This window comes from Plantactinospora sp. B24E8, from assembly GCF_039871735.1.
Lineage (GTDB): Bacteria > Actinomycetota > Actinomycetes > Mycobacteriales > Micromonosporaceae > Plantactinospora.
The window spans coordinates 57,672-114,152 of the sequence record NZ_JBDPMH010000010.1 but is presented as its reverse complement, the minus strand read 5'-3'; the positions used below and the strand labels follow the sequence as shown (position 1 = coordinate 114,152).

The 56,481-nt window shown below is 72.5% G+C and carries 58 protein-coding genes, 2 pseudogenes and 1 riboswitch (2 of these 61 running past the window's edge); of the genes and pseudogenes, 24 read left to right on the top strand and 36 right to left on the bottom strand.

All coding sequences use genetic code 11. The features are described 5' to 3' along the window. The 8 genes from lepB to ABGB21_RS17535 all read right to left on the bottom strand — a co-directional run. Positions 1-726, bottom strand: partial view of a signal peptidase I gene (gene lepB / locus ABGB21_RS17570; RefSeq protein ID WP_347678557.1) — the 5' portion only. It extends 15 nt beyond the left edge of the window; only the first 726 of its 741 coding nucleotides appear in the window; its start codon is at positions 724-726; its stop codon lies beyond the left edge, outside the window. After that, positions 723-1,250, bottom strand: coding sequence for a SigE family RNA polymerase sigma factor (locus tag ABGB21_RS17565; protein WP_347654019.1), 528 nt, complete (start codon positions 1,248-1,250; stop codon positions 723-725). The genes lepB and ABGB21_RS17565 overlap by 4 nt, the downstream gene beginning before the upstream one ends. A gap of 96 nt (positions 1,251-1,346) precedes the next feature. Then, positions 1,347-1,442, bottom strand: coding sequence for a hypothetical protein (locus ABGB21_RS17560; RefSeq protein ID WP_347678555.1), 96 nt, complete (start codon positions 1,440-1,442; stop codon positions 1,347-1,349). A gap of 28 nt (positions 1,443-1,470) precedes the next feature. Beyond that, positions 1,471-2,250 (bottom strand): hypothetical protein, encoded by a 780-nt coding sequence (locus tag ABGB21_RS17555; RefSeq protein WP_347678553.1) that lies wholly within the window; start codon positions 2,248-2,250, stop codon positions 1,471-1,473. 89 nt (positions 2,251-2,339) lie between these two features. Next, the gene (gene dusB, locus ABGB21_RS17550) at positions 2,340-3,524 is read right to left on the bottom strand and encodes a tRNA dihydrouridine synthase DusB (protein ID WP_347678551.1); all 1,185 of its coding nucleotides are present in this window, start codon (positions 3,522-3,524) and stop codon (positions 2,340-2,342) included. Between the two features lie 111 nt (positions 3,525-3,635). Continuing rightward, on the bottom strand, positions 3,636-5,015 hold the full coding sequence (locus ABGB21_RS17545) for a glycine--tRNA ligase (protein ID WP_347654024.1): 1,380 nt from the start codon (positions 5,013-5,015) through the stop codon (positions 3,636-3,638). A gap of 244 nt (positions 5,016-5,259) precedes the next feature. Further along, positions 5,260-5,703 carry a hypothetical protein gene (locus ABGB21_RS17540; RefSeq protein WP_347654026.1) on the bottom strand — a complete coding sequence of 148 codons (444 nt, stop codon included), beginning with the start codon at positions 5,701-5,703 and terminating at the stop codon, positions 5,260-5,262. A gap of 331 nt (positions 5,704-6,034) precedes the next feature. Beyond that, positions 6,035-6,376 (bottom strand): antibiotic biosynthesis monooxygenase, encoded by a 342-nt coding sequence (locus ABGB21_RS17535; RefSeq protein WP_347654027.1) that lies wholly within the window; start codon positions 6,374-6,376, stop codon positions 6,035-6,037. A gap of 100 nt (positions 6,377-6,476) precedes the next feature. On the opposite strand from ABGB21_RS17535, the gene ABGB21_RS17530 reads away from it, so the two are divergent. The 9 genes from ABGB21_RS17530 (at position 6,477) to ABGB21_RS17490 (ending at position 12,366) form a co-directional block, all read left to right on the top strand. After that, positions 6,477-6,734, top strand: a complete 258-nt coding sequence (locus tag ABGB21_RS17530; RefSeq protein ID WP_347654029.1) for a hypothetical protein — start codon at positions 6,477-6,479, stop codon at positions 6,732-6,734. 135 nt (positions 6,735-6,869) lie between these two features. Next, positions 6,870-7,841, top strand: a complete 972-nt coding sequence (locus ABGB21_RS17525; protein WP_347654031.1) for a metal ABC transporter substrate-binding protein — start codon at positions 6,870-6,872, stop codon at positions 7,839-7,841. 22 nt (positions 7,842-7,863) lie between these two features. After that, on the top strand, positions 7,864-8,631 hold the full coding sequence (locus ABGB21_RS17520) for a metal ABC transporter ATP-binding protein (protein WP_347654033.1): 768 nt from the start codon (positions 7,864-7,866) through the stop codon (positions 8,629-8,631). A 22-nt stretch (positions 8,632-8,653) separates the two neighbouring features. Beyond that, complete coding sequence (locus tag ABGB21_RS17515; protein ID WP_347678548.1) at positions 8,654-9,598, top strand: metal ABC transporter permease; 945 nt, start codon at positions 8,654-8,656, stop codon at positions 9,596-9,598. Between the two features lie 19 nt (positions 9,599-9,617). Beyond that, entirely contained in the window at positions 9,618-9,917 is a 300-nt protein-coding gene (locus ABGB21_RS17510; RefSeq protein WP_123562480.1) for a metalloregulator ArsR/SmtB family transcription factor, read from the top strand. A 26-nt stretch (positions 9,918-9,943) separates the two neighbouring features. Next, positions 9,944-10,351, top strand: coding sequence for a transcriptional repressor (locus ABGB21_RS17505; RefSeq protein ID WP_347654035.1), 408 nt, complete (start codon positions 9,944-9,946; stop codon positions 10,349-10,351). A 20-nt stretch (positions 10,352-10,371) separates the two neighbouring features. Beyond that, positions 10,372-10,986: a hypothetical protein gene (locus tag ABGB21_RS17500; protein WP_347654037.1), complete on the top strand. Its 615-nt coding sequence runs from the start codon at positions 10,372-10,374 to the stop codon at positions 10,984-10,986. A 127-nt stretch (positions 10,987-11,113) separates the two neighbouring features. Further along, positions 11,114-12,082, top strand: a complete 969-nt coding sequence (locus ABGB21_RS17495; RefSeq protein WP_347678546.1) for an aldo/keto reductase — start codon at positions 11,114-11,116, stop codon at positions 12,080-12,082. Between the two features lie 122 nt (positions 12,083-12,204). Beyond that, the gene (locus tag ABGB21_RS17490; protein ID WP_347678544.1) at positions 12,205-12,366 is read left to right on the top strand and encodes a hypothetical protein; all 162 of its coding nucleotides are present in this window, start codon (positions 12,205-12,207) and stop codon (positions 12,364-12,366) included. Positions 12,367-12,427: 61 nt separating this feature from the next. Here the strand turns inward: ABGB21_RS17490 and ABGB21_RS17485 are convergent, their stop codons facing one another. From ABGB21_RS17485 to ABGB21_RS17445, 9 genes are all read right to left on the bottom strand, one after another. Next, entirely contained in the window at positions 12,428-14,389 is a 1,962-nt protein-coding gene (locus ABGB21_RS17485) for an acyl-CoA dehydrogenase family protein (RefSeq protein ID WP_347678613.1), read from the bottom strand. A gap of 297 nt (positions 14,390-14,686) precedes the next feature. Then, positions 14,687-15,277: a DinB family protein gene (locus ABGB21_RS17480; protein ID WP_347654043.1), complete on the bottom strand. Its 591-nt coding sequence runs from the start codon at positions 15,275-15,277 to the stop codon at positions 14,687-14,689. A 142-nt stretch (positions 15,278-15,419) separates the two neighbouring features. Next, positions 15,420-16,340 (bottom strand): serine hydrolase, encoded by a 921-nt coding sequence (locus ABGB21_RS17475; RefSeq protein WP_347654045.1) that lies wholly within the window; start codon positions 16,338-16,340, stop codon positions 15,420-15,422. Positions 16,341-16,436: 96 nt separating this feature from the next. After that, positions 16,437-16,787 carry a hypothetical protein gene (locus ABGB21_RS17470; protein ID WP_347654047.1) on the bottom strand — a complete coding sequence of 117 codons (351 nt, stop codon included), beginning with the start codon at positions 16,785-16,787 and terminating at the stop codon, positions 16,437-16,439. 282 nt (positions 16,788-17,069) lie between these two features. After that, on the bottom strand, positions 17,070-19,034 hold the full coding sequence (locus ABGB21_RS17465; protein ID WP_347678542.1) for an EAL domain-containing protein: 1,965 nt from the start codon (positions 19,032-19,034) through the stop codon (positions 17,070-17,072). After that, entirely contained in the window at positions 19,031-19,624 is a 594-nt protein-coding gene (locus ABGB21_RS17460; protein WP_347654051.1) for an RNA polymerase sigma factor, read from the bottom strand. The genes ABGB21_RS17465 and ABGB21_RS17460 overlap by 4 nt, the downstream gene beginning before the upstream one ends. A 418-nt stretch (positions 19,625-20,042) precedes the next feature. Further along, positions 20,043-20,555 carry a DUF6328 family protein gene (locus tag ABGB21_RS17455; protein ID WP_347654053.1) on the bottom strand — a complete coding sequence of 171 codons (513 nt, stop codon included), beginning with the start codon at positions 20,553-20,555 and terminating at the stop codon, positions 20,043-20,045. Between the two features lie 315 nt (positions 20,556-20,870). Beyond that, positions 20,871-21,620: an SIS domain-containing protein gene (locus ABGB21_RS17450; RefSeq protein WP_347654054.1), complete on the bottom strand. Its 750-nt coding sequence runs from the start codon at positions 21,618-21,620 to the stop codon at positions 20,871-20,873. Positions 21,621-21,690: 70 nt separating this feature from the next. After that, on the bottom strand, positions 21,691-22,518 hold the full coding sequence (locus ABGB21_RS17445; protein WP_347654056.1) for an alpha/beta hydrolase: 828 nt from the start codon (positions 22,516-22,518) through the stop codon (positions 21,691-21,693). Positions 22,519-22,582: 64 nt separating this feature from the next. Next, positions 22,583-22,691, top strand: a riboswitch (TPP riboswitch). A 76-nt stretch (positions 22,692-22,767) separates the two neighbouring features. Between ABGB21_RS17445 and ABGB21_RS17440 the strand changes: the two genes are divergently transcribed. From ABGB21_RS17440 to ABGB21_RS17405, 8 genes are all read left to right on the top strand, one after another. Next, a complete protein-coding gene (locus ABGB21_RS17440) occupies positions 22,768-23,358 on the top strand; it encodes an ECF transporter S component (RefSeq protein WP_347678540.1) in 591 nt (196 codons plus the stop codon). Between the two features lie 78 nt (positions 23,359-23,436). After that, positions 23,437-24,891: an ABC transporter ATP-binding protein gene (locus ABGB21_RS17435; RefSeq protein ID WP_347678538.1), complete on the top strand. Its 1,455-nt coding sequence runs from the start codon at positions 23,437-23,439 to the stop codon at positions 24,889-24,891. Then, a complete protein-coding gene (locus tag ABGB21_RS17430) occupies positions 24,888-25,688 on the top strand; it encodes an energy-coupling factor transporter transmembrane component T (protein ID WP_347654062.1) in 801 nt (266 codons plus the stop codon). The genes ABGB21_RS17435 and ABGB21_RS17430 overlap by 4 nt, the downstream gene beginning before the upstream one ends. 144 nt (positions 25,689-25,832) lie before the next feature. Then, positions 25,833-27,557 (top strand): PHP domain-containing protein, encoded by a 1,725-nt coding sequence (locus ABGB21_RS17425; RefSeq protein ID WP_347654063.1) that lies wholly within the window; start codon positions 25,833-25,835, stop codon positions 27,555-27,557. Positions 27,558-27,565: 8 nt separating this feature from the next. Continuing rightward, positions 27,566-28,072 carry a hypothetical protein gene (locus ABGB21_RS17420; protein ID WP_347654064.1) on the top strand — a complete coding sequence of 169 codons (507 nt, stop codon included), beginning with the start codon at positions 27,566-27,568 and terminating at the stop codon, positions 28,070-28,072. A 134-nt stretch (positions 28,073-28,206) separates the two neighbouring features. Beyond that, positions 28,207-28,764 carry a PadR family transcriptional regulator gene (locus tag ABGB21_RS17415; protein ID WP_347654066.1) on the top strand — a complete coding sequence of 186 codons (558 nt, stop codon included), beginning with the start codon at positions 28,207-28,209 and terminating at the stop codon, positions 28,762-28,764. Further along, positions 28,757-29,494, top strand: a complete 738-nt coding sequence (locus ABGB21_RS17410; protein WP_347654068.1) for an ABC transporter ATP-binding protein — start codon at positions 28,757-28,759, stop codon at positions 29,492-29,494. The genes ABGB21_RS17415 and ABGB21_RS17410 overlap by 8 nt, the downstream gene beginning before the upstream one ends. Before the next feature lie 3 nt (positions 29,495-29,497). After that, the gene (locus ABGB21_RS17405) at positions 29,498-31,906 is read left to right on the top strand and encodes an ABC transporter permease (protein ID WP_347654070.1); all 2,409 of its coding nucleotides are present in this window, start codon (positions 29,498-29,500) and stop codon (positions 31,904-31,906) included. A 10-nt stretch (positions 31,907-31,916) separates the two neighbouring features. Here the strand turns inward: ABGB21_RS17405 and ABGB21_RS17400 are convergent, their stop codons facing one another. The 3 genes from ABGB21_RS17400 to recO all read right to left on the bottom strand — a co-directional run bounded on the left by ABGB21_RS17400 (position 31,917) and on the right by recO (position 34,159). Continuing rightward, a complete protein-coding gene (locus ABGB21_RS17400; RefSeq protein ID WP_347654072.1) occupies positions 31,917-32,216 on the bottom strand; it encodes a hypothetical protein in 300 nt (99 codons plus the stop codon). Between the two features lie 321 nt (positions 32,217-32,537). Further along, positions 32,538-33,362, bottom strand: coding sequence for an isoprenyl transferase (locus ABGB21_RS17395; RefSeq protein ID WP_347654074.1), 825 nt, complete (start codon positions 33,360-33,362; stop codon positions 32,538-32,540). Next, positions 33,359-34,159, bottom strand: coding sequence for a DNA repair protein RecO (recO, locus tag ABGB21_RS17390; RefSeq protein ID WP_347654075.1), 801 nt, complete (start codon positions 34,157-34,159; stop codon positions 33,359-33,361). Before recO ends, ABGB21_RS17395 begins: the two co-directional genes overlap by 4 nt. Positions 34,160-34,327: 168 nt before the next feature. On the opposite strand from recO, the gene ABGB21_RS17385 reads away from it, so the two are divergent. Next, entirely contained in the window at positions 34,328-35,125 is a 798-nt protein-coding gene (locus tag ABGB21_RS17385; RefSeq protein WP_347654077.1) for a DUF4097 family beta strand repeat-containing protein, read from the top strand. Between the two features lie 33 nt (positions 35,126-35,158). On the opposite strand, the gene ABGB21_RS17380 is transcribed toward ABGB21_RS17385, so the two are convergent. The 11 genes and pseudogenes from ABGB21_RS17380 to ABGB21_RS17330 all read right to left on the bottom strand — a co-directional run bounded on the left by ABGB21_RS17380 (position 35,159) and on the right by ABGB21_RS17330 (position 44,332). Beyond that, positions 35,159-35,815 (bottom strand): MOSC domain-containing protein, encoded by a 657-nt coding sequence (locus tag ABGB21_RS17380; protein WP_347654079.1) that lies wholly within the window; start codon positions 35,813-35,815, stop codon positions 35,159-35,161. A gap of 105 nt (positions 35,816-35,920) precedes the next feature. Further along, on the bottom strand, positions 35,921-36,760 hold the full coding sequence (locus ABGB21_RS17375) for an NAD(P)-dependent oxidoreductase (RefSeq protein ID WP_347678536.1): 840 nt from the start codon (positions 36,758-36,760) through the stop codon (positions 35,921-35,923). Between the two features lie 125 nt (positions 36,761-36,885). Beyond that, positions 36,886-37,788 carry a GTPase Era gene (gene era, locus ABGB21_RS17370; RefSeq protein WP_347654083.1) on the bottom strand — a complete coding sequence of 301 codons (903 nt, stop codon included), beginning with the start codon at positions 37,786-37,788 and terminating at the stop codon, positions 36,886-36,888. After that, entirely contained in the window at positions 37,785-38,159 is a 375-nt protein-coding gene (locus ABGB21_RS17365; RefSeq protein ID WP_347654085.1) for a cytidine deaminase, read from the bottom strand. Before ABGB21_RS17365 ends, era begins: the two co-directional genes overlap by 4 nt. Beyond that, positions 38,152-39,669, bottom strand: coding sequence for a hemolysin family protein (locus ABGB21_RS17360; RefSeq protein ID WP_347678534.1), 1,518 nt, complete (start codon positions 39,667-39,669; stop codon positions 38,152-38,154). Before ABGB21_RS17360 ends, ABGB21_RS17365 begins: the two co-directional genes overlap by 8 nt. After that, entirely contained in the window at positions 39,669-40,136 is a 468-nt protein-coding gene (gene ybeY, locus ABGB21_RS17355) for an rRNA maturation RNase YbeY (RefSeq protein ID WP_347654088.1), read from the bottom strand. The genes ABGB21_RS17360 and ybeY overlap by 1 nt, the downstream gene beginning before the upstream one ends. Before the next feature lie 23 nt (positions 40,137-40,159). Next, a complete protein-coding gene (locus ABGB21_RS17350; protein WP_347654152.1) occupies positions 40,160-40,633 on the bottom strand; it encodes a PhoH family protein in 474 nt (157 codons plus the stop codon). Positions 40,634-40,786: 153 nt separating this feature from the next. Beyond that, a pseudogene (locus tag ABGB21_RS17345) lies at positions 40,787-41,269 on the bottom strand (LAGLIDADG family homing endonuclease); the annotation flags it as partial. A gap of 324 nt (positions 41,270-41,593) precedes the next feature. Next, a pseudogene (locus ABGB21_RS17340) lies at positions 41,594-42,289 on the bottom strand (PhoH family protein); the annotation flags it as partial. A gap of 197 nt (positions 42,290-42,486) precedes the next feature. Beyond that, the gene (locus ABGB21_RS17335; protein ID WP_347678532.1) at positions 42,487-43,887 is read right to left on the bottom strand and encodes a serine hydrolase domain-containing protein; all 1,401 of its coding nucleotides are present in this window, start codon (positions 43,885-43,887) and stop codon (positions 42,487-42,489) included. A gap of 88 nt (positions 43,888-43,975) precedes the next feature. After that, a complete protein-coding gene (locus tag ABGB21_RS17330; protein ID WP_347654092.1) occupies positions 43,976-44,332 on the bottom strand; it encodes a histidine triad nucleotide-binding protein in 357 nt (118 codons plus the stop codon). 168 nt (positions 44,333-44,500) lie between these two features. Here ABGB21_RS17330 and ABGB21_RS17325 point away from each other — a divergent pair, with 168 nt between their 5' ends. Both ABGB21_RS17325 and ABGB21_RS17320 read left to right on the top strand, forming a co-directional pair. Beyond that, positions 44,501-45,631 (top strand): pyridoxal phosphate-dependent aminotransferase, encoded by a 1,131-nt coding sequence (locus ABGB21_RS17325; protein WP_347678530.1) that lies wholly within the window; start codon positions 44,501-44,503, stop codon positions 45,629-45,631. Positions 45,632-45,638: 7 nt separating this feature from the next. After that, the gene (locus ABGB21_RS17320; protein WP_347654096.1) at positions 45,639-46,400 is read left to right on the top strand and encodes an SDR family oxidoreductase; all 762 of its coding nucleotides are present in this window, start codon (positions 45,639-45,641) and stop codon (positions 46,398-46,400) included. 19 nt (positions 46,401-46,419) lie between these two features. Here the strand turns inward: ABGB21_RS17320 and ABGB21_RS17315 are convergent, their stop codons facing one another. Further along, positions 46,420-47,106, bottom strand: a complete 687-nt coding sequence (locus ABGB21_RS17315; protein WP_347678528.1) for a hypothetical protein — start codon at positions 47,104-47,106, stop codon at positions 46,420-46,422. Between the two features lie 65 nt (positions 47,107-47,171). Between ABGB21_RS17315 and ABGB21_RS17310 the strand changes: the two genes are divergently transcribed. Further along, the gene (locus ABGB21_RS17310; protein ID WP_347654099.1) at positions 47,172-49,655 is read left to right on the top strand and encodes a glycoside hydrolase family 3 C-terminal domain-containing protein; all 2,484 of its coding nucleotides are present in this window, start codon (positions 47,172-47,174) and stop codon (positions 49,653-49,655) included. Positions 49,656-49,722: 67 nt separating this feature from the next. Here ABGB21_RS17310 and ABGB21_RS17305 read toward each other — a convergent pair whose 3' ends face one another. The 3 genes from ABGB21_RS17305 to hrcA all read right to left on the bottom strand — a co-directional run bounded on the left by ABGB21_RS17305 (position 49,723) and on the right by hrcA (position 52,792). Continuing rightward, entirely contained in the window at positions 49,723-50,463 is a 741-nt protein-coding gene (locus ABGB21_RS17305) for a 16S rRNA (uracil(1498)-N(3))-methyltransferase (RefSeq protein WP_347654101.1), read from the bottom strand. Positions 50,464-50,541: 78 nt separating this feature from the next. After that, entirely contained in the window at positions 50,542-51,678 is a 1,137-nt protein-coding gene (dnaJ, locus tag ABGB21_RS17300) for a molecular chaperone DnaJ (protein ID WP_347654153.1), read from the bottom strand. A gap of 91 nt (positions 51,679-51,769) precedes the next feature. Then, entirely contained in the window at positions 51,770-52,792 is a 1,023-nt protein-coding gene (gene hrcA / locus ABGB21_RS17295; RefSeq protein WP_347654103.1) for a heat-inducible transcriptional repressor HrcA, read from the bottom strand. 305 nt (positions 52,793-53,097) lie between these two features. Between hrcA and ABGB21_RS17290 the strand changes: the two genes are divergently transcribed. Then, positions 53,098-53,736, top strand: coding sequence for a DUF4870 domain-containing protein (locus tag ABGB21_RS17290; protein WP_347678526.1), 639 nt, complete (start codon positions 53,098-53,100; stop codon positions 53,734-53,736). Positions 53,737-53,884: 148 nt separating this feature from the next. Here ABGB21_RS17290 and hemW read toward each other — a convergent pair whose 3' ends face one another. Next, the gene (gene hemW / locus ABGB21_RS17285) at positions 53,885-55,108 is read right to left on the bottom strand and encodes a radical SAM family heme chaperone HemW (protein ID WP_347654107.1); all 1,224 of its coding nucleotides are present in this window, start codon (positions 55,106-55,108) and stop codon (positions 53,885-53,887) included. A 17-nt stretch (positions 55,109-55,125) separates the two neighbouring features. Between hemW and ABGB21_RS17280 the strand changes: the two genes are divergently transcribed. Continuing rightward, positions 55,126-55,911 carry an enoyl-CoA hydratase-related protein gene (locus ABGB21_RS17280; RefSeq protein WP_347654109.1) on the top strand — a complete coding sequence of 262 codons (786 nt, stop codon included), beginning with the start codon at positions 55,126-55,128 and terminating at the stop codon, positions 55,909-55,911. Positions 55,912-56,074: 163 nt separating this feature from the next. After that, positions 56,075-56,481 carry the start of a hypothetical protein gene (locus ABGB21_RS17275; protein WP_347654111.1) on the top strand. Its footprint extends 451 nt past the window's final position, so the window shows 407 of its 858 coding nt (coding positions 1-407); the start codon lies at positions 56,075-56,077; its stop codon lies beyond the right edge, outside the window.

The following is a 56,481-nucleotide window of genomic DNA, read 5'->3' as shown; positions in this document are numbered from 1 at the left end:
CCGGGCGGGCGGCACCGGGCCGGCCGGGTCGACCACGTCACTGTCACCGGGTCCGTCGTGCGTAGGCGCGCCCGGCACCGGCCGAGACCGGCCGTCGCCGTCCCGGATCCGCACCGCCACCCCGGAGACGTCGGCGAGTTCGACCGGGCCGACGACCCGGGAGTCGTTCGCCACCGGACGGTTGTCGCCGAGCAGGAAGACCCGACCGGCCGGCACCGTGGTCGTGGGGAACGATTCGGTCACCGTGCCGGCCAGATAGTCCTCCCGGACCGGCACGCCGTTGACGACGATCTCCGGACACCTGCCGGTCTGGTCGGCCGGACAGCCGACGGTGTCGCCAGGCAGGGCGACCACCCGGAGCATGCTGTCGAACTCCTCGCTGCCGACGGTGAGCCGGGCCAACACCACGTCGCCGCGCTCCGGCCGCAGCGTCCGGTCGAAGACCACCCGCTCCTCGACCCGGACGGTCGACTCCATCGCGGTGCTGGGCTGGGTGACGGTGAAGTGGTCGCCGCGGCCCAGCAGGGTTGCCGCGGCCAGGGCGGAGACCACCACCACGCCGCCGCCGACCCCGAGGGCCAGCCGGCGCAGCCGCCGGGACCGCCGTTGCCGCCGGGCCCGGTCGAGAACCTCGCGGGCCAGGTCGGGACGGGCACGTACCGGCGGTACGGCCGCCGCCAGAGCCCGCAGCTCCTCCGCCGTCCCGTCCAGCAGAATGTCGCTCATCGGATCGTCTCCTCTGCGTGTTCCTCGGCGGAGGCGAGGCTCGACCTCAGGGCGACGCGGACCTTCGCCAGGCCCCGGGCCAGATTGCTCTTCACGGTGCCCGGTGCGCAGCCGAGGAGGACGGCGGTCTCCGCCTCGCTCAACCCCTCGATCACCCGCAGCACCACCACCTCCCGTTGACGTGGTGGCAACCCGTCGAGGATCTGGTCCAGTTGGGCACGGGCCGCGATCGCTTCGGCGTGGTCCGAGCCGGCCGCCGACCGCTCCGGGTCGACCCGCACCGGTACCGGCACGAGATGGCGCCGCCGGCCCCGGTCGCGGACGATGTTGACCAGCGCGGCCCGGACGTATGCCTCCGGCGACTCCAGCCGTCGCGGCCAGTGTCTCGTCAGCCGCAGCAGCGCGGTCTGCAGCACGTCCTCGGCCTCGGCGGTGTCCGACACCAGCAGCCGGGTGAACCGCAGCAGCCGGTCCGCGTGCTTCCGCACGAACTCGGTGAAGTCCTGCTCGTCTTCGGGTGTCACATCCAGTCAGAACGAGACCCGGAGCACCGGGGTTGCACGCGCTCCTCCGGATTCCGCCGCGCCGAGCGGGCGGACCAGGCACGGCCCGCGACGACCTCACCGCATCCGGGCCGCCAGTTCCTGCCGCACCTCCGCCATATCGACCACGCCACGGAGCAGCCTGTTCGCGGCACAGTCGGGGCTGTCGAGCATCGCCAGCAGCAGGTGGTTGGTGCCGACGTCACCCGTGTCGCGGATACGAACAGCGTGGCCAGCGTGGCGGGGTGACCGCCGCCGCGTCCGCACCGAAGACCGGGTCACCCCGCCGACTGCGCCAGCGGTACGTCCGATCGGCCGCCGACTCGGGCCCCGGTGGAACCGTCGCGCGTGCGGTTGTCACCGCCACGTCCAGCCCGCTGCCGGCCAGGATCTCGCCGGCGGCGTTGGTGGCGGCCCAGGGCGGCGCGAAGCACCGCCGACGGGCGCGCAACTGCTCGTCGAGCGAGAGCACGGCGGCGAGCAGACCCACGCTGTCCACCTCGGGAGCACCCATGCGTACGGCCTGCCGAACCGCCTCCTGTTCCAGAACCGGCACGATGACGCCGACGCCGGACCGCAGCACCAGACGGCTCAGCCTGTGGCGCAGACGGCCGGGAGCCGCTCCCCCACCACCCGGACGACCCAGCACACCCGCCGCCGTGAGGAAATCCGCGCCGAGTGCCGTCGGCGAGCCCTCCGCCGCGATCGACGAACGGACCGGCACGGCCTGCCGGATGTGGTCCCCGGTGACTCCCAGGCCGGCCAGCACCTCCGTCGCGCGACAGCCGGGATCCTCGGTCAACGCCAGGAACAGGTGCATGCCGTGGGCGTACCCGACGCGCTCGGCCCCGGCGATCTCCAGCGCCCTCCGTACGGCGGAGTAGCTGGCCGAACTCCAGGACGGGGACGGGTCGGTGACCTCCCGACGTAGATCGCGCCGGGCGTCCCAGATCGCCTCCCGGAGGACGGCCAGGACCTCCATGTCGAGGGGTGACTGTGCGTTCGCCGCGGGCCCGGCTCGTGGGCCTACCGCGACGACTCAGCCGCCGGGGCACGGCGCACCACGACGAGTCAGCCGCCGGAGTCGGCGATCTCCGCGCCGGTCGGCACCTCGGCGCTGTCCCGGTCGGCCAGCCAGCCGTCCGGCAGGACCACCCTGCCCGGCGAGTTCGTCCGGCCGCGCGGCTGCCCCAGCGTCTGCACCGGGAACGGCTCGGCCACGTCCAGCTTGCCCAGCAGGTCGTCCAACTCGGCCAGGCCGTTCACCATCGCCAGGGCACGCCGCAGTTCGCTGCCGACCGGAAAGCCCTTGAGATACCAGGCGACATGCTTACGGAAGTCGACACAGCCGTCCCGCTCGCCGTGGGTATTCCGGCCGCCGTCGGCGTACCAGTCGACAAGCAGTTCGGCGTGCCGGCGCATGGTCGCCGCCACCTCCCCCAGGCTCGGCAGCCGCCGCTGCGGTCGGCCGTCGAACGCCGCCGCCAGGTCGGCGAAGAGCCACGGCCGGCCCAGGCAGCCCCGGCCGACCACCACCCCGTCCGCCCCGGTCTGCGCCACCATCCGCAGCGCGTCGTCGGCCTCCCAGACGTCGCCGTTGCCCAGCACCGGCACGTCCAGCGCCTGCTTGAGAGCGCCGATCGCGTCCCAGTCGGCGGTGCCCGAATACCGTTGGGCCGCCGTACGGGCGTGCAGGGCGACCGCCGCGACGCCCGCGTCCTGGGCGGCGAGCCCCGCCTCGACGTACGTCAGGTGGTCGTCGTCGATCCCCTTGCGCATCTTGACGGTGACCGGGACCCCGGCGGGCGCCGCCGCCCGTACCGCCGACCCGACGATCCGGGCGAAGAGCCGGCGCCGCCAGGGCAGTGCCGCTCCCCCGCCCTTGCGGGTGACCTTCGGCACCGGGCAGCCGAAGTTCAGGTCGATGTGGTCGGCCAGATCCTCCTCGACCGCCATCCGCACCGCGGCGGCGGTCACCTCCGGGTCGATGCCGTAGAGCTGCAGGCTGCGCGGCCGCTCACCGTCGCCGAACGCCACCATCCGCAGCGTCTTCGGGTTGCGCTCGACAAGCGCCCGGGTGGTCACCATCTCGCAGACGTAGAGGCCGCCACCCTGTTCCCGACAGAGCTGCCGAAAGGCGACATTCGTGATCCCCGCCATCGGCGCGAGCACCACCGGGGGCCACACCGTGTGTGGTCCGAGCGTCAACGGCCCCGGTACGGGACTCGGCGGAGCGGCGGCGGGGCTGGCGGTCACGCCCTGAAGTGTAGGGAACGGGCTCCCGCTGTCGCTCTTCGTGTGAGAGAGGCCCCTTCCCACCCGCCCGGCTACCGTCGTCCGGCGACGGGAAGGGGCCCTCCGTACCGCTCAGCAGCCGGGGAGGCGCTCGATCAGGTAGCGCTCGACCTGGTCGAGGGAGACCCGCTCCTGGGTCATGCTGTCCCGATCGCGGACGGTGACCGCATTGTCCTCGAGGGTGTCGAAGTCGACCGTCACGCAGTAGGGCGTGCCGATCTCGTCCTGCCGGCGGTAGCGCTTGCCGATCGCCTGCGTCTCGTCGTACTCGACAACCCAGCGCTTGCGTAGGGTGGCGGCCAGGTCCTTCGCCTTCGGCGAGAGGGCCTCGTTGCGGGACAGCGGCAGCACGGCGACCTTGACCGGGGCCAGCCGGGGGTCGAACCGCAGCACCCGGCGGGTCTCCATCCCGCCCTTGGTGTTCGGCGCCTGGTCCTCGTCGTACGCCTCGAGCAGGAACGCGAGTACGGCCCGGGTGAGGCCGGCGGCCGGCTCGATCACGTACGGCACCCAACGCTCGCCCTTCTCCTGGTCGAAGTACGACAGGTCGACGCCGGAGTGCTTGCTGTGCGTGGAGAGGTCGAAGTCGGTCCGGTTGGCGATGCCCTCGAGTTCGGAGAACTCGGTGCCGCCGAACTGGAACCGGTACTCGATGTCCACGGTCCGCTTCGAGTAGTGCGAGAGCTTGTTCTGCGGGTGCTCGTAGAAGCGCAGGTTCTGCTCGGAGAGGCCGAGGTCGAGATACCAGTTCCAGCGCTCCCGCAGCCAGTACTCGTGCCATTCCTCGTCGGTGCCGGGCTCGACGAAGAACTCCATCTCCATCTGCTCGAACTCGCGGGTCCGGAAGATGAAGTTACCCGGGGTGATCTCGTTGCGGAACGACTTGCCAACCTGGGCGATGCCGAACGGCGGCTTCTTCCGCGCCGAGGCGGCCACGTTGTTGTAGTTGATGAAGATGCCCTGGGCGGTTTCCGGCCGCAGGTAGTGCATGCCCTCGTCGCTCTCCACCGGGCCGAGGTAGGTCTTCATCAGGCCGTTGAACATCCGCGGCTGGGTGAAGGTGCCCTTGTTGCCGCAGTTCGGGCAGTTGAGTTCGGCGAGCGAGGCCGGCGGCTGGCCGTGCTTCTCCTCGTACGCCTCCTCGAGGTGGTCGGCCCGGAACCGCTTGTGGCAGGACTGACACTCGGTCAGCGGGTCGACGAACGCGTCGAGGTGGCCGGAGGCGGCCCAGACGTCCCGGGCGAGGATGACCGCCGAGTCCAGGCCGACGATGTCGTCACGCTGCTGGACCATGGTCCGCCACCACTGCCGGCGGACGTTCTCCTTCAGTTCCACGCCGAGCGGACCGTAGTCCCAGGCTGACCGGGTGCCCCCGTAGATCTCGCTGGACGGGTAGACGAAGCCTCGACGCTTGGCGAGACTGACGATGGCGTCGATACGGTCGGCTGGCATGGTTACCTCCTACACCGGCTGGCGGCCGGCGGGGACAGAATCGGAACGGTCAACAGGTTCGGAAGGGCTCGGCGAACAGCGGTCGGTACGGCGAGGCCGGCCCGACCGTTGCCGACGGTGGTCGGTGACGGTGGCGGATCGGGCAACGTGCGCACAACGGTACGACTCCGCACCCCACCCAGGTCCAGCAGATTACTCCACCAACCCGGCGTGACCCGGGACAGGTTCCGCGCCCGACGCCCTCCTAGCCGATCTCGCAGATCGCCAGACCGTCGACCGGGTCCTGTTCGAGCAGGACGTGAAGCTGGTCCTGGCCGCCCTGGACGTAGGTCACGTCCACCGGCACCCGCAGGTCGTTGCCCACCAGCACGTCACCGACCTGGAACGAGGCGATCTCCGGCTCGGCTCCCACCCGGCGGGCGAACTCCGCCGGTGACTCCCGCTGCTTGGTGGAGTCGCAGAGCAGGTTGTACGCCTGGTTGAACTGGTCGTCCTCGATGGCGTCGAGATAGTCGGTGACGACCGCCCTGGCCTGTTCGTTGACCGCCTCGGTGCTGGAGACCAGCAACCCGATCAGCGCGGCACCGCCACCACCGCAGACCAGCAGCACGGCGAGAGCGGCGACCCCGATGCCGAGCCACAGCCGTACCGTGCGCCCCTCGGTCGGCGGTGCGGCGAACGGCGGCACGGCGCCCGGGCCGGGCGGTGGCCCAGGTACGCCGGGCGGGACAGGCCCCGGACCGGTCAGAACGGGCGACCCGGGCAGCGCCGAGGAGATCCCGCCCGGCCCGGTCAGAACGGGCGACCCGGGAACGCCCGGTGACACCCCCGCGACGCCGGCGCCCGACACGCCCGGCGGATTGCCGAGCCCGGCCGGCGGCAAGGGGCCAGGTTCGACCGGCGGTCGGGCGGCGCCGGAGCCGGCCGGCGAAGATCCGGCTTCACCGGCCGTCGGCGACGACGCGGAACCACCGGGCGGTCCGGGAAAGGTCATGCCGGCAAGCGTAGTGCCCGGTCTGTCACCGGCTGGGGTCAGCGGCACGGTCGCTGCGGGCCACCTGCACCGGACCATCCGGCTCGGCGCTGGCCAGCGTCTCGTACGCGGACGGCTCGTCGAGTGACTCGGCGAGCAGCGGGGTCGCGTGGATCTTGACATCGAAGGCGCCCAGGGCGCGCCGGTAGGTGCCGACCGACTCCCACTCGGTGACCAGGCACCAGTGCGTGGGGTCGTCGAGGGCCCGCAGCAGTTCACCCCGGCGGTAGCCCGGCCGGGCGGCGAGTACGGCCAGCGCGGCGTGCGCCCGCTCGGTGAACCCGACCGCCGCCTCCTCCGCCACCACGAACCGGTTTGTGACGAGCACCTGTGCCCTCCTCGGCTGAGCCGCCGACCGAAAAGCCGCGGATGGTGTCATCGGTGACAGCACGCCGGTCGGAGCATCGAGATCTCGTAGAGTCTGTGGGATGCAGCGTACGCAGCGCGTCCTGGTGACCCGCCTGGCCCGGGTCGGTCCGACCACCGTGTTCCTCGTCGCGTTGACGCTCGTCCTGGTCGCCCTCTTCGCTCCGGGGATCGTCGGCGGGGTGCTGCTGCTGGCGCTCGCGGGGTTGCTCGGCGTCCTGCTCGTGACGAGCTGGCCGGTGCAGACTCCGGGCACCCGGTTGGTCCGGCTGGTGCTGCTGACGCTGCTGGTCGCATTCGCCCTGATGAAGATCGTCTGAGCGGATGAACCACCAGCCCGAGCGTTTGGTCGATCAACCCGAGTGCATGATCCGTCGGCCCGACCAAACCTGAGACGTTCTCATGCAAGCATGCGTTTTTGACAATCATTCTCATTGTCGCGGAGAGTGGATGACATGCTGATCCGCTCTGCTCCCCGTACCGTCGCCCTCGCCGCCGCCGGCCTGCTCGCCCTGGCCACCGCCACGGCCTGCGCCGACGACGGCTCCGGCAACGACCCCGACCGGGTCGACGTCGTCGCCGCCTTCTATCCCCTGCAGTTCGTCGCGGAGCGGATCGGCGGAGACGCCGTCCGGGTGACCAACCTCGTCAAGCCCGGTGCCGAACCACACGACCTCGAACTCAACCCCGGCCAGGTCGGCCAGATCAGCGACGCTGACCTGGTGGCCTATCTCGCCGGTTTCCAGCCCGCCGTGGACGAGGCCGTCGAGCAGCAGGCCGGCGACCGGGCCTTCGACGTGGGAACCGTGCAGCCCCTGCTGGATGCCACCGCCGGGGGCCACGAGCACGAGGGTGACGGCGAACACGAGGGTGAGGGAGCGGGCGAGGAACACGAGGAGGCGGCCGGCCAGAAGGACCCGCACGTCTGGCTCGACCCGACCCGGCTCGCCACGATCGGCGACCGGCTGGCCGAGGAACTCGGCGCGGCGGACCCGGACCGGGCCGCCGACTTCACCGCCCGGGCCCGCGCCCTCCGCGCCGACCTGGAGACCCTCGATTCCGAGTACGCCAAGGGCCTGCAGACCTGCCAGCGGCGTGAACTGGTGACCAGCCACACCGCCTTCGCATACCTGGCCGAGCGCTACCACCTGGAACAGATCGGGCTCAGCGGGCTGAGCCCGGAGGCCGATCCGCCGGCCGCCCGCCTGGCCGAGATCGCCGCCGAGGCCCGGGAACACCAGGCCACCACGATCTTCTTCGAGACCCTGGTCAGCCCCAAGGTCGCCGAGACGGTGGCCAGGGAGATCGGCGCGAAGACCGCCGTACTGGACCCGATCGAGGGCCTGCAGCCGGGCAGCACCGGTGACTACCTCTCGGTCATGCGGGACAACCTGGGTGCGATCAGGACGGCGTTGGGATGCTCATGACCGAGCGGAGCGAGGTGGGGACATGACGGAACCGGTCATCACGGTCGAACATGGGGCGGTCGCCTACGACGAGCGTCCTGTACTCCGGGACATCTCCCTCACCGTGGCCCCCGGCGAGGTCGTCGCGGTACTCGGCGCCAACGGCTCCGGCAAGTCGACCCTGATCCGGGCGATCCTCGGCCTGGTACCGCTGAACGCCGGCACGGTCTCGCTCTTCGGCACCCCGCAGCGCCGGTTCCGGCAGTGGCGGCGGATCGGGTACGTCCCGCAGCGGCTCGGCGCCGGCAGCGCCGTACCGGCCACCGTGGCCGAGGTCGTCGCCGCCGGCCGGCTGGCCCGTCGGGGCGTACTGCGCCCGGCCGGAGCCGCCGATCGACGGGCGGTCGCCGAGGCGCTTCGGGCGGTCGGGCTGAGCGACCGGGCCGGCGACCCGGTGACCACCCTCTCCGGCGGTCAGCAGCAGCGGACCCTGATCGCCCGGGCCCTGGCCGGGCAGCCGGAGCTGCTCGTCCTCGACGAGCCGACCGCCGGGGTCGACTCGGCGAGCCAGGACGCCTTCGCCGAGGCGCTGCGCGGGTTCGTCGCCGATGGCGGGACGGTGCTGCTGGTCGCCCACGAACTCGGGCCGCTGGCCACGGTGATCACACGGGCGGTGGTCGTACACGAGGGGAAGATCGCGCACGACGGCCCGGTGCCGGAACCGGCCGGGCATCACGCGGCGCCCGGTCACGAGCACGTCCACCCGCACGCGCCGGACGACCCGGTGGGGATCTGGGGAGCACCGGCATGAGCGAGCGCAGCGAGGAGGTGGCATGAGCCTGTTCCAGTACGACTTCATGATCCGTGCCCTGGTCGGGGCGCTGGTGATCGGGCTGACCGCCCCGGCGCTCGGGATCTATCTGGTGCAGCGGCGGATGTCGTTGATCGGCGACGGGGTCGGCCATGTGGCGCTTACCGGTGTCGGGGTCGGGCTGCTGTTCAACACCTCCCCGGTGCTGATGGCGGTCCTGGTGTCCGCGGTCGCGGCGGTCGCCATCGAACTGATCCGGGAACGCGGCCGCACCTCGGGGGACGTCGCGCTCGCGTTGATGTTCTACGGCGGCATCGCCGGCGGGGTGATGCTGGTCGGGCTTTCTGGCAGCCGGAGCAACGCGAACCTGATGGCGTACCTCTTCGGGTCGCTGACCACGACGTCGCCGCAGGATCTGACGGTCATCGTGGTCCTGGCGGTGGTGGTGCTGACGACCATGCTGGTGCTGCGTCCGGCGCTCTTCGCGATCTCACACGACGAGGAGTACGCCCGGGTCTCCGGCCTGCCGGTCCGGGCCCTCAACCTGCTGCTCGCGGTGACCACGGCGGTGACCGTCACGATCTCGATGCGGGCGGTCGGGCTGCTGCTGGTCAGCGCTCTGATGGTGGTGCCGGTCGCCACCGCGCAGCTCTTCTCCCGGGGTTTTGTCGCCACCATGGTGACCGCGATGGGGATCGGCCTGGTCGCCTCCGGATCCGGGGTGTGGCTGGCCGGGACCGCGAACACCGCGCTCGGGGCGACCATCGTGATCCTGGCGATCGCCATCTTCCTGCTGGCCGCGGTCGGTACGGCGGTTCGCCGGGCGCTGGGGCGGCGGCGGGCGGTGCCGTCCGGTCGGCCAACGCCGGTGGTCGAGCCGTGCGACGTGGTCCTCGAACCGGCCCCCGCCCCGTCGGGCCCACCGGTTGACCTTGACCGGCCCGACCACGCGACGGCCCACCGGTAGAATTGGTTACCGTTACGGGGTGACGAGCACGAACGCCTACGAGGCCTACGCCGGCGCCGGAGAGCTGCTTCGTGCCCTGTCCGCCCCGATCCGGCTGGCCATCGTCAGCGAACTGGCGAACGGGGAGCGCTGCGTCCACGAACTGGTCGAACAGCTCGGCGCGCCGCAGCCGCTGGTCTCCCAGCACCTGCGGGTGCTACGCGGCGCCGGGGTGGTACGCGGTTCCCGACGCGGTCGGGAAATTGCCTACTCCTTGGTCGACGAGCACATCGCGCATATCGTGGCGGACGCGGTCAGCCACTCCGGGGAGGCATCGTGAGTGGAACACTCCGGCAGGAGGGCGAGATGACGGGGGCAGAGGGCGGCACCGCGGTCCGCAACACCCGGCAGCGCAGCGCGGTCAGTGCGCTGCTCGCCGAGGTCGAAGGTTTCCACAGCGCCCAGGATCTGCACGCGATGTTGCGCAGTCGCGGCGAGCGGGTGGGTCTGACCACGGTCTACCGCACCCTGCAGGGGCTGGCGGACGCGGGCGAGATCGACGTGATGCGCCCGCCGGGCGGCGAGCACCTCTACCGGCGGTGCAGCGAGGGGCACCACCACCACCTGGTCTGCCGGGCCTGTGGCCGGACCGTCGAGGTGGAGGGGCCGGCGGTGGAGAGCTGGGCCGAACGGGTCGCCGCCAAACACCAGTTCACCGACGTCAGCCACACCCTGGAGATCTTCGGCACCTGCCGGGAGTGCGCGAACCGGTAACGTGAGCCACCCTGGGCGGCATGAGGATCTATGCCGACCGTGTCCCGACCGCCGCCCGCCAACTCCTCACCGACCTGCTCGTCGTCGTCTGGGTCTACCTCTGGATCCGGGCCGCGATGTGGCTGCACGACCTGGTGCAGCGGCTCGCCGTACCCGGACAGAAGCTGGAGGGGGCGGGCGGCGGGTTGGCCGACAACCTCGCCGACGCGGGCGGCAAGGTCGGCCGGGTCCCGGTGGTCGGTGACGAGCTGACCGCCCCGTTCGAACGGGCCGCCGACGCCGCCCGGGCGATGGCCGACGCCGGACGTGACCAGCAGGAACTCGTCGGCGACCTGGCGCTGGCACTGTCGTTGGCGCTGCTGGTGTTCCCGCTCGGGCTGGTGCTGTTCGGTTGGCTTCCGCTGCGGCTGCGCTGGATGCGTCGGGCCGCCGCCGCCCGGGCGTTGCGGTCTGCGCCGGCCGGCCGGGACCTGCTGGCGCTGCGTGCGCTGGCCACCCAGCCGTTGGGCCGGCTGACCCGGATCGACCCGGACGTCGCGCAGGCGTGGCGGCGCGGCGACGACGCCACCGTCGAGGCGCTGGCCGCGCTCGAACTGCGCACGCTCGGCCTGCGGCCCACCCCGGCACGTCGCTGACCTGGCGTCGGTACCGCCACCGGTGCCGTTTGTCGCCAACGGCACGACGGATCCATGCCATGATCGTCAAACGAGGAGGCGGACGCGCGCCGTCGTACCGAACAGCCCGGACCTGGCGAGGAGAGCAGTGACCGACCTGACCCGCACCCCCGACGACTTTCCCCGCCGCCCGCTCGGCTCGACCGGCCTGGCGGTCACCCCGGTCTGCGTCGGCGGCGGCCCCCTGGGCAGCATGCCCGCCCTCTTCGGGTACGACGTCAGCGCCGAACGCGGCACACAGACCGCACTCGCCGCCCTCACCGGCCCGTTCAACTTCCTCGACACCGCCGCCGGCTACAGCGACGGTGAAAGCGAACGGCGGATCGGCGCGGCACTGCGCCGGATCGGCGGTGTGCCGGAGGGTTTTGTCCTGGCTACCAAGGTCGACCGGGACTTCACCACCGGCGACTTCTCCGGCGAGCAGGTACGCCGGTCCGCCGAGGGGAGCCTGGAACGGCTCGGCCTGGACCACCTGCCGCTGGTCTACCTGCACGACCCCGAGCACATCAGCTTCGCGGAGGGGATGGCCCCGGGTGGCCCGGTGGAGACGTTGCTGGAGCTGCAGCGGGAGGGGATCGTCGGGCAGCTCGGGGTGGCCGGCGGTCCGGTGGCACTGATGGCGGAGTACCTGCGTACCGGACACTTCTCGGCGCTGATCACGCACAACCGGTGGACCCTGGTGGACCGGTCGGCCGGGGACCTGCTCGACGAGGCGGTCTCGCTCGGCGTCGGTGTGGTCAACGCGGCACCGTTCGGCAGCGGCATCCTGGCGAAGGGTCCGGCGCAGTTCACCAAGTACGCCTACCGGCAGGCCGACGAGGAGGTGCTGCGCCGGATCCGGGCGATGGAGGAGGCGTGCGCCACGCACGGCGTACCGCTGGCCGCGGCGGCGCTCCAGTTCTCGCTGCGGGACCCGCGGATCACCTCCACCATCGTCGGGGTGTCCCGGCCGGAGCGGATCGCCGAGAGCGCCCGACTGGCCACCTGGGACATTCCCGAGGAACTGTGGGAGACCCTGGCCCCGCTCACCGCCCCGAAGGAGTTCTGGATCTGGTGACGGCCGACGCCGTCCCCACCACCCCTCCAGGGGAGTCGCGGGCCTCGACCGCGGGGATGTACCAGGGCACCGCTGACCGAGGGGACGGTGCGATGGCGGAACAACGACGGAGGTGGTCGCCGGTGCTCGTGGCCCTGGTGATCGGACTCCTGTTCCTGGTCCTCTGGTTTGTCCTGCTGACCACTGTCGACCTCGACATCGGGTTGGGGGCCGTGCTCGCGGGCACGGAGGCCGGCGTCCTCGCGGCTGCTGTCTCCAGCGCCGTGGCCCGACGACGGAACTGACTCCGGGGCCGGCCTCCGCCGGCCTTCGCCTCGGAGGGGGCGGGTTTCCGGCCCCCTCCGTTCACCTCTCCTGGTCGGGCGGCGGGATCCGGCGGCGTACGTCCTCGGTCTCCGACAGACCGGGCTGCCAGGTGGTCACCCAGGGCTGGTCCGCCTCCGGGGTGACGATGCCGTCCTCGAGGAAGGCGTACCGGCCGGCGAGGATCCGCTTCGCCGCCGAACCGTCGACCGGGTCGGTGTTCTCCCACAGGGCCCGGAACAGCGCACCGACCCGTACCTCGGCCTGCCGGCAGAACAGGTCGGCCAGTTCGACACCCTCGGGCCGGCTCTCCCGTTCGGCGTGTGCTCGTACGCAGACCGCCGACATCGCGAACAGTTCGGCGCCGATGTCGACGATCCGGCCCAGGAACGCCTGCTTGCGTTCCATTTTTCCCTGCCAGCGGGACATCGCGTAGAACATGGACCGGGCCAGTTTGCGGGAGGCGCGTTCGACCTGCCGCAGGTGCCCGGCGAGCGGGCCGTAGTCGGCGTACCCGGTGGGGTTCTGGCCGCGCCCGACCGCGAGGGTCGGCAGCCACTTCGCGTAGAAGACGCCGGCCTTCGCCCCGGCTCGGACCTTGCGACCCAGTTCGGCGGCGGGGTCGATGATGTCGCCGGCGACGGAGAGGTGGGCGTCGACCGCCTCCCGGGCGATCAGCAGGTGCATGATCTCGGTGGATCCCTCGAAGATCCGGTTGATCCGGAGGTCACGCAGCAACTGCTCGACCGCGACCGGACGTTCGCCCCGGGCGGCCAGCGACTCGGCGGTCTCGTAGCCGCGGCCGCCCCGGATCTGGACCAGGTCGTCCACGATCCGCCAGGCCATCTCGCTGGCGTAGAGCTTGACCAGCGCCGCCTCGATCCGGATGTCGTTGGTGTCGTCGTCGGCGAGCAGGCAGCAGAGGTCGAGCATGGTCTCCATGCCGTACGTCGTCGCGGCGATGAACGCGAGTTTGCCCGCCACCGCCTCGTGTTCGCCGACCGGCCGACCCCACTGCACCCGCTCGGCGGCCCACTCCCGGGCCACGTTCAACGCCCACTTGCCGGCCCCGACACACATCGCCGGCAGCGACAGTCGTCCGGTGTTCAGCGTGCTCAGCGCGATCCGCAGGCCCTTGCCCTCGCCGCCGATGACGTTCTCGGCCGGTACGAAGACGTCGTGGAACCGGGTGACGCTGTTCTCCAGCCCACGCAGCCCGAGGAAGCTGTTGCGCCGCTCGACGGTGATCCCCGGCGAGTCGGCCTCGACGACGAACGCGGTGATCCCGCCCCGCCGGTCCGCCGTCTTCGGCACCCGGGCCATCACCACCAGCAGGTTCGCCACCGTGCCGTTGGTGGCCCAGAGCTTGACGCCGTTGAGCCGGTAGCCGGCGCCGTCACCGGTCGGTTCGGCGGTGCTGCCGAGCCGGGCCGGGTCCGAGCCGACGTCGGGTTCGGTGAGCAGGAACGCCGACACCTCGCCGGCGGCGAGCCGGGGCAGGAAGCGCTGCTTCTGCTCCTCGCTGCCGAACATCTTCAACGGCTGTGGCACGCCGATCGACTGGTGTGCGGAGAGCAGTGCGCCGATCGCCGGGCTCGCCGACCCGGCCAGCATCAACGCCCGGCAGTAGTGCAGATGCGACAGCCCGAGGCCGCCGTACCTCTCGTCGATCTTCATCCCGAAGGCGCCGAGCCGGGCCAGTCCCTGGAACACCTCGTCGGGGATCCGGGCGTCCCGCTCGATCGCCGCGCCGTCCACCTCGGACCGGACGTACGCGTCGAGGCGGCCGAGGAACTCCTCCGCCTTCGCCGCCCGCTCCGGGTCGGATCGGGGCCACGGTTCGATCAGGTCGAGCCGGAACCGGCCGAGGAACAACTCCTTGCCGAAGCTCGGCTTGCGCCACTCCGACTCCCGGGCCGCCTCGGCGACCTGCCGGGCCTCCCGTTCGGAGACCTGACCGCCCTCCCGGGGCGACGAGCCGACCTCCTTGGGCAACGGTCCGATCCCGTCGCCGCCGGCGGCCGGAGTGACGGCGGTCTCCGCCGCCGTCCCAGAGCTGTCGGGCTCTCCCGCCGCCGACGTGTTGTGCTGCGTCGTGGTCACGGCACACCCCCTGACGTGTAAGGAAGGGCCCTGCCAACGCTTCTGGTCGAGGAAGGCCCCCTGTTAACGCCTGCAAGCAGTAGGAACAAACGCTACTCCGGCTTGTTACCCGGCGGTAGCTAGCGTTATGCCGGTACGGGGGAAACCTCGCCACTTTGGACATGTCGACCGGTCCGACAGGAAGCCGATCATGCCGGTTCAGGCGTCGCGCACCTGCTCGGCCGCGTACTGCACCCGCCGGCGGTACTCCACCCACCACGCCGGGCCGACCGCCGGCAGGTTGCTGGCTTCCTGCAGCATCCCCGCCTTCCCGTCGACCAACTCCCGGACGATGTCCGCGTGGCCGGCGTGCCGCTGCGTCTCGGCGACCACGTGCACCAGGATCCGGTGCAGTGTGACCTCGTTGCGGTCCTTCGGCCACCACGCCACCCGACCGACGGCGTCCAGGCCGAGGGTGTTGATCGTCGTATCCGCGTGTGCCCACACCCGCCGGTAGAGCCCGACGATCCACTCCCGTGACTCGTCGGCGGTGGCCCACATGTCCCCGTTCGGCTCGGTGTGGTCGGTCAGCCACGGCAACGACTCGGCGAACGGCCGTCCGAAGCAGTCCCCGAAGTAACCCGCCTCGACCGTGGCCGCGTGCTTGACCAAGCCCAGCAGGTTGGTGCCGGTCGGGGTCAACGGGCGACGGATGTCGTACTCGGCGAGGCCGTCGAGCTTCCACAGCAGCGCGTCACGGGCACCCTGGAGGTAAAGGTGCAGGTCCGCCTTCGGATCCGATTCCATCATGACAAGCAGCCTGCCACCGGGTCTGACCTACGCCGTCACCGACCCACGCCGTCACCGACCCACGCCACGCGGCGCGGCCGAAACAGCCAGCCCGACGGCGCCCAAACGGGCAGGCGGAGCAGCCGGCCGCTCCGGCGGCGGTTCAGTGCGTGGAGTCCTCGGGTGCCGGGATGGCCCGCAACTGGTTCAGGGTGTACTTCGCCACCCGTTCCACCAGCTTGATGCCGTTCTGCTGGCTCTTGTGGTGACCGGAGAGTACGACGACCAGCCAGTCCCGGTCCGGTTCGGTGATCCGGCCGATGCTGTTGACCTGCCAGAGCCCGTTGTCGACGTCGATGGTGTCCCAGCCGTTCTTGACGTAGCTCGCCGTGGCGTCCTCGGTGGCGGCCGCGGTGATCCCCCAGTCCTGGGTCTCGTCGACGTCCCCCATCAGGTCGAGCAGGTAGCTGCGGCTCTCCTCGGTCAGCGGACCCTCCGGATCCATGATCGCCTTCAACAGTCGGAGCTGGTCGGCCGCGGTGGTGGTGGTCATCCCCCAACTCGCGTTCGGCTTCGTCTCCTTCAGGCCGAGGGTCTTGTTCGCCGCGGTGAGCCCGGTACGGTAGCCGATGGCCTGATACAAACCGGTCGTGGCGTTGTTGTCGCTGAGCGTGATCATCGCGCGGGCGAGTTGCCGCTCGGACCGGGTCAACGCCCGGTCCTGCTCCTGACGGCGCAGCAGCAACGCGGCAAGAATGTCGACCTTGACGATGCTGGCGGTCTGGAAGCGCCGGTTGCCGACCGTGACCTCCAGGCCGGTCACCTGGTCGCGTGCCGCGACGGTGACCCGGTCGCCCGCGTCCCGCAGGTACTTCTCGATCTTCGATCGGGCGATGCCCCGATAGTCGGGAGTCGGGGTGGGCGGGGTCGGTGGCGGGAGCGGCGGCCCGGACGTACCGCTGGCGCCGTCCTCCCACCACCGGGTCAGCCCGCTACCGACAACACCGACTCCCAGTAGCGCCGTGGCACCCGAGAGAAGGATTTCCCTACGACCGACACCTCGCCGCCGCGACCGGCTAGCCAAGAAGATCCACCAACTTCTCCGCCGTCTCGTACACCTGCCACCCGTCCATGGGACCCGGCACGTTCAGCGTCGAGAGTAAATCACCCCGACGTACGGTCAGAAAGAGGGTGAACCGTTCGGGTGCGCCGGGAAGCTCGATCGTCCCCGCACCAGCAGGCCCTCCTCGGCCCGCATCCGGCCGTCGTCGAGCACGGCGAACGAGACGGTGCCGCCCCAGGCCGTGTACCGGAAGCAGGTGCGGACCACCCGACGTACGTCGTCCAGCGCGCGCACCACCCATCCCGTCTGGCACGCCTCGACGACGTGCATCGCGGCCTCCTGTGACGATTCGTGCTGGTAGCGGCGTTGCATGGCATTCCGGCGATGCCGCCGGGCGGGGCAGTCCGCGTCCCGGTACGCCGGGCAGTCCGCCTGCGACCACGGCCAGGGTGGCACCTCCGACGGCAAGCCGCCCTCCCGCCATCCCGGGCTTAGTTGACCGGAGGCCGGCAGGGCCGTCCGGAGCGTGTCGCCAGACGGGCCGTCCACGGCGGCCGACGTACTCACCGCACCGACAATATGACTCTTCGTGACCGGACTGCTCCCGGCCGGTCCCCCGCCCCCGCTGCGGCGACGCCGTGTCCGGGCCGGTACCCACTCCCCGCCGTGCCTGGTGGTCCGTCACACCCCTGGTACGACGATGGGGGCCCGCCACGTTGCATGACGTCGACCACTCGTCGGGATCGAGGTTCACCACGGCACAGCCGACGGTCGTACCGCCGGATCGGGCCGGACCGGGCCGCCGCCCGCGGACGACGTCCGGTGCGGGCCGGTGACCGGCTTGGGCCGGCCGACCAGGTACCCCTGGGCGAAATCGACCCCGTAGTCCCGGAGCAGGTCCCGGATGGCCGGCTCCCGGACCTGCTGGGCCGCCGTCCGGATGCCCAGCTCACGGCAGGTCTCGACGACCGACCGTACGGCCCGCCGGTGCGGCCGGGAGAGGTGGAGCCCGGAGGTCAGTTCGCCGTCGAGCCGGACCAGGTCCACCGGAAGGTACGTGAGCGCGTCGACGTCGGCACGTCCCGGATCGAAGTCGTCGAGAGCGAGTTGACAGCCGAGCTGCCGCAGGCCGTGCGCGAAGTCCACCGCGCTGGTCAGGTCTCCGGTCAGCGCCGCCTCGCTGATCACGAAGGTGAACTGGGCGGGGTCGACGTCGTGCCGACGCAGCTGCTGTTGCAGATGTTCCAGCAGTTCCGGGTCGCCCGGCGACTGGTCGGAGAGACTCACCTGGTAGTGCGAGGTACGGGCGCCCCGGGCGACCAGCTCGACGGCATGGTCGACAACCCAGCGGTCCAGTGGTGGGACCGCCGCGCCGGCCGGCCCCGCCTCGTCAACCGGTCGCGCGGTCCCGGCCGGCCCCGCCTTCCGGTGGCGCGCGGCGCCCTCGTCGACGAGCCGGAGCAGGATCTCCTGCCGGGTGATCTGGTTCAGCCGCAGGTCGAGGATCGGCCGGGTGTGCAGGGTGAACCGGTGTACAGGTGGTGGCACCGGCGCGGCGCCCGCCGTCCGCTCCGTCCCGCCGGCCGCCTCTCCGGGTGCGACGCAGTCGACCCCGGCCACCCGGGCCAACCGCCAGGCGGCCTCGGCGTCGAGCAGCACGTCCAGGGCCCGACTCCCGTGCCGGCCCGGATAGCGGATCAGACCGGCCCAGGCGTGCAGACGCAGCCGGTTGCGGCCGAGCAGGAAGGACTGGTGGCGAATCCCCGCGACCACCGCCTCGGCGACCGCCCTGGCCGCCCCGAGCGTGGTCCGGTGCATCAACACCCCGAACTCGCCGGGCGCGGTACGGCCGCAGAGGTCACCGCGACGGATCGCCCGCCGCACCACCGCGCCGACGGCGGCGTCCAGCCGGTCGTGGTCGTCACCACCGGCGAGGTCGGGGTGCACCGGGTGGACCCCACTGGTGTCGGGATAACCCGATCGGGCTCCGGCCCGGACCGGGCCGACCGGGGCGACGGCCACCACCAGCAGTACGCCCGGGCCGGCCCGCCGGGCGGCGTCGATCTCCTCGACGAACCGTGGCCGGCTGAGCGGTTCGTCGCCCGGGTCCCGAGCGGTCAGTTCGGTCCGTACGGTCTCCCGACGTCGGGCCAGCCGGACACGCTCCTGCCGGGCCAGCTCCGCCTCGGTGACGTCCTGCCCGGTGGCGACGATCCCGGACGGGCGGTTCCGCTGGTCGACGACGATCTCGACCAGCACGGAGACGTACCGGATGACCTTGTCCGGCCGGACCACCCGGAAGGTCGTCTCGCGGGCCGTCTCGGCTCGCCAGGCGCTCTCGACGGTCCGGCGGGCGTCCGCGAGGTCGTCCGGATGGATCAGCCGGGCGAGCAGGCCCACCGACGGTCGAACCGTGCCCGGCGCATAGCCGAAGACCAGCGACATCTCGTCCGACCAGCGCAGTTCGCCGTCGGACCGGTTCCACCACAGGCTGCCCAGCTTGGCCAACTGGGCGGCCCGGCTGATCCGGGCCGCCTCGTCGACATCGTCGGCCAGCGGATCGCGTACGTCGACATCGCTGATCGGGTCGATCCCGACAGACTCGGCACGTTGGTACTCCTGCTGGACCCGCCGGGTCGCCCGGCGGGCCCGGGCCCGTTCCAGTTCGCTGAGGCCACGATCGCCGGCCAGGGCGAGAACCTCGTCGAGGTTCACGACCGTCCGTCGCCCTCGGCGTGCCCCGTCCGCTCGGCGACCTCCCGGAGCCGGCGCCGGGCCTGCCGCCGGTAACCGCGGGCGGTGCGGTACGCGACACCGAGCACCCGGGCGATCTCGTGGTCGGACCAGCCGTCGAGAGCCAGTGCGAGAACCTCCGCCTGGCGCGGCGGCAACTGTCGCAGCCACCCCCGGAGCACTTCCCGCGCCACGGCGGCCGAGCCGTCGGGTGGCTCGTCCGACGCTCCGGCCGGCGGCGTACCCGGCCCACCGGGCTCCACCGTCTCCCCCGGTTCCGCCGCGCCGCGCCGCCGGACGATCAGCAGCCGGTGCCGGGCGGTCTGCACCACCCAGGCCAGCGGCTTGCGGTAGCCACGGATCTCGTGCCACTCGGCCCGGGCGGCGACAAACGCCTCCAGTACGGCGTCCTCGACCACGCCCGGATCCGGACACTGGTGGAGCAGGAAACGCTCGACCAGTACGAAGTTCTGTTGGCAGAACTCCTCGAAGCTGGCGTCCAGGTCGACCTCGCCCCGGTCCCCCAACCGGGTGTCGACCCGTACCGCCGCCTTGCCGCCGTCCCCCCTCACGCCGTCCCGCCCCCATCTGGTCCGAGCCCCGCTCCCCCGATCGGGCCCGCTACAGCTGCCGCCGGTTCCCCGGTCGACAACCCCCCCTGCAGGTGATCCATTCTCGCCTCTCGCCTCCATAGGTGTGGTTCCGCGTATAACTCTCCGTCAATGACGGGGATGTCGGCGGCGACGCGCGGAGGTCAGGATGACGATGATCAAATAGACGACGTCCACCTGCGACACCTCGGATGATCGGTCAATGGAGAAAACCAGATCATACGAGCATAGGTACTGTCCAGTATGGATCGCGGAGAGTAGTACTTTTCTGTTCCGGGATGTTACCGGCCCCGGCCCGCGTTGTCAGGCAGGCGAATCCGGCTCGTCACCTCCATCGACAGACCCCCACACCGGGGGGTCGGCGCGGCGGGCGGCCGACTCAGGCCCCGACCACCTCGTCGCGGCCGGGAAACTCGTCGTCGCCGTCCTCGTCGTCGGGCTCACCCCAGTTGCGTCGCAGCCACGGCAACGCGACCCAGAAGGTCAGGAACCAGGCCCCGGTCAACCCGCTGAGCACAAAGGCCACCCCTCGGGGCAGGACGAAGTCCGTGATCAGCAGGACCGAGCTGACCATCGCGATCAGCATGAAGGCCAGACCGGCGGTCGCCACGGCGTGCGCGAACCGGACCAGTTCCGGCTTGCGCCCCTGCCGGAAGAGCGCCCGGTGGAAGGCGACCGGCGAGATGATCAGCGCGGTCGCGGCGGCCGCGGCGATCAACGCGACGATGTAGGTGTCCTTCTGGAACTGGGTGGCCCGGGGAAAACCGTTGCTGAACGGCAGGGTGAGCAGGAAGGCGAAGAGGATCTGGACACCGGTCTGGGCCACCCGCAGTTCCTGGAGCAGGTCGGTGAAGTTGCGCTGCCAGCGCTGCTTCTCGGTTTCGACGCTCACCCGGCCACCTCCGCTGCCACCGCCGCGTTCGTCCGGCGGAATCAAGTGCGGAGCAGTGTGCCCGGCATCGACGTACCCGAAACGCGAGGCCGGTTCGCGCGGTTTGGGCTCCTTCGGACGGTTCGGGCTGTGGTAGCCGGTTCGGCTCCTGCGGGCGGTTCGGTCCGCGGTTGCCGGTTCGCCGACGGTGGTTGTCGGCTCAGGAACCGAGATCCGGCCGGAACAGGGCCAGCGCGGCCCAGTCCAGCGGCCGCACACACGCATGTCGTGTCGGGCCTCGGGCGCCGGGTCCGTGACGTCGGACCCGGCGCCCGCTCACGCCCCGCGCCGGATCCGGCCCGCGTACCGGGCCTCCAGCACCTTGTTGTGCTCGTCCCCGGCGGGAATGTTGGCCGACAGGTAGACCGGCGGCGTCTCCCCCGCCTCGACCAGCCGGGCCACCACCTCGACCGTGATCTGCTGGGCGAGCAGCGCGGCGGTGATCGACGAGACCGCGCCGACCGCGCCGCCGCCGGGCAGCGGCAGCGTCGCGTCGCCGTACGGGGCACCGTTGTCCAGCACCACGTCGGCGAGGTCACCGAGTCGGCGACCGGACGGATGCCGGGACGGCACCCCGGCCGAGTGCTCCGCCGAGGTGATCGCGATCAGCGGGTGCCCACGCTCCTTCACCAGGGCGGCGAACTCGACGATGGTGCCGTTCACCCCCGAGTTGGAGGCGATCACGAAGATGTCCGCCGGCTGGACCGGAGCCAGTTCCAGCAGCCGGCGGGCCACCGTGGGGTCGCGCTCCAGGGTCGGGCCGAGGACGTCGGCCGGCGCACCGCCGTAGAGCACCAGGTCACGCAGGGCGATCCGGTTCGTCGGGACCAGTCCACCGGCCCGGCCGGCGATCTCCATCGAGAGCGCCTCCGAGTGGCCGGTGCCGAACGCGTGCACCACCCCGCCGGCCCGCAGCGCCGCGCTGACCAGGTCGGCGGCCCGACGTACGTTGTCCCGCTGCTCAGTCGCGACCCGGGTCATCAGCCCGGTCACGACCTCCAGGTAAGCCTCGGCGCTCAGTGTCACCGGTCCCGTCCCTTCGCTCCACCGTTGATCATGCGGCCGGTGCCGACGATGCCACGCCCGGCCCGGAAACTCACCTCGTGTCGGTGATCCGGGCCAGTACGGCGTCGGCGAGCGCCTGCGCCGCCGTCTCCGGAACCCAGTGCCCGACCCCGGTCAGTGGCACGAAGCGGTAGTCGCCGGTGACGAACCCGGCGCAGTTCCGGGCCGCGACCGGGCCGACCGCCATGTCGGTGTCGCCCCAGACGAAGGTGGTCGGCACCGCCACCGGCCCGGTGCCGACCAGTGCCTCCGTCGACATCGCCCGGTACCAGTTCAACGCGGCGGTCAGCGCGCCCGGTTCGCGCATCGGGGCGACGTACCGCTCGATCCGGTCGGAGGGCAGCCCGCCGAGCATCCGGCGCAGTGCCGCCGCGTCGTCCGCGAGCAGCACCCGCTCCGCCTCGCCGGCCTGCCGGAACAACTGCATGTACGTCGAGCGGGCCTGCTGGTCCGGGTCCTGCGCGATCGCGGCCCCGAACGGGGCCGGATGCGGTACGGAGACCGCGGTCAGGGTACGGACCCGGTCCGGATGGTCGGCGGCGAGCCGCCAGGCGACCGCCGCACCCCAGTCGTGCCCGACCACGTGCGCCGACGGTACGTCGAGCGCGTCGAGCACCGCCACCGCGTCGGCGACCAGTTCGGGCAGCTGGTACGCCGACACCTCGGTCGGCCGGGCCTGCGGCGAGTAGCCCCGCTGGTCCAGGACGAGGGTGCGCAGCCCGGCCGCGTGCAGCGTCGGCAGCAGGTCGTCCCATTCGCCACCGTGCTGCGGGAAGCCGTGCAGCAGCAGGACGGCCCCGCCGTCCGCCGGCCCGCCGGTGTGCAGGTCGAAGGTGAGGTCCCGGACGGTGATCCGCATGACCCGAGCCTAGTCGTGGCTATCGGCGCAGACGGATCCGGTGCTAGCGTTCGCGAAACAACCGCACATCCGACAGGGGAGCGCGCAGCGCTGAGAGTGTGGGCCGACCCGCCCGCAGACCCTCGAACCTGATCTGGGTAATGCCAGCGCAGGGAGTTCGGTCACGTCTCCAGCCGCGTCACGGTCCGGGACCCGGGCCGTGACGCGCGTTCCGCCCCTGGATCGCCGAGCGACTGGGAGGCAGTACACATGAAAGAGTCCGGCAGCACACGGTGGCGCACCGTCGACATCGTCGTCGCCTCGGTCATCGCCGTCGCCTTCGGCGTCATCTTCTGGGCCTGGAACCTGGTCTGGGGCGCCACCGAGGGGGCCTTCACCTTCTTCCCGCCGGCCCAGGCGGTCATCTACGGCGTCTGGCTGCTGCCCGGGGTGCTCGGCGGCCTGGTGATCCGCAGGCCTGGAGCGGCCCTGTACTGCGAGTTCCTCGCCGCGTTCGTCTCGGTGCTGCTCGGCAGCCAGTGGGGCACGATGGCCATCCTGCAGGGTCTCTTCCAGGGTCTCGGCGCCGAACTGGCCTTCCTGGTCTTCGGCTACCGCTTCTTCCGGCTGCCGGTCGCGGTGCTCTCCGGCGCCCTGGCCGGGCTCGCCGCCGCGATCTTCGACCAGATCCGCTACTACGCCGGGTACGACTTCGCCTCGGTCCGGCTGCCGTTCTTCGTGATCACCGTGGTCAGTTCGTTGATCATCGCGGGTGCCGGCGGCTGGGCACTGACCCGGGCGCTGGCCCGGACCGGCGTACTGGACCGCTTCCCGGCCGGCCGGGACCGGGCCGCGGTCTGAGACCGGTCGACCGCACGGCGGAACGGACGGTGTCCCGGTGAGCGCGGTCGACCCGACGACGCAACGGACGGTGCCCTGGTGAGCGCGGTCGAGCTGCGCGGCTTCGGCTGGCGGCACGCCGGGCGCCGGGCCTGGGCGGTCCGTGACGTCGACCTGCGGATCGAGCACGGCGAACGGGTCCTGCTGCTCGGCGCCTCCGGGGCCGGCAAGAGTACCCTGCTGGCGGCGCTCGCCGGGCTGCTCGCCGAGGACTCGGGTGAGCAGACCGGCAGCGTCGAGATCGACGGGCTGGACCCACGCAAGGCCCGGGAGCGGGTCGGCATCGTCTTCCAGGATCCGCAGACCCAGCTGGTGATGGCCCGGGCCGGGGACGACGTGGCGTTCGGCCTGGAGAACCGGGGCGTGCCGGCGGCGGAGATCTGGCCCCGGGTCACCGAGGCGCTGGACCGGGTCGGTTTCCCGTACCCGGTGGACCGGCCGACCGCCGCGCTCTCCGGCGGTGAGCAGCAACGGCTCGCCCTGGCCGGGGTGCTGGCGCTGCGCCCGGGGCTGCTGCTGCTCGACGAGCCGACCGCCAACCTGGACCCGGCCGGCGCCGCCCTGGTCCGGGGCGCGATCGGCGCCGCGTTGGACGCCGACACCACACTGATCCTGGTCGAGCACCGGGTGGCGGAGGCGCTGCCGCTGGTCGACCGGGTGGTCGTCCTGGAGCCGGGTGGCGGGATCCGGGCCGACGGGTCCCCCGCCGAGGTCTTCGCCACGCACGGCGCCGAGCTGGCCGCCGCCGGGGTCTGGGTGCCCGGCCCGCCGCCGGCACCACGCCGCTCCGGCGCCGCGGCCGGGGCGGTGCTGCTCGCCGCCGAACGGCTCGGCCTGCCGCCGCGGCTGGCCCCGACCGACCTGACCGTACGCACCGGCGAGGCGCTCGCCGTGCTCGGACCGAACGGAGCCGGCAAGTCGACCCTCGCGCTGCTCCTCGGCGGCCTGCTCGACCCCGGCACCGGCACGCTGCGGGCCACCCCGGCCCTGGCCGACCGGTACGCGGGCCGCCCGCCGCACCGCTGGCGGGCACCGGTGCTGGCGCAACGGATCGGTTCGGTCTTCCAGAACCCGGAGCACCAGTTCGTCACCGGCACGGTACGGGCCGAACTGGCGCTCGGCCCGCGCCGGGCCGGTCGCCCCGAAGCCGAGGTGACCTCCATCGTGGACGACCTGCTCGCCCGGCTCCGGCTGGACCGGTTGGCCGCCGCCAACCCGTACACCCTCTCGGGTGGGCAGGCGCGGCGGCTGAGCGTGGCGACGGCGCTGGCCACCGCGCCCCGGCTGCTGATCCTGGACGAGCCGACGTTCGGTCAGGACCGACGGACCTGGCTGGAGCTCGTCGACCTGCTCGCCGGGCTGCGGGACACCGGACACGGCATCGTCGCCGTCACCCACGACCCGGACTTCGTGGCCGCCCTGGCCGACCGGACCCTCACCCTCGACCCACCGCAACGTGATCTCCTCGACACCGCGGTACGGGGGCCGCGATGATCCCGTACCCGACGGTTCCGACCTCCGCCGCGCCGCTGGCCCGACGCAACCCGGTGGCGAAGCTCGCCGCCGCGCTGCTCTTCTCGGTGCCGCTGCTCGCCACCCTCGACCCGTTCGTCCCGGCCCTGGCCATCGGAGTGGAACTGCTGGTCGCGCCGCTGTTCGGCGTCCCGTACCGGCTGCTGGCCCGACGGGCCCGGCCACTGCTGCTCAGCGCGCTCGGCATTCTCGTCACGATGCTGTTCTTCGCCGCCGATCGCTCCGGTGACGTCCTCGTCTCCGCCGGTCCGCTGCTGGTGACCACCGGGGTGCTCAGCACCGGTCTGGGACTGGCGCTGCGGGTGATCGCGGTGGCGCTGCCCGCGGTCCTGGTCGTCGCCACCACCGACCCCACCGATCTCGCCGACGCCCTGGTGCAGAACGCCAAGGTGTCCCCCCGGTTCGCGATCGGCGCCCTGGCCGCGTTCCGGCTGGTGCCGTTGCTCGGCACGGAATGGCGGATGATCAGCATGGCCCGCCGGGCCCGCGGCGTGGACGCCGGGCGCAACCCGGCGACCCGGCTACGACTGTTCGGCTCGACGGCGTTCACCCTGCTGGTCGGGGCGATCCGCCGGGGCACCCGGCTGGCCACCGCGATGGACGCCCGCGGCTTCGACTCCGGTGTTCCGCGTACGTCGGCCCGCCGGCAGCACTTCACCGGGGCGGACACCGTCCTGGTCGTCGGGGCGCTGCTGCTCGCCGCCGGAATCCTGGCGGCCAGTGTGGCGCTCGGTACCCACCGCCCCCTGATCGGCTGAGCCCACCGCTCGGCGGCGACGGCCCAGGTCGAACCATCAGTACGGTCGCATGTTCGCATAAGTGCCCCGAGCAGGCCATCTGTTGTTTGCCGAGGTAGGCGAGATTGATCAGCTGATCAGATTCGCCAGTCGATGGAGCAACCGATGGGCCACGGCCACCCGCACCACCACCACGACCACAGCCACGACCACGACCACGACCACGCGGTCGGCGGCGACCTGCCCGCCGCCCTCGACCCGACCGTACCGGAGACCGAACTCTCCCCGGCCGATCGCTCCCGACGCAGTTTCCTGCGCAACGCCGGCCTGCTCGGCGCGGGCACCGCGGCCACCGTCCTGGCGACGCCGGAGCTCGCGCACGCCCACGGTAACGGCGGCGACACCGGACACGGCGGCGACAAGGAGCCGAAGGGCGGCTTCCACTGGCTCGCCGGCGACCACCACATCCACACCCAGTACAGCTCGGACGCCCAGTACCGGGTGATCGACCAGGCCCGGCACGCCCGCGGCCACGGTCTGGACTGGATGGTCGTCACCGACCACGGCAGCGTGGCGCACGCGAAGATCGGCGTGGAGAAGGTCAACCCGGACATTGTCGCGGCCCGGGAACAGCTCAAGGACCTGCTGATCTACCAGGGCCTGGAGTGGAACATCCCGGCCGCCGAGCACGCCACCGTCTTCGTCGCGCCGGGGCGCAACGAGGTCGCCGTGCTGAAGGAGTTCGAGAACGCGTACGACGGCAGTGTGAAGAACGCCGGTGGCTCGTCACCGGCCAACGAGGCGCTCGCCATCGCCGGCATCAAGTTCCTCGGCGAGCAGGTCCGTCGGCGCCGGGTCGACGGCGCGCTCTTCCTCGCCAACCACCCGGCCCGGCGCGGCATCGACTCCCCGCACGAGGTGCGAGCCTGGCGCGACGCCGACCCCACGGTGGCGATCGGCATGGAGGGTGCCCCGGGCCACCAGGCGGCCGGCCTGCCCCGGCCGACCGCCGGCCGCAACCGCGGCTACTACGACAACGGACCGTCGGCGGACTCGTTCGCCGGCTACCCGCTGGAGAGTTACCGCACCTGGGGCGGCTTCGACTGGATGACCGCGACCGTCGGTGGCCTGTGGGACAGCCTGCTCGCCGAGGGCAAGCCGTGGTGGATCAGCGCGAACTCGGACTCGCACGTCAACTATCTGGACACCTCGCAGCGTGGGCCGGGCAGCAACTTCGACCTCAACGGCCGGCACGACGACCCGGTGTACGGGCCGCTGCTCACCGACGCCGGCGACTACTGGCCCGGCCAGTACAGCCGTACCCACGTCGGCGCCGCCTCGTTCAGCTACCGGGCGGTCATGGACGGGCTTCGGGCCGGTCGGGTCTGGGTCGACCACGGCGGCCTGATCAGCGGTCTCGACGTACGTGCCCGGGTGGCCGGCGACCGGCGGCCCGACTCGGGCACCCCGCTCGGCGGCGTGCTGCGGGTCAAGCGCGGCACCCGGGTCGAGCTGACCATCGACATCGACCTGGCCAACACGCCGAACTGGTCGCAGTTCGTCCCGGTGCTGGGCCGGGTCGACGTGATCGCGGGCCAGGTCACCGGCCCGGTCGCCGACCGGGACACGTTCACCGCGCCGACCGCCCGGGTGGTCAAGTCGTACGAGGTGGGCAAGGGCACCGGACGGGTCTCGTTCACCTACGCCTTTGGCCGGGTCGACCAGCCGTTCTACGTCCGGCTCCGGGGCACCGACGGCAACCGGACCGCCCCCGGCCTGATGGGGGCACACGTCGACCCGTTCGGTCCGGCGCTGGACATCGCCGGGGACGCCGACCCGTGGAAGGACCTGTGGTTCTACGCCAACCCGATCTGGGTACTGCCGAGCTGACCCGACCGGTGATCGGACTCAGCTTCGGGCACCGGACCGTCCGGGAGGCCGAGCACTGGCTGCACGAGGTGGTGCGGCCGCTCGGCCTTCCCGGCCTGGTCGCCTGTACCCATCTCACGCAGCACCCCTTTCCACACGTCGCGATCAGCCTCTCCACCGACGGGGAACCGCCGGCCGGGCTCCTCGCAGGCGTACCGGTGGAACTGGTGGTGGCCGGCGAGCACGCCGCCGCCGAGCACTCGACCCGGCGGTCCGGCCGGGCGGTGCTCTTCCCCGGTGTGGCACGGCTGACCGGCGTACTGAGCGTCGACGAACTGCTCGCGGCGAGCGCCATCGAGCGGGTGACCGCACTCGGTGGTGTGCCGCCGGCCGGGGACACCCTGGTCGAGACCCGGGACTTCGTACGTCCACTGTGGGCGGAAGGCCGGCTGACACTGGTCACCACGCCGGTGGCCGGCGGCCGGATCGGACCGTTCGAGGTACCCGAGCCGACGCCCTGCTGCGCGGACCACTGAGCACGGCAGGCGGGCGTTGCACCGGGCAACCCTGTGACGGCCGGACGGACCACCACGGTCCGTCCGGCCACCGGATCTCCCGACCTGGCGTACCTGACGGTTAGGCTTCACCCGTCGGTATCGGAGGCCCGGTCATGAAACACGTCGTACTCGGACTGCTCGCCACCGGGCCCGCCCACGGGTACGAGCTGCGCCGACGGTACGACGACCTGTTCGCCGACGCCGGCGTCGAGGTCAACATCGGACAGATCTACGTCACCCTCGGCCGGCTGGAACGCGACGGCCTGGTCAGCCACACCACCGAGTCCGGCGGCGACCGGCGGGACCGCAAGGTCTACCGGCTCACCGAGGACGGCGCCGCCGAACTGCGCGACTGGGTCACCCGGCCCTCGGACACCCCGCTGGTGAAGCCGGACGTCCTGCTCCGACTCGTCACCGCCCGCCTCGCCGCCGTGCTGCTGCCCGACGTCGACCCCACGGCGGTGATCACCGACCACCGGCAGCGCTGCCTGCAGGCGCTGCGGGACCTCGACCGGCAGGCCGCCCGCACCAGCGGCACGAGCGTCGGCGGTCTGCTGGTGCAGGCGACCGCGCTGCACCTGCAGGCCGAACTCCGCTGGCTGGAAGCGTGTCAGCGACAGCTCGCCGAGATCGAGCTGACCACCTCGGGGAACGGAGGCCACGATGGCTGACCCGGTGCTGCGCGCGGCCGGGCTGACCCGGACCTATCGGCACGAGGCGCGGGACCGGACCGCCCTGCGGGACGCCTCGATCGAGGTCGGCCGGGGTGACTGGGTCGCGGTCACCGGGCCGAGCGGCAGCGGCAAGTCCACGTTGCTCCACCTGCTCGGCGGACTGGACCGCCCGGACCGGGGCGAGGTGTGGCTGGCCGGGCACCGGTTGGACAACCGTTCCGAGAGTGGCCGGGCCCTGCTGCGCCGCCGACACGTCGGCTTCGTGTTCCAGTTCCTCAGCCTCGTACCGACGATGACGGTCCTCGGGAACGTCGAACTGCCGCTGGTGCTGCAGGGTGTCGGACACCGCGACGCCCGACGCCGGGCGCGGGAGGTCCTCGACGAACTCGGGGTCGCCGACACCGCCGACACGGTACCCACCGCCCTCTCCGGCGGTGAACAGCAGCGGGTGGCGCTGGCCCGGGCCGTCGTACACCGGCCTGACCTGCTGCTCGCCGACGAACCGACCGGGGCGCTGGACTCCACGGCCGCCGGGGTTGTCCTCGATCTGCTGCGGCGCCGGCACGCCGACGGGCAGAGCATCGTGCTGGTCACCCACGACCACCGGGTGGCGGCCGCCGCCGACCGGGTGGTCACCATGCTCGACGGGCGGATCGCCGACGAACGGAAACTGGCCGAGCCGGCCGGCGAACCGACGTACGCCCACCTGCTCGACCTGGACGGCTGACCGGTGGCCGCCGTCCTCCGCCTCGTCCTGGCCGGCGTCCGGGGCGGCAACCGGGCCACCGCGCTGGCCGCCGTCGTCGTCGCGGCGCTGGCCACCGCCGGCATCGTCGCCGGGCTGTCGGTACGGGACCAGGGCGGTCCACGGGTGGACCGGCTCTACGTGGAGGCGGGCCGGCCCGACCTGGTCGTCTACGGCACCCCGGAGGCGCTGGAGACGGTCCGCCGGGACCGGGCCCTCGCCGACTCCTCCCCCGTCGTCCGGTACGTCGCCGCCACCGTCGCGCTGCACGCCGAGCCGGTCGACGCCCGGGTCGACGCCCTGTCCGGCCCCGCTGCCACCGGCGGCAACCCGCCCGGCCGCGCGCCGACCGTCGACGGCCCCGACCCCGGTACGGGCGCCGGCCCCGGCCGGCCACTGCTGCGCACCGGACGCTGGCCGGTCCCGGGCGCCACCGACGAGGTCGTCTTCGACCGGGCCGCCGCCACGGACGCCGGGATCCGGGTCGGCGACCGGGTGGAGGTGACCGTCGCCGGCCGGCCGTACCCGCTGACCGTGGTCGGTACCGCGATCGACCTGACCGACTGCTTCCACCCCGACTGCGACCCGATCCGGCTCTTCGTCGACGCCGCCACCCTGTCCCGACTCGCCCCTGCCCCGGGCGACACCGACACCGGCGCCCCGACGTCCCCCGACCCGACCGCCGGCACCCCGACGTCACCCGCCCCGGGCCGGTCCGGGGCGCTGCTCGTCGGCCGGCTCACCGATCCGGCGGACGCCGAGGCGGTGGCCGCCCGGCTGCTCGCCGACGGTCAGGTGACCGGGGTGCAGACCTGGGCGGACACCCGGGACGACATCCTGATCCGGGACCGGATCTTCGGCGCCTCGCTCGCCGGGTTCGGCCTCTTCGTCCTCGTCGCCGCCGCGTTCGTGGTCGCGGGTACGGCCACCGCCCGGCTGCTCGTCCGACGGCGGGAGATCGCACTGCTCGCCTCGGTCGGGTACACCGGACGACAGCTGGTCGCCGGACTGGTCGGTGAGATCGTGCTGCTCGGTACGACGGGGGCGCTCGCCGGCGGGATCGCCGGCAGTCTGCTCGCCCCCTACCTCCAGGTCGGCCTGACCAACCCGCTCGGTCGGCCCGCTCCCCGGATCGCACCGCTGACCCTGCTCGGTGCCGGCGTGCTCGTCGTCCTGATCCTCGGGGTGGCGACCGGGCTGCCGGCGCTGCGGGCCGCCCGGCAACCCGCCTCCGAGGTGCTCCGGGACCGGCCACCCCGGGCTGTCACCCCGGACCGGGTCGCCCGACTGCTCGACCGGCTCCGGCTCGGCACCACCGTCCGGTACGGCATCGGCGCGGTGCTGGTCCGCCCCGGCCGTACCGCCCTGACCGCCGGGGCGGTCGCGGTCGCGGTCGCCGCGCTCGTCGTCGGCGGCGGTTTCACCGCCACCATGGACCGGCTCGTCGCCGAACCCGCGTACACCGGCGACCCGTACGACGTGGTGGTCGCGCCGGCGTCCGGCACCGACCCGCAGCGGCTGGTGGCGGCCCTCTCCGGGATACCGGAGGTAGGGGGCTGGTACAGCCAGACCGACCGGCGGGCGCTTCTCGGCGACCGGACGTTCCTGTCCCGGGCGGTCGGCGGCGACCCCGACGACGCCGGGTTTGTCGTCCGGGAGGGTCGACCGTTGCGGGCGGCCGGTGAGGCGCTGGTCGGCTACGGCCTCCTGCACCGCCTCGACCTGCGGGTCGGCGACACGGTGCCGGTCCGGGTCGACGACATCCCGCTCACCCTCACCGTCGTCGGCTGGTACAGCGAGACCGAGGACACCGGGGAGGTGCTGCTGTACCGGGCCGAGCAGCTGCCCGGGGTGCCGCCCGACGCCTTCCTGGTCAGCGCCCAGCCGGAGGGTACGCCCGGGGCGCTCGCCGCCGTACTCCGGGACCGGCTCGGCACGGACGCCACCGTCCGGATCCGGGCGTCCGACCCCGACGAACTCGGCACCTTCACGGTGGCGGTACGGCTGATGGCCGGCCTGCTCCTCGCGGTCGGTCTGGCGCACCTCGGCACCGGACTGCTGAGCGGGGCCCGGGAACGGTCCCGGGCCCTCGGCGTACTACGGGCCGTCGGCTTCACCGTCCGGCAGACCGTCGGACAGGCCGCCGCCGGTGGCGCCGCGCTCGGGCTGCTCGCCGCGAGCGTCGGCCTGCCACTCGGCCTGGTGGCCCACCGGCTGCTCGCCGACCGGGCCACCATCGGGATGGGCGCCGGCCCGGGCCTGGCCGAGGCGCCTCCGCTGTTCCTCCTGCTCGGGACCGTTCCCGGCACCGTGCTGGCCGGGGCGGTCGCCGGGGCGCTGGCCACCCGGCGACTCGCCCGACGCGCCGCGTCCGAGCTGGTGCGCTGGGAGTGAGCCGGACCGCTCAGCTACGCCGGAAGGCGTAGCGGCGGGCCGACCCCGCCCCCTGGCCGCGTCCCATCCCGGAGAAGCCCGCACCACCTCGGGGAACCGGTCCGGTGGTCGGTGCGGCCGGCCGGCTCGCGGCCGGCAGCACCGGCCGGGCCGCCTCTGACGACTCGGCCACCGCCGCGTCACCGGCGCCGGCCGACGTCGGGCCCGCCGACTTCCCACCAGCCAGCTGATCGCCGGCCAGTTCCCTGCCGGTCGGTTTGGTGACGGTTGCGGACTTCCGCCCACTCCTGGTCTTTCGCTTGGCCGCCATACGGCGCCTCCTCGTTGGTCTCAGGACCGCCCTGCGGCGGTGGAACGACGGGACAGTGCCCCGGGAAGGTCCTGTGTCCTGAGGATGCCGTGACGGCGGAGAGTGCCGAACTGGCGGGAGGAAACGGACGCCCGGAGCGCACAGACCACGCGGCAAGCGGCAAGCGGCAAGCGGCAAGCGACAGTGGCAAGCGGCAGCGCGGGTCCGGCTCTGCTGAAGGGGCGTCAGTTACGCATGGAGCCACAGTAACCGGCCGGGCCGGCCGGCGCAGCCCGTTTTCGCCACGCACCGCCGACTGAGTCTCCGGGCCGGCCCGGAGACTCAGACCCGGGACGTCTCCGGGGCGACCGGGTTCGGCAGCGCCCCGCCGAATCGCCGGTCCCGCTGGGCGTACAACTCGCAGGCGTACCAGAGGTGCCGGCGGTCGAAGTCGGGCCAGAGCGTGTCGAGGAAGATCAGCTCGGCGTACGCGCTCTGCCAGAGCATGAAGTTGGAGGTGCGCTGCTCGCCCGAGGGCCGCAGGAACAGGTCGACCTCCGGAACCTCGGGGTGGTAGAGGTACCGGGCGATCATCTTCTCGTTCACCTTGCCCGGATCGACCCGGCCGGCGGCGACGTCCCGGGCGATCGCGGCGGCGGCGTCGGCGATCTCGGCCTGACCGCCGTAGTTGACGCAGAACTGCAGGGTCAGCGTCGAGTTGTCCCGGGACATCTCCTCGGCGGTCTGCAGCTCCGAGATCACGCTCTTCCAGAGCCGGCCGGCCCGGCCGGACCAGACCACCCGGACGCCGAGGTCGACCAACTGGTCCCGGCGCCGTCGGATCACGTCCCGGTTGAAGCCCATCAGGAAGCGGACCTCGTCCGGCGAGCGCCGCCAGTTCTCGGTGGAGAACGCGTACGCCGTCAGGTAGGGGATGCCCAGTTCGATCGCGCCCTCGATGGTGTCGAAGAGCGAGTACTCGCCCTGCTCGTGCCCCTTGGTCCGGGGCAGGCCCCGCTCCTTCGCCCACCGGCCGTTGCCGTCCATCACGATCGCCACGTGTCGGGGCAGCGCCTCGGCGGGCAGCGCGGGCGGCCGGGCACCGGACGGATGGGGAGTCGGTGGACTCGGCTGTCGACGGTTTCCCCGGCTCAACGCTCGACTCACTGTGTTTCCCTCGCTCCGTCCCGCACGCCGTTCGATCCTCTGTCGACCAGCGGCAAAGAGCGTAACCCCCGCTCCAGATGCCACTGCAGGTGTGCCGCCACCAGACCGCTGCACTCCCGGCGGTGTGCCGGCTCGGCACGGTCGGCGATCCGCCAGTCCCCGGAGGTGAGCGCGGCCATCAGCTCGATGGTGGCGGGCGCCGGATGGGCGGCGCCGGGCGGTCGGCAGTCCGGGCAGACACAACCCCCGGCCGGTACGGAGAACGCGCCGTGCCGCCCCGGCGTGCCGCAGACGGCGCAGGCGACCAGAGCCGGTGCCCAGCCGGCCAGCGCCATGCCCCGCAGCAGGTACGCGTCGAGCACCAGGGTGCTGGCGTGCTCCCCGTCGGCGAGCGCCCGCAACCCGCCCAGGGTCAGTTGGAACAGCCGCAGCGACGGCTCCCGTTCCACCGGGGTGAGCCGTTCCGCGGTCTCCACGATCGCGCTGGCCGCCGTGTACCGGGGGTAGTCGTCGACAAACCGCTTGCCGTACAGCTGGATTCCCTCGACCTGGCTGATGCTGTGCAGCGAACTGCCCTGCTCCCCCTTCGGGTCACCGGCGAGCTGCAGGTCGACGTGCCCGAACGGCTCCAGCCGGGCCCCGAACCGCGACGTGGTCCGCCGTACGCCCCGGGCGACCGCCCGGAGCCGGCCGTGCCGGCGGGTCAACAGGGTGATGATCCGGTCCGACTCGCCGAGTTTCTGGGCGCGCAGCACCACCGCGTCGTCGCGGTAGAGCTGGCGGCGGTACCCGGGCATCCGCCCATTGTCCCCTGCCCGCCGGAGACGATCACGGGCCGGTCCGGGCTGAGTGTCGCCGGTTCGGGCTCAGGGTCCGGCTCAGGGTTGTGCTCAGGGTGCTGTCCTGACCTGGATCATGGGGTTACCCGGATGTCCAGCCCGCCCCTACCGCCGTAATCTGCGGACATGTCAGTCCACCGCACCACCCTCGCCGCAACCGCCGGAGTCGTCGCGATCGCCACGCTCGGCGGATGCTTCCCGAGCAACCCGCTCACCGAGCACCGCGTCGAGTTCCGCGACACCGAGCAGACCACGATCACCGAGATCCGGCTCTCCCCCGGGGCCGGGGACCTGACCGTACGGACCGCGCCCGACCAGAAGGACGTCGGCATCAACCGGATGGTGCGCTACCACTCCGGCGGCTCGGACAAGGCGACGTACCGGATCGAGGACGGCGTCCTGTACGTCGACACCGACTGCGGCCAGCGGTGCAGCGTGTCGTACGACATCCTCGCCCCGCAGGGCGTGACGGTGCGCGGCGAGAACGGCTCCGGAAACGTCACCCTGACCGAGGTGGCGGCGGTGGACATGACAGTCGGTTCCGGCGAGGTCACGGTCTCCGGCGCGACCGGCACGGTCCGGGTCGAGACCGGATCCGGCAACATCGACCTCAGTTCGGTGTCCGGGGAGGTCACCGCCCACGCCGGCTCCGGCGACGTCGAGGGGCGGGAGCTGGGCGGCGGGCGGCAGGTGCGGGTGGAGACCGGCTCCGGAAGCATCGACCTGTCCCTGGCCAGCCCCGGATCCGTCCAGGCCCGGGCGTCCAGCGGTGAGGTCGAGTTGTCCGTGCCCGCCGGCAGCTACCAGGTACGGACCAGTACCAGTTCGGGCACGGTGCACAGCGACGTACCGAACGACCCGGCCGCGACGGCGGTGCTCGACGCCAGCACCGGCAGCGGCGGCATCACCATCCGACAGCGCTGAACGGCCCTCGGGAACGGTCCTGGCCGCGCGTGCTCACACGTCGAGCCGCTGCCGCAGCTTCTCCCGCATCCCCGCCGGGAGGTGCGGCACCGACAACAGGCGGGGCAGCAGCTCGGGCTCACGCGTCCAGGCCCGGAACCCCTCGGCGACGCTCACCCCGTGTTCGGGGCGGTCCAGCACCGTCACCCCGTCACCGGCCCGGACCTCGCCCGGCTCCACCACCCGCAGGTAGGCCCCCGGCCGGGCCTGCTCGGTGAACCGCCTGACCCACTGCGGTTCGGCCATCTTGAGCTGGAACGTGGCGCACGGGATGCGGGCGAAGGTGACCTGCAGCACCAGCGTCTCGCCGATCCGCCACCGCTCGCCGATCACCGCGCCGTTCACGTCAAGTCCGACCGTGGTGAGATTGTCGCCGAAGATGCCACCGGGCAGGTCGCGGCCGAGCTCCGCCGCCCACCAGTCGTAGTCCTCCCGGGCGTACGCGTACACCGCCTGGTCGTCACCGCCGTGGTGGGCCACGTCGAAGATCTGGTCGCCGACCAGCCCACTGCCGAGGCCGGTGGTCTTCGGGCCCGGCGCCCGGACCGGCACCGGCCCGTCGACCGGCTGCTTCCGGATTCCGGTGACCCCGACCCCCTTGGCGCTGTTCGGCTCCGGCACCGCCAGGTTGACCGACAGAATCCCGCCCATCCGCACACCCTTTCCACTGGTCCCCGGGAACGGTACGCGGTCCAGTGCCGCCCGCCGAGCGGATTTCGGGTGGTCACCGCCGCCCGCCGAGCGGATATCGGATGGTCAGTGCCGCTCACCGAGCGGATATCGGGTGAACTGCGCCCCGAGCAGCCCGTTGGTGCCGACCTCGTCCGGCAGCGGTCGGGCCCGGTCGGCGTACGGCTCGGCGTCGTCGCGCGGCTCGTAGCCGATCTCCCGCCCCTCGGTCAGCGACCACCACCGACGGCTGTTCCGGCTGACGCCCCAGAGCACGCGGAACCCGGTCGCGCCCGTACGCAGGCAGACGTCGACCAGGCGCGCGCAGTCGTCCGGGGAGAGCCAGCCGTCGAGTCCCCGCAGCCCCGGCGGCTCCGGGAAGCAGGCCCCGATCCGCAACGCGAAGACGGTCATCCCGAACCGGTCCGCGTAGAGACTGCCGAGCGACTCGACGGCCGCCTTGGTCCAGCCGTAGTAGGAGTCCGGTCGCGGTGGCACCCCGGACGGCACCCCGTCCGGCCCGATCGGCGCCACCACCCCGGGCGGCTCCGGGCTGCTGTCAGGCTGGCGGTAGAAACCGGCGGCGTGGATCGAGGAGGCAAGTACGACCCGGCGCACCCCGGCCGACCGCGCCGCCTCCAGCACGTTGCGGGTGCCGGTCACGTTGACCGTCAGCAGCCTTTCCCAGGTGTCCTCGGTCGGGATCGCCGCCAGGTGCACCACCGCGTCCACGCCGGCACAGGCCGCCGCCAGCGCCGCCTGCTCGGCCAGGTCGGCCCGGACCAGCTCCACCCGCTCACCCGGACCGGCCGCCTCCTGGTCGACGACGTCGAGCAGGCGCAGGATCCGGTCCGTGGCGGCGAGCCGCGGCCGCAGATATCCGCCGATCCGGCCACCCGACCCGGTGACCAACACCCGTTCCGGCACGTCTACCGCCCCTCGCCGTGACGACGACCCCGCCCCGGTCGGGTTGGGGGCGGATCGCCCGCGTCGGGATCAAGCCTGACCGCCCAGAGCGGGTGATCGGCCCCCAACCCCCACCCGGAACCGGCTCAGAAGCCGAGCTTGCGGAGCTGCTTCGGATCCCGCTGCCAGTCCTTCGCCACCCGCACGTGCAGGTCGAGATAGATCCGGGTGCCGAGCAACTCCTCGATCTGCTGCCGGGCCCGGATGCCGACCTCCTTGAGCCGGCTGCCCCGGGCACCGATCACGATCGCCTTCTGGCTGGACCGCTCGACGTACACGTCGGCGTACACCTTCGTCACCCGGTCCTCGGGAATCATCTCCTCGACCACCACCGCGATCGAGTGCGGCAGCTCGTCGCGGACGCCCTCCAGCGCCGCCTCCCGGATCAGCTCGGCAACCAGCACCTGCTCCGGCTCGTCGGTGAGCATGTCGTCCGGGTAGAGCTGCGGAGACGGCGGAAGATGACCGGTCATCACGTCGACCAGCGTGTCGACCTGGTGGCCGGAGACCGCGCTGACCGGCACCACGTCCGCGAACTCGCCCAGCTCGCTGACCGCGAGCAGCTGTTCGGCCAACCGCTTCCGGTCGACCAGGTCGGTCTTGGTCACCACCGCCAGCACCGTGGCCTTGAGCTCGGCGAGCTCGCCGGTGATGAACCGGTCGCCCCGGCCGATCGGCTCGTCGGCCGGGATGCAGAGGCCGATCACGTCGACCTCGCTCCAGGTCTGCCGGACCAGGTCGTTGAGCCGCTCGCCGAGCAGCGTACGGGGCCGGTGCAGGCCGGGGGTGTCCACCAGGACCAGCTGCGAGTCGGGCCGGTGCAGGACCGCCCGGATCACGTGCCGGGTGGTCTGCGGCTTGTTCGAGGTGATCGCGATCTTCTGGCCGACGATGGCGTTGGTCAGGGTCGACTTGCCGGCGTTCGGGCGGCCGACGAAACAGGCGAAGCCCGCCCGGTAGTCGCCGCCTGCCTGGCGGTTCGCGGTCACTCGACCACCGTGCCGAGCACGGTGCCGTCCGGGGCGGCCACGTGCACGGGGGCGTCGGTCGACAGGTCCCGTACCGCGGCGTGCCCGGCCCCGTCCAGCGTGGACGCCTCGGTGACCACGGCGGCGGCCTCGAGCCGGGTGGCTCCGGCGGCGACCGCCGAGGCGACCGCCAACTGCAGCGCGGTGATGGTCAGCGACGGCAGCGACACGCTGGCCGCCGCGTAGGTACGCCCGTCCTGGTCGCGGACGGCCGCACCCTCGACCGCGCCGATCCTGGCCCGGGCTCCCCGGGCCAGGACCACCAGCTTGTTGTCCTCGGCGCTCAACTCGACCGCCGGTGGCGCGGTCGGGGCGGGGGACGACTCAGGCATCAGCGGGTTGCCTCTCCTCGGACCGGGAGTGTTCCTCCCGGGTCGGTTGTGCCGCCCGGAACTCGGGATCGGTACGGGTCTGCTGGTCGGGGTCCCGGTCGCCGTCCCGGTCACGCGAACGGTCCGGGTCCCGGTCACGCGAGCGGTCGTGGTCCCGGTCGTCGGTCTCGGTCACCCGACGGACCAGTACGGAGTCGATGTGGTTCCGCCGACCTGTGGTGCCCTCGGCGAGCAGCCGCAGGCCGCCCACCTCCGCCTCGGCCCCGGGGATCGGCACCCGGCCGAGCGCCTGGGCGAGAAGTCCACCGACGGTCTCCACCTCGTCGGCCGGCAGCTCCACGTCGAACAGTTCGCCGAGGGTCTCGACCGGCAGCCGGGCGGTGACCCGGACCTCGTTGTCGTCGAGCCGCTCGACCGGCGGCCGTTCGACGTCGTACTCGTCGGTGATCTCGCCGACGATCTCCTCCAGAATGTCCTCGATGGTGACCAGGCCGCCGGTGCCGCCGTACTCGTCGACGACGATCACCATGTGGGTCCGGGCCGCCTGCATCTCGGAGAGCAGGTCGTCGACCGGCTTCGACTCGGGCACGAAGGTAGCCGCCCGCATCACCTCGGCGACCGGCCGCTCCTCGCCGTCCGGGGCACCGCCCCGGGTCTGCCGGATCACGTCCTTGAGGTAGAGCACGCCGAGCACGTCGTCGACGCTCTCCCCGATCACCGGGATCCGGGAGAAACCGGAGCGGAGGAAGAGCACCAGCGCCTGGGACAGCTTCTTGTCCGCCTCGATCCAGACCATCTCGGTACGCGGCACCATCACCTCGCGGACGATGGTGTCGCCGAGCGCGAAGACCGAATGGATCATCTGCCGCTCGCCGTGCTCCACCACACCGCGCTGCTCGGCCAGGTCGACCAGCTCCCGCAACTCCACCTGGGTGGCGAACGGGCCCTCCCGGAACCCCCGGCCGGGGGTGACCGCGTTGCCGATCAGGATCAGCAGCGAGGCGAGCGGGTTCAGCACCCGGCCCAGCCAGCGGACCACCGGCGCGGTGACCCGGCCGACCGCGTACGCGTGCTGCCGGCCGATGGTGCGCGGCGCGACACCGACGACCACGAAGCTGACCACGGTCATCGCGCCGGCGGTGACCAGCGCGGCGGTCACGCCGGCGCCGAAGGTGTCGACCGCGACCAACGCGACCAGCACCGTCGCGGTCAGCTCGCAGAGCAGGCGCAGCAACAGCAGCAGGTTGATGTGCCGGGCCGCGTCGGTGGCGACGATCTGCAGGGTACGGGCCCCGCGTACGCCGTCCCGGGCGAGTTCCCCGGCCCGGGCCGGGGAGACCGCGCCCAAGGCCGCGTCCGCCATCGCGACGATCCCGGCGAGTACCACCAGGGCGGCGGCGAAGAAGATCAGCTGCAGGTCGGGCAGGCCGGTTGCCGGGGAACCGGCCGCGGCCAGCGGGGCGGACGGGAGGCCCACCGCGCCGGCCAGGGTGGCTAAGTGACCGGGCATCAGTGGGCCCGGGTCGCGCGCCAGCCGTCGAGGAGGCGGGCCTGCAGTCCGAACATCTCCCGCTCCTCCTCCGGCTCGGCGTGGTCGTAGCCGAGCAGGTGCAGCACACCGTGCACGGTCAACAGGTGCAGTTCGTCGGCGGCCGAGTGCCCGGCGGTGGCGGCCTGCTTGGCGGCCACCTCCGGGCAGAGCACGATGTCGCCGAGCAGCGCCGGCTCGCCGCCGTTCACCTCACCCGGCCCGTGGTCGACACTGCCCTCGTCCATGGGGAAGGCGAGGACGTCGGTGGGTCCGTCCCCACCCATCCAGCGGTGGTTGAGTTCGGTCATGTAGTCGACGTCGACGAGCAGCACCGACAACTCGGCCAGGGAGTTCACCCCCATCTCGTCGAGGGCGTACCGGGCGACGGCGAGCACCGCGTCGGTGTCGACGGGCGTACCCGACTCGTTGGCGATCTCGATGGACAACTTGTTTCTTTCCTCTGCTGCAGTCAGCGGCGGCGGCCGGCCCGGCCGCCGTGGGCGGTACGGCCCGGCACGGCGTGCACGCCCTGGCCCTGCTGGGACTCCCGTTCGGCGTCCCAGCGGGCGTACGCGTCCACGATCTCACTCACCAGCCGGTGCCGTACGACGTCGGAGCTGGAGAGCTGGGCGAAGTGCACGTCGTCGACGCCGTCCAGGATCTCCCGTACGGCACGCAGCCCGCTGGTCGTCCCGCCGGGCAGGTCGACCTGGGTGACGTCACCGGTGACCACGATCTTGGAGCCGAAGCCCAGTCGGGTGAGGAACATCTTCATCTGCTCGGGCGTGGTGTTCTGCGCCTCGTCGAGGATGATGAACGCGTCGTTGAGCGTGTTGTGGGTGACCAGGAAGTCGTCGGTGACATACAGCGAGTCCTCCGCCGCAACCTGGATGCACATCGTCTCCTGCACGCCGGCCGGGAGGATCGAGTCGATGTAACGCATCGGCCGACCACTGCCGTGCTGCTCGTACAGGCGGCGCTTGCGGGCCAGACGGAACGGTGGGACGCCCTCGGGCAGCCGGATCTCGACGACGTAGGCATCGGCCCGGTACGGAACGGGACGCCCCTTGGCCAGGCCGGGCTTGCGCCCCTCGGCCGGGCGGACCCGCCACGAGGCGACCCCGCCGAGCGACCGGACCAGGAAGACCACGTCGTCGCGCAGCCGCGGGGAGGTCGTGCTGTACTGCACCCGACAGGTGCGCCCCGCCTGGGCGACCGGCCCGCCGTCGCTGTCCAGCAGTCCCTGGAGGACGGCCAACCGGACGTCCACGCTGTTGTTCCGGTACACGTCGGGCACGAACTTGGTCCCGGACTTGCTCCCCGCCAGGCCCAACTCGCGGAGCGCGACCGTCACCGGGTTCGCGACGATCACACCACCGCGATGGCCGTTGACGTGCCGGAGGACGTAGTCGACCTCACTCTTACGGACCAGTTCGATGTCGACGAGCGCCGCTTCGAGCGCGACCGCGAGCTCGGGATCCGACGTCGCGAATCCGGGAGTCGACCGGGACGAGATGGAGCCGTCGCCGAGCAGCAGACCGAGCGCGTACGGGTCGAGCGGTACGTCCCGGGATTCCATCTGCACCGGCGCCACCACCGGGAGTTCGTACCGGTGGATGTGGCCACGCCACTCCTGGCCGATCATCTCCTGGGTCTCCAGGGTCCGCCGGACCCCGCGCCGTTTGTCCTCCGGAGTCGCGACGGTCCAGAGGTGCTCGCCGCAGCAGAGGGTCGACGCCCCGTCCTGGGTGGTGACGCGGTAGACCTGCTTGGGTCCCTGCGGGTAGATGCCGATCACCGGCGTGGGCATCCCGTTCGAGCCGATGACCAGGTCGCCGATCCGAAGCGACCCGAACGGCTTGAATCCCTCCGGCGTGAGGACCCGGGCGTCGTACGGCTGTGCACGGCCCCGCATGTATGCCAGCGGGGCGACCTCGATCGTCCCGGCGGCCATCAGCTTCGGGATCGACTCGGGGTCGAGCATGTCGTGCAGCGCGTCGTAGAGCGGGCGCAGGTACGGGTCGATCTTCTCGGAGAGGGTGCCGGGCAGGAAGCCGAGCCGCTCGCCGGCCTCGACCGCCGGGCGGGTCAGGATGATCCGGTTGACCTGCTTGGCCTGCAGCGCCTGGACGGCCTTCGCCATCGCGAGGTACGTCTTGCCGGTACCGGCGGGGCCGATGCCGAAGATGATGGTGTGTTGGTCGATCGCGTCGACGTACCGCTTCTGGCCGAGGGTCTTGGGCCGGATGGTGCGTCCGCGCCGGGACAGGATGTTGAGCGTCAGCACCTCGGCGGGGCGCTCGGTGCCGCCCTGCTCGATCATGCCGAGGGTACGCCGCACGGCGTCGGTGGTCAGGGTCTCGCCTTTCTCGATCAACTCGAGCAGCTCGGTGAAGAGCCGCTCCGCGAAGGCATTGTCGCCGGGGGCGCCGGTGACGGTGATCTCGTTGCCCCGGACATGCACGTCACTGGTGATCGACCGCTCGATCAGTCGCAGGATCTCGTCGCCCGCGCCGAGCAGATTAACCATGATCTTGGGGTCGGGGACCGTGATCCTGGTCTGCACCCGGGGCTGCCCGGGGGGTGGGGTACCGGTCATGGGTCGGGCCAGCGGCCCTGTGCCACCTGCTCTCGATCTCGGTGCCGCGCCCTGGTGGCGCAGCGTGCGAACGTTGCAGTCATCGTATCTGTTCAACACCGACGGCACGCTGCCCATTTCCGCCGGGACGGTCAGCCGTGTCAGGTGTCGGCAAGGGGCCCCATCGGGTACCGAAAACGATGATAAGGGCCCGTTCCCTACACCTGGCGGAAGTTGAAGCGGTCGAACGTCTCCTGCTGGCGGGTGAACCGGTAGGTCGCCCAATGCAGCACGACCACGTCGCCGCGGTCGTCGCGGGTGAGACGGAGGAGTTCACCGACCTCCCGACCGGAGACCGTCCGCAGCACGTCGGGGCGGTCCGGGAGGGGTTCGAAGACCGCGGGCGGCTTGCCCGCCGGGTCGTCGGCGGCCCGGGCCCGCAGGGTGCCGTCCCGCCAGTGGAAGACGTACTCGAAACCCTCGCCCCACCAGCGGCCGAGCATCCCCCGGTACGGCGGCGGCGCCGGCTCGCCCGGAACCCACGGCATGATCTCGGCCGGGTCGTCCTCGGCGGAGGCGGCCAGCAGCTGGTGGCTCAGGTCGTTCACCGCCGTGCCGGTGCCGGAGGAGCCGAGCACGGCGCAGCCCAGCGCCGGCGGGCCGGCGGTGCCGCCGCGCCGACCGTAGACGCTGGCCAGGAAGCCCGGCATCGCGCCGTCGTGCCCGACGTGACTGATCCGCTCGCCGCCGGCCGACCGCACCCCGGTCGGCCCGGTCTGCGGCACCAGGATCAGACCGAGGCCGAACCCGGCGGACCAGAGCGCCTCGTCGGTGGTGGTCGCCGGCCAGCGCATCTCGTCGAGGGTCGCCGGACGGAGCACGGCGCCGTCCGGGTCGACCGCCGCCGGGTCGGCCAGGAAGGCCGCCCAGCGGGCCATGTCCGCGGCGGTGCTCCAGAGCTGGGCGGCGGGCCCGACCGCGCCGAGGTCGGTGTTCGGCTCCGGCCTGGCGTGGTCGGAGTAGGCGTCGACCAGGAAGCCGGTCGCCGCGTCCGGCGGCGGGGCGAGGCTGGTGTCGGCGAGCCCGAGCGGGCGCAGGATCCGGTCGGCAAGGACCTCGGCCCAGGCACCGCCGCGCAGCCGGGCGACGACCTGGCCGGCCAGCGCGACGCCGAGGTTGGAGTAGTGGAAACGGCGGGCCGGGGGCAGCACCCGCTCGGCCCGGGCCAGGTCGGCGAGAAGTTCCGTCACGTCCGGAGTGTGCAGGGTGTCCCAGATGTCCCCGTACGGCTCGCGTTGCACCCCGGAGGTGTGTGACAGCAGCCGACGTACGGTCAGTTCCCCGTGCGCCGGGACGTCGAGATGTGCCGAGATCGGGTCGTCGAGGTCGAGCAGCCCGTCGTCGCGGCACTGCATCACGAGGACCGCGGTGAAGGTCTTGGTGACCGAGCCGATCCGGAAGGCGGTCCGGCTGCTCAGCGGGGCGTCGTTCCCGGTGGTGCCCACCGTGCAGGTCCAGAGCGGCCGGTCGGCCCGGTGCAGCGCGACCGAGACCGCCGGTATCCGCGACTCCGCCTGTGCCTGCCGCACCACACGCTCGTACCGCTGACTGATCCCCATCGCCCATCGCCCCCTCGTGCCAGGCCAGGACACTGGTATACCGGCTGGTCCGCCGGCCCCCGACACCGGGTGCCGGCGGGGCGCCGGGTCAGCGGGACCGCATCGGTCCGAGCGGCTCGCCGCCGAGCACGTGCGCGTGCGCGTGAAAGACCTCCTGGCCGCCGTACGGGCCGGTGTTGAAGATCAGGCGGAAGCCGTCGGCGAGCAGCCCCTCGGTCTCCGCCACCACCGCCGCCGTGCCGAGCACCTCGCCGGCCAGCGCCGGGTCCGCCTGGGCGAGCGTCGCCACGTCGGCGTAGTGCTCCTTCGGGATCACCAGTACGTGCACCGGTGCCTGCGGCCCGATGTCCCGGAAGGCCAACGTGTTCCCGGTCTCCCGTACCACGGTCGCCGGGATCTCCCCGGCGACGATCCGGCAGAACAGACAGTCGCGGTTGCTCTCCATGCCCGGCATCGTAGGGTGTCGTCCCGGCCGCCCGGCGCCTCCCCGGCCGCCGGGTCGGGCGTGCCGCGTCTGTCGGGCGGTGACCGGGAGTACGGCGGCGCGCGGTCGAACCAGTTGGGCGGGATTGGCTCTGTCCCGGCCGGGTCGGGACTGGCGACCCTGGACACCATGACCGTCTTCGCGTCGAGCCCGATGACCACCCTGATCGACGTTCCGGTGCGCTACGACCTCGCCGAGAGCACCTGTCCGCCGTTGACCGCCGGTGACCTCGCCGGAGCCGAACTGGTCGCGAACCTGCCGCTCGGCTACGGCACGTCCCGCGGCGACGCCGAGCTGCGGGCACTGGTCGCCGCCGACACCGGGGTCGCGCCGGACCAGGTCCTGGTGACGGTCGGCGCGATCGAGGCGATGTTCCTGGTCGCGCAGGCCACCTGCGGGCCCGGCGACCGGGTGCTGCTCGCGACACCGTGCTTCCCGCCGGCCCGGACCGTGCCGGAGGGGCTCGGGGCGCGGGTGGACGTCCTGCCGCTGTCGTTCGACGACGGCTATCGGCTGCCGTTGGACCGGCTGGCCGGCGCGCTGACGCCGGCGACCCGCCTGGTGTCCGTGGCGTCACCACAGAACCCGTCGGGCGTCCGGTTCACCGAGGAGGAGCTGCGTACGCTGCTCGCCGTCGTCGCGGAGTCCGCGCCGGAGGCCGTACTGCTGGTCGACGAGACGTACCGCGCCGCCACGTACGGTGGGTCACCGGTCCCCCGGTCGGTCGCCGCGCTGTCCCCGCGGATCGTCACCTGCTCCTCGCTCTCCAAGGCCCACGGGGCGCCGGGGCTGCGGGTCGGCTGGTTGACCACGACCGACGCCGACCTCTACGAACGCCTCCGGGAGGCCAAGTTCCTCAGTACGATCGCCTGCCCCACCCTCGACGAGTTCCTCGCCGCCCGGCTCCTCCGGCGGCAGACCGAACTTCTCCGGCCCCGTGCCGCACGGCTGCGGCAGGCGCTCGACGAGCTGGTCGGCTGGGCCCGGGCACACCGGCTGGAGATCGTCGCGCCGGACGGCGGCGCGATGTGCTGCCTGCGTCTGCCGGCCGACCGGTTCGCCGACGACACCGTCGCGGAGTTCCACGCCCGCCTCGCCGAGCGGGACACCCGGGTCGCGCCCGGCTCCTGGTTCGGCGAGTCGGACCGGGTCTTCCGGGTCGGTTTCGGCCACCTGCCGCCCGCCGACTTCAGCGCGGCGCTCGACCGCCTCGCGGACGCGCTTCCCCGGCAACGGAGCACGGCGGAGGCTGCGGCATGATGATCAGATGACGGGACGTGCGGTACTGGTGACGGGGGCCTCCCGGGGCATCGGGCGGGCGGTGGCGACGGCCTTCGCCGCCGGCGGGGACCGGGTGGCCGTACACCACCGGGACTCGACGTCACTGGCCGAGCAGCTCGTCGCGGACCTGCCCGGCGACGGACACGTCGTGGTCCGGGCCGACCTCGCCGACCCGGGCGAGGTACGGAGCATGGTGGACGAGGCGGCGGAGCGGCTCGGCGGGCTCGACGTACTGGTCAACAACGCCGGGGTGTTCGGCGGGGTGGACGACCCGCACCCGGTCTTCGGGACCTCCTACGAGCAGTGGCAGCGGCAGTGGCGGCGGATCCTCGACGTCAACCTGCTCGGGGCCGCCAACACGATCTGGTGCGCGGCGCCGTACCTGCGCGAGCGGCGGGGCCGGATCGTCAACGTCTCGTCCCGGGGCGCCTTCCGCGGCGAGCCGACCCAGCCTGCGTACGGGGCCAGCAAGGCGGCGTTGAACTCGCTCGGGCAGTCGCTGGCGGTGGCCCTCGCCCCGTACGGCATCGCGGTCGCCACGGTGGCGCCCGGTTTTGTCGAGACCGACATGACCAACGAACACCTGAAGGCACCGCGCGGGGACGCGATCCGGGCGCAGAGCCCGTTCAACCGGGTGGCCCGCCCGGAGGAGATCGCCGCGGCCGTGCACTGGCTCGCCTCGCCGGAGGCGGAGTGGGCCTCGGGCACGATCGTCGACCTGAACGGCGCGTCGTACCTGCGGACCTGAGCTTCCGACCGGAGCCCGGTCAGCGGTCCCAGTCGTGCAGTACCGCCTGCGCGTAGGCGACCCGGTGGTCCAGCCGCCGGGGGTCGAGGTGGTAGACCTTGTTGACGCCCCGGTACTCCAGCGCCGTGCCGTGTCCCGGCGCACGCCACCGGGTCCGGGTCGGCCCGTCCGGCATGTCGCCGCCGCCGGAGCTGAGGATCATGGACACCACGATGGCGGCGTAACACGGGATCCACAGTGGCGCGAACACCACGTACACCAGCCAGGTGTACCAGCTGCCGACCCGGCCGGTGTAGGTCGGCGCACCGGGGGCGGCGGGAGTCAGGGTCCACCGGATCCGGCGCGGCCACGGCCACGGCCACGGCCAGAACCGGCCGGGCCGGCGGGTGATGGTGGCCAGTGGGAAACCGTCCGGCCCGCTGACCTGGTAGCTCTCCGGTCCGGTCGGCTGGACCGTGCAGAGGATGTTGTTGTCCGGCAGGCTGCGGATCGTGAACGGTAGCCGGGGCAGGACGACGGCCTTCTTCGCACCGCGCGGCGCCGAGGCCCGGGCGAGGTTGAGGTTGTGCCGACCGGCGCCCCAGGTCTTGATGTCACCGTTGCCGCCGTGCACCGTCAGCCCGAACGACCAGCGGGATTCCGTCGCGCCGTCCGGGTCGTACGGTCCGGCCTGGTGTGTTGTTCCGATCCCGTCCACGCCGGGCATGCTTTCATGATCGACTCAGCGGGTCAACGGAGGCGCCGGCCGGTAGCCTTCCCTACACTCGGTCGATGGGACGAGAGATCGAAGCCGCGGTCGAGCGGGCCCTGTCCGCACTGGACCTGGCGACGAAGGTACGGCTCCTCTCCGGTCGGGACTTCTGGACCCTGCCCGGCATACCGGAGATCGGCCTCGGTCCGCTGGTGATGTCGGACGGCCCGATCGGCGTACGCGGCATCCGGTGGCAGCCGGACAATCCCTCGATCGCCCTGCCCAGCCCGACCGCGCTCGCCGCCACCTGGGACCCGGGACTGGCCCGGCGGGTCGGCCGGCTGCTCGCCGCCGAGTGCCGCCGCAACGGCATCCACCTGCTGCTCGCCCCGACCGTCAACCTGCACCGCAGCCCGCTCGGCGGCCGGCACTTCGAGTGCTACTCGGAAGATCCGCTGCTCACCGCCGAGATCGGCGTCGGTTATGTGACCGGGTTGCAGGAGTGCGGGGTCGGCGCCACGGTGAAACACCTCGTCGCGAACGACTCGGAGACCGAGCGGATGACGGTCGACGTCCGGGTCTCCGACCGGGCACTGCGGGAGCTCTACCTCGCCCCGTTCGAGCGGATCGTCGCCGCCGGCGTCTGGGCGGTGATGGCGGCGTACAACGGGGTCAACGGGGCCACCATGACCGAGCACCGGCCACTCCTGACGGACCTGCTGAAGCGGGAGTGGGGGTTCGACGGGATCGTCGTCTCGGACTGGACCGCCGCGCGGAGCACGGTGGCCAGCGCCGACGCCGGGCTCGACGTGGTGATGCCGGCCGCCGGCGACCCGTGGGGCGACGCGCTGGTCGCCGCGGTCCGCGCCGGCACCGTCGCCGAGACCGTCGTCGACGACAAGGTACGTCGGGTGCTCCGGCTCGCCGCCCGGGTCGGACTGCTCGCGGGAGCGCCGGAGAACGCCGGCGCGATGCCGGAGCGGGACAGCGCCGGCGCGGTGCCGGAGCGGGACGGCGCCGCCCTGGCCCGCGAGGTGGCGACCCGGTCGATCGTGCTGGCCCGCAACACCGGTGACCTGCTGCCGGTGGACGCCGGGCGGCTGCGCCGGGTCGCGGTCCTCGGTGCGCTCGCCGACGACGCCCGGATCCAGGGCGGCGGAAGTGCCCAGGTCTCGCCGCCGTACGTGGTCTCACCACTCGCCGGACTGACCGCCGCCCTGCCCGACGTCGCCGTCGACCACGCGGTCGGCGCCGACCCGCGCCCCCGGCTCCGGCCGGCCGGCGGCCCCGGCTGGGGCCCGATCGTCGCCACGTTGCGGGCCGCTGACGGCCGTGAGCTGCACCGGGCGGAACTCGATCGGGCGACGGTGCGCTGGATGGGTGAGCTTCCCGAGGGGGTGCCGCCGGTCGAGGTGGACCGGGTGGAGATCACCGCCCGGTACACGCCGTCGCGCGGCGGCCGGCACCGGTTCGCGCTGCACGGTTTCGGGGAGTTCCTGCTCTCGGTCGGGGGCGTGGAACTCTTCGCCGGTCCGCTCTTCGACGACGCCGACGGCCCGTCAACGGTCTTTTTCTCCACCGTGGAGCGCCGGTTCGACGTGGCGCTGACCGCCGGCGAACCGGTCGAGGTGCTGGTCAGCCGGACGGTGTCGCGGGAGCGGAACGGTTTCGTGTCGGTCAGCCTCGGCCACCAGGCGCCGACCGGGAACCGGGCCGGCGGGCCGGCCGAGGACGGCGAACCGGACGGCGACGAGGCGGAGGCGCTGCTGGTCGAGGCGGTCCGGGTGGCGGCCGACGCCGACCTGGCGGTGGTGGTGGTCGGCACCACCGAGGAGGTGGAGTCGGAAGGCTTCGACCGGAGCACGCTGGCCCTGCCGGGCCGACAGGACGACCTGGTCCGCCGGGTGACGGCGGCCAATCCCCGTACGGTGGTCGTGGTGAACGCCGGCTCCCCAGTCCTGATGCCCTGGGTCGACGAGGTGGCGGCAGTCCTGCTCACCTGGTTTCCCGGCCAGGAGGCGGGACATGCGCTCGCCGACGTCCTGCTCGGCCGGGCGGAGCCCGGCGGACGGCTGCCCACCACCTGGCCGCGTCGTCCCGAGGACTGTCCCGCGCTCGACGTCACCCCGGTCGACGGCGTACTCGACTACTCCGACGACGTGCTCGTCGGCTACCGGGGCTGGCGGGCGGAGCCGCTCTTCCCGTTCGGGCACGGGATCGGCTACACCGACTGGGCGTACCGGTCGCTGTCGGTCGAGGACGGACCGGCCGGGCCGGTCGCGGTGGTCACCGTGGCGAACACCGGTCGCCGCCCGGGCGCCGAGGTGGTGCAGCTGTACGTCGGCCCGGCGCACCCGGAGCCCGACCGGCCGGTACGGTGGCTCGCCGGTTTCGCCCGGGCCGAGGCCGACCCCGGTGAGCCGGTGACCGTACGGGTGCCGCTGCCGGTGCGGGGCTTCCAGGTCTGGACGGAGCACGGCTGGCGTACCCGGACCGGTCGTTACCGGCTCGAGGCGGCCCGCAGTGTCGCCGACCGACGGCTCAGCGTCCTCTTCGAGGTCTGACCGGTCACGGGACGCCGGCCCTCACCAGCGGCCGCGCCTCGTCACCGGCAGCCGGGACGGCGCCCCGTCACCAGCGGCCGAGCCGGACGGAGAGTACGGCGAGCGCGGCGACGCCGGCGGTGGAGGTCCGCAGCACCTCGGCGCCGAGCCGGACCGGCACCCCGCCGGCCGAGGTCAGGGTGGTCAACTCCTCCGGGGCGATGCCGCCCTCCGGGCCGACCACCAGTACGATCTCGCCGTGCTCCGGCAGCGTCACGGTGGCGAGCCGCTGCTCCGCCTCCTCGTGCAGGACGAGTGCGGTGGCGCCGACGAACCGCTGGGTCACCGTCGCCAGGGACGCCGCCGGCACCGACGACGATCCGCCGACCGCCGGCAGCCAGGAGCGGCGTGCCTGCTTGGCCGCCTCCCGGACCGTCGCCACCCAGCGGTCCCGGGCCCGGGCGCCGCGTTCGGCCCGCCACTGGGCGACCGAGCGGCCCGCCGCCCAGGGGACGATCTCGTCCACCCCGACCTCGGTCATCGACTGTACGGCCAGTTCGGCCCGCTCCCCCTTGGGAATGCCCTGTACGACGACGAGCCGGGGGTCGGGCGGGTCGACGTACCGCCGGGTGGTGACGGAGGCGGTCAGGGTGCCCCGGCCGACGGCGGTGACCACGGCGGTGGCCGTGCCGCCCCGCCCGTCGGCGAGCAGCAGTTCCTCGCCGGTCCGCAGCCGTTGCACGGTCGCGGCGTGGTGGCCTTCGGGTCCGTCCAGCGTGACGACGTCGGCCGACGGCAGCGACTCGACCAGGAACAACGGGGCACTCACGCCGAGCAGGTTAACCCACCGGCGTCCAGCCGCTGCTGATTCGGCCCCGGCAGCGGCCGGATCAGCTGGCGGGTCGGATCAGCCGTGGCCGTTGAAGGCGTCGCGCATCCGGGAGAAGAAGCCGCCCTGCTTGCTGAGCTCGGCGACCTCCTCGCCCCGGGTCTTGGCGAACTCGCGCAGCATCCGTTCCTGGTCGGCGTCGAGCTTGGTCGGCGTCCGGACGTCGAGGTGCACGTAGAGGTCGCCCCGGCCGGTGCCGCGCAGGTGCGGTACGCCCCGGGCCCGCAGCCGCAGCGTCGACCCGGGCTGGGTACCCGGCTTCACGTCGACCGGCTCCTCGCTGTCCAACGTCTTGATGGTCAGCCGGGTGCCGAGCGCCGCCGCGGTCATCGGCACGGTGACCCGGCAGTGCAGGTCGTCACCCTTGCGGGAGTAGACGTCGTGCGGACGCTCGTGGATCTCGACGTACAGGTCACCGGCGGTGCCGCCACCGGGGCCGACCTCACCCTGCTGGGCGAGCCGGATCCGCATGCCGTCCTCGACCCCGGCCGGGATCTTGACGGTCAGCGACCGCCGGGTCCGGACCCGGCCGTCACCGGCGCAGGTGGGGCAGGCGTGCGGGATGATCGTGCCGTAGCCCTGGCAGACGGTGCAGGGCCGGGACGAGACGACCTGGCCGAGGAAGGTCCGCTGCACCGACTGGACCTCGCCGCGCCCACCGCACGCCTCACAGGTGGAGAGGTGGGTGCCGGGTGCGGTGCCGGCGCCGGAACAGGTCGTGCAGAGCACCGCGGTGTCGACGGTGATCGGCGCCTCCACCCCGAACGCGGTCTCGTGCAGGTCGAGTTCCAGCCGGAGGATGGCGTCGGCGCCGGGCCGGGTACGCGGTCGCGGCCCCCGGGAACCACCGGCGGCCCCGAAGAACGCGTCCATGATGTCCTGGAAGCCGACGAAGGGACCACCGGCACCGCCCGGTCCGGGGGCTCCGCCGCCGCCCGGCGCGAGCGGGTCCCCGCCGAGGTCGACGATCTGCCGCTTCTGGTCGTCGGAGAGGACCTCGTACGCGGCGTTGATCTCCTTGAACTTCTCGTGTGCCTCCGGGTCCGGATTCACATCCGGGTGGTACTGCCGCGCCAGCTTGCGGTAGGCACGCTTGATCTCGTCGTCGGAGGCGTCCCGGCTGACGCCGAGAATCCCGTAGTAGTCCCTGGCCACTGCGTTCCGTGTCCTCATGTCTGTCTCGCGTTACCGTCCGCCGGTCGTCAGCTGAGCCTTGGTGGTCAGTTCTGCGCAAGGTGTGGGTGGGTCAGTTCTGCGCCAGCACGTCGCCGACGTAGCGTGCCACGGCCCGCACCGTGGCGATGGTGCCCGGGTAGTCCATCCTGGTCGGTCCCAACACGCCGAGCCCACCGACGATGGTGGCCCCTGGCCCGTAGCCGGTGCTGACCACCGAGGTGGCCCGCAGGTTGTCGATCTCGTTCTCGTCGCCGATGCGTACCTGGAGGGTGTTCGGTTCGACCTCGCCAATCAGCTTGAGCAGGATGACCTCCTCCTCCAGCGCCTCCAGGATCGGACGCAGCGAGCCCTGGAAGTCCAGCAGGCCGCCCCGGGCGAGGTTGGCGGTGCCGGCCAGGGCGATCCGTTCCTCGTGCCGTTCGACAAGGGTCTCGAGCAGGACGCTGGCGAGGGTGGCCATCGCCGACCGCAGCGCCGGGGGCGCCTCCTCGACCAGTGCCTGGACCAGGGGCGGGGTGTCGACGAGCCGCTTGCCACCGAGCCGCTCGTTGACCAGGCGCCGCAGGTCGATCACGTCGTCCGCGCTGGCCGGCGCGGGCAACTCGACGAGGCGCTGCTCCACCCGACCGGTGTCGGCGATCATGACGAGCATCAGGCGGGTGGTGGAGATGGGTACGAGTTCGAGGTGGCGTACCGAGGACCGGGCGAGGCTCGGGTACTGCACGACCGCGACCTGCCGGGTCAACTGGGCGAGCAGCCGTACGGTGCGGTGCACCACGTCGTCGAGGTCGACCGCGCCGACCAGGAAACGCTCGATCGCCCGACGCTCGGCCGGGGTGAGCGGCTTCACCCGGGAGAGCCGGTCGACGAAGAGCCGGTATCCCCGGTCGGTGGGCACCCGGCCGGCGCTGGTGTGCGGCTGCCGGATGTAGCCCTCCTCCTCCAGCACGGCCATGTCGTTACGGACGGTGGCTGGAGACACCCCGAGCTGGTGGCGTTCGACCAGGGCCTTGCTGCCGACCGGCTCCTGGGTGGCGACGTAGTCCTCCACGATCGCGCGCAGCACGTCGAGCTTGCGGTCGTCGAGACCCATCCTCACCTCCCTGCGACGTCCCGGCCCCGGCTGCCGACACGACCGGGGCGACCACACGGTCGGGCCACGGATACACCTTGGCACTCGACCGTATCGAGTGCCAGTCTACGACCACGGCGCAGGAGACGCGATGATCGTCTGGATGGGCGCCGCGATCCGGGCCTCCCGCGCCTGCCGATCCCGGACCACCTGCTTGTTGGCACACCCTACCCTGGCCGGGCCAGCCGGTACGGTCGACTATTGTCCAGTTTCAATCGCCAGGGGGCGTCTGGCGCCGTTTGGACGGTGCACCTACCGTGACCCCCATGACTGAACCACCTCGCCCTCCCGGAGAGTACGGCTCGCACAATCCGTACGACGCGCCGGGCACTCCCCCGCCCACCTCCGGTGGCGGCTACCCCCCGCCGACCTCGGGTGGCGGCGCCTATCCCCCGCCCACCTCGGGTGGCGGCTACCCGCCGCCCACCTCGGGTGGCGGCGCCTACCCGCCGCCCGGTGGCTACCCGCCCCCTGGCGGCTACCCGCCGCCCGGCGGTTACCCACCCCCTGGTGGTTACCCGCCGCCCGGCGGCTACCCGGCGGGTGGCCCGTACGGCGCTCCCGCCCCGGCCGGCTACGCCACCAGCGACGAGAAGACCTGGGCGCTGATCGCGCACTTCGGTGCGATCATCGCGGGCTTCATCGCGCCCCTGGTCGCGATGCTGGCCAAGGGGAACGAGTCGCCGACGGTCCGGGCACACGCGGTGGAGGCGCTCAACTTCCAGATCACCTGGGGCATCGCCTCGTTCGTGGCGGTGATCATCTCGATGTGCACCCTGGGCATCCTGTTCTTCCTGCCGCTGATCACCTGGCTCATCGCGGTGATCTTCGCGATCCTCGGCGGGATGAAGGCCAACGAGGGTGTGCTGTACCGCTATCCGATGAGCTTCCGGATGGTCAAGTAGCCCCGACCGGGCCGGAGTCAGCCAGTCCCGACCGGGCCGGACCGGCCACGGCCCGTGCCGGGGTCATCGACGCCACCACGCGTTCGCCGATCCCCGGGCACGGGCCGTCGGACACCGCCGTCGCCCGCGATGCCGCTGGTACCGGTGGTCAGGGCAGCAGGTCACGGACGACGGCGTCGGCGAGCAGCCGCCCGCGCAGGGTCAGCACCGCCCGACCCTCCTCGTACGCCGGCCGGCTCAGCAGCCCGCCGGCGAGCGCCTCCGCCGCGCCGGCCCGCCCCGGCCCGTCGAGGACCGCCAGCGGCAGGCCGGTGGCGAGCCGGAGCCGCAGCAGCACGTCCTCCACCCGTCGGTCCTCGGCCGAGAGCAGTTCCCGCCCCTGACCGGGGGACTGCCCGGCGCCGAGCCGGGCAGCGTACGTCGTCGGGTGCTTGACGTTCCACCAGCGGACCCCGCCGACGTGGCTGTGCGCCCCCGGGCCGAGGCCCCACCAGTCGCCGCCGGTCCAGTAGAGCAGGTTGTGCCGGCACCGCGCCTGCGCCGAGGTGGCCCAGTTCGAGACCTCGTACCAGGAGAAACCGGCCGCGCCGAGCCGGGCCTCGGCCGCCAGGTAGCGGTCCGCGGCCACGTCGTCGTCCGGGTACGGCAGCTCGCCGCGCCGCATCCGGGCCGCCAGCCGGGTCCCGTCCTCGACGATCAGCGCGTACGCGCTCACGTGGTCGACCCCGGCGCCCACCACGGCGTCGAGCGAGGCGGCGAAGTCGTCCGCGCTCTCCCCCGGCGTCCCGTAGATCAGGTCGAGGTTGACGTGGTCGAAGCCGACCTCCCGGGCCTCCTCGGCGGCGGCGGTGGCCCGACCGGCACTGTGCCGGCGGTCCAGCACCGCCAGCACCCCCGCGGCCGCCGACTGCATGCCGAGCGAGATCCGGGTGTAGCCGGCGGCCCGCAGCGCCTTCAACGACTCGCGGGTCACCGACTCCGGATTCGCCTCGGTGGTGACCTCCACGTCGCCGGCCAGCCCCCACAGCCGGTCGATGCCGTCCAGGATCCGGGCGAGGTCGTCGGTGGGGAGCAGGGTCGGAGTACCCCCGCCCACAAAAACCGTGTCGACCCGGGGCGGCGGGCTGTCACCGAGCACCCGGCCGGCCAGCGTCAACTCGGCGAGCACCTGGTCGGCGTAGCCGTCCCGGCCGGCGCCGCCGCCCAGCTCGCTGGCGGTGTACGTGTTGAAGTCGCAGTAGCCGCAGCGGCTGGCGCAGAACGGGACGTGCACGTAGACCCCGAAGCCACGCCTGCCCACCTCCGTCCGGGCGGTGTCGGGCAGCGAGCCGTCGACGGGTACGGGTTCGCCTTCTGGGAGGGTTCCGGGCATACGACTAGTGTGCCGGCATGACCTCAGCCCCCGAACCGCTCGTCCGGGTCTCGACCGCCCACGGAGTGACGACTCTCACCCTGGACAGCCCGGGCAACCGGAACGCGCTCTCCACCCCGTTGCTGACCCAGTTGCTCGACGCGCTGGCCACGGCGGTCGCCGACGACGCCGTACGGGTGGTCGTGCTGTCCCACACCGGGCCGGTCTTCAGCTCCGGCGCGGACCTGAAGGAGACCGCGGCCGCGTACGAGAACGGCACCGTGCCGGTGGCGAAACTCGGTGACGTGCTCGCCGCGATCCGGGAGTGCCCGAAGCCGGTGGTGGCCCGGATCGGCGGGCCGGCCCGGGCCGGTGGTCTCGGACTGATCGCGGCGGCGGACATCGCGATCTGCGTACCGGAGGCCACCTTCGCCTTCACCGAGGTACGCCTCGGGGTGATCCCGGCGGTGATCTCGGCGACCGTACTGCCCCGGCTGCAGCCCCGGGCGGCGGCGGAGCTGTACCTGACCGGCGACGTCTTCGACGGGCGCCGGGCGGCCGAGATCGGCCTGGTCACCACGGTGACCCCCGCCGAGGCGCTGGACGAGGCGGTGGCCTCCTACTGTCTGGCGCTGGTACGCGGCGCGCCCGCCGCGCTGGCCGGGGCGAAGGAACTGCTGCGTCGCCCACCGGCCGCCGACCTCCGGGCCGAACTGGCCGAGCTGCGTGACCTGTCGGTGCGGTACTTCCACTCCGCGGACGGGCGGGAAGGTGTCGCGGCGTTCCGGGAGAAGCGGCCCGCCCGGTGGGTACCCGAGATCTGACCCGCCCGACGGGTAACCGGGAGCCGACCCGACGACCGACGGCCGGCGGGCCGGCGAGCCGGCGAGCCGGAAAGCGACAACCGGTACGGCCCGGCACATTCCACGCCGGCACTGCCGGGAGGCTGGGCGGTCATCGTAGGCTGTGCCCACTATCGATCAGGGGGTGGCGGTGCGGACTCGGGCGGTGGTGGCGGCGGGAGTGGCCCTTGCGACGGTCGCTAGCTTCGGCATCTACCTGGGAGCCCGCGAGTTCGGGCACAAGCTGCCGCTGCCCCGCCCGGCGAGCGGCTGTGTCGTCGAGGCCGACGGTCGGGTCAGCCTCAACGCCGAGCAGATGGCGAACGCGGCGACCATCGCGGCGGTGGGGATCCGACGGAAGATGCCGGAACGGGCCGTGGTGGTGGCGTTGGCGACCGCCTTCCAGGAGTCGCGCCTGCGCAATCTGGCCGGCGGCGACCGGGACTCGGTCGGCCTGTTCCAGCAGCGGCCGAGTCAGGGTTGGGGCACACCGGAACGGATCCGGGACCCTCGGTACGCGGCCACCAAGTTCTACGACGCCCTGCGCAAGGT

Coding starts and splice junctions, on each gene's coding strand:
- ABGB21_RS17560 (WP_347678555.1), bottom strand. CDS start 1,442: ATGCTCGACAGCCCCGACTGTGCCGCGAACAGGCTGCTCCGTGGCGTG.
- ABGB21_RS17555 (WP_347678553.1), bottom strand. CDS start 2,250: ATGGAGGTCCTGGCCGTCCTCCGGGAGGCGATCTGGGACGCCCGGCGC.
- ABGB21_RS17545 (WP_347654024.1), bottom strand. CDS start 5,015: ATGCCAGCCGACCGTATCGACGCCATCGTCAGTCTCGCCAAGCGTCGA.
- ABGB21_RS17530 (WP_347654029.1), top strand. CDS start 6,477: ATGCAGCGTACGCAGCGCGTCCTGGTGACCCGCCTGGCCCGGGTCGGT.
- ABGB21_RS17525 (WP_347654031.1), top strand. CDS start 6,870: ATGCTGATCCGCTCTGCTCCCCGTACCGTCGCCCTCGCCGCCGCCGGC.
- ABGB21_RS17520 (WP_347654033.1), top strand. CDS start 7,864: ATGACGGAACCGGTCATCACGGTCGAACATGGGGCGGTCGCCTACGAC.
- ABGB21_RS17515 (WP_347678548.1), top strand. CDS start 8,654: ATGAGCCTGTTCCAGTACGACTTCATGATCCGTGCCCTGGTCGGGGCG.
- ABGB21_RS17505 (WP_347654035.1), top strand. CDS start 9,944: ATGACGGGGGCAGAGGGCGGCACCGCGGTCCGCAACACCCGGCAGCGC.
- ABGB21_RS17500 (WP_347654037.1), top strand. CDS start 10,372: ATGAGGATCTATGCCGACCGTGTCCCGACCGCCGCCCGCCAACTCCTC.
- ABGB21_RS17480 (WP_347654043.1), bottom strand. CDS start 15,277: ATGATGGAATCGGATCCGAAGGCGGACCTGCACCTTTACCTCCAGGGT.
- ABGB21_RS17445 (WP_347654056.1), bottom strand. CDS start 22,518: ATGCGGATCACCGTCCGGGACCTCACCTTCGACCTGCACACCGGCGGG.
- ABGB21_RS17440 (WP_347678540.1), top strand. CDS start 22,768: ATGAAAGAGTCCGGCAGCACACGGTGGCGCACCGTCGACATCGTCGTC.
- ABGB21_RS17430 (WP_347654062.1), top strand. CDS start 24,888: ATGATCCCGTACCCGACGGTTCCGACCTCCGCCGCGCCGCTGGCCCGA.
- ABGB21_RS17425 (WP_347654063.1), top strand. CDS start 25,833: ATGGGCCACGGCCACCCGCACCACCACCACGACCACAGCCACGACCAC.
- ABGB21_RS17415 (WP_347654066.1), top strand. CDS start 28,207: ATGAAACACGTCGTACTCGGACTGCTCGCCACCGGGCCCGCCCACGGG.
- ABGB21_RS17410 (WP_347654068.1), top strand. CDS start 28,757: ATGGCTGACCCGGTGCTGCGCGCGGCCGGGCTGACCCGGACCTATCGG.
- ABGB21_RS17400 (WP_347654072.1), bottom strand. CDS start 32,216: ATGGCGGCCAAGCGAAAGACCAGGAGTGGGCGGAAGTCCGCAACCGTC.
- recO (WP_347654075.1), bottom strand. CDS start 34,159: ATGCCCGGGTACCGCCGCCAGCTCTACCGCGACGACGCGGTGGTGCTG.
- ABGB21_RS17385 (WP_347654077.1), top strand. CDS start 34,328: ATGTCAGTCCACCGCACCACCCTCGCCGCAACCGCCGGAGTCGTCGCG.
- ABGB21_RS17380 (WP_347654079.1), bottom strand. CDS start 35,815: ATGGGCGGGATTCTGTCGGTCAACCTGGCGGTGCCGGAGCCGAACAGC.
- ABGB21_RS17365 (WP_347654085.1), bottom strand. CDS start 38,159: ATGCCTGAGTCGTCCCCCGCCCCGACCGCGCCACCGGCGGTCGAGTTG.
- ABGB21_RS17360 (WP_347678534.1), bottom strand. CDS start 39,669: ATGCCCGGTCACTTAGCCACCCTGGCCGGCGCGGTGGGCCTCCCGTCC.
- ABGB21_RS17350 (WP_347654152.1), bottom strand. CDS start 40,633: ATGCGTTACATCGACTCGATCCTCCCGGCCGGCGTGCAGGAGACGATG.
- ABGB21_RS17335 (WP_347678532.1), bottom strand. CDS start 43,887: ATGGGGATCAGTCAGCGGTACGAGCGTGTGGTGCGGCAGGCACAGGCG.
- ABGB21_RS17330 (WP_347654092.1), bottom strand. CDS start 44,332: ATGGAGAGCAACCGCGACTGTCTGTTCTGCCGGATCGTCGCCGGGGAG.
- ABGB21_RS17325 (WP_347678530.1), top strand. CDS start 44,501: ATGACCGTCTTCGCGTCGAGCCCGATGACCACCCTGATCGACGTTCCG.
- ABGB21_RS17320 (WP_347654096.1), top strand. CDS start 45,639: ATGACGGGACGTGCGGTACTGGTGACGGGGGCCTCCCGGGGCATCGGG.
- ABGB21_RS17315 (WP_347678528.1), bottom strand. CDS start 47,106: ATGCCCGGCGTGGACGGGATCGGAACAACACACCAGGCCGGACCGTAC.
- ABGB21_RS17310 (WP_347654099.1), top strand. CDS start 47,172: ATGGGACGAGAGATCGAAGCCGCGGTCGAGCGGGCCCTGTCCGCACTG.
- hrcA (WP_347654103.1), bottom strand. CDS start 52,792: ATGGGTCTCGACGACCGCAAGCTCGACGTGCTGCGCGCGATCGTGGAG.
- ABGB21_RS17290 (WP_347678526.1), top strand. CDS start 53,098: ATGACTGAACCACCTCGCCCTCCCGGAGAGTACGGCTCGCACAATCCG.
- hemW (WP_347654107.1), bottom strand. CDS start 55,108: ATGCCCGGAACCCTCCCAGAAGGCGAACCCGTACCCGTCGACGGCTCG.
- ABGB21_RS17280 (WP_347654109.1), top strand. CDS start 55,126: ATGACCTCAGCCCCCGAACCGCTCGTCCGGGTCTCGACCGCCCACGGA.